This window comes from Pseudoalteromonas qingdaonensis (genome assembly GCF_038739665.1).
GTDB lineage: Bacteria > Pseudomonadota > Gammaproteobacteria > Enterobacterales > Alteromonadaceae > Pseudoalteromonas > Pseudoalteromonas qingdaonensis.
Genome location: NZ_JBCGCU010000002.1, coordinates 230687 through 288357 on the forward strand (window position 1 = coordinate 230687; position 57671 = coordinate 288357).

General features: G+C 48.1%; 47 protein-coding genes and 2 tRNA genes (1 of these 49 cut by a window edge). 36 read left to right on the forward strand and 13 right to left on the reverse strand.

What is annotated here, in order from left to right:
• Window positions 1–218: the 5' portion of a DUF3718 domain-containing protein gene (locus tag WCN91_RS03105; protein ID WP_342676177.1), read on the reverse strand. Its footprint begins 145 nt before the window's first position; the window shows 218 of its 363 coding nt (coding positions 1–218); it begins with the start codon at window positions 216–218; the stop codon falls past the left edge of the window.
• Window positions 219–618: 400 nt separating this feature from the next.
• On the opposite strand from WCN91_RS03105, the gene WCN91_RS03110 reads away from it, so the two are divergent.
• Together WCN91_RS03110 and WCN91_RS03115 are read left to right on the forward strand one after the other, a co-directional pair.
• Window positions 619–2004 carry an amidohydrolase gene (locus WCN91_RS03110; protein WP_342676179.1) on the forward strand — a complete coding sequence of 462 codons (1386 nt, stop codon included), beginning with the start codon at window positions 619–621 and terminating at the stop codon, window positions 2002–2004.
• 10 nt (window positions 2005–2014) lie between these two features.
• Entirely contained in the window at window positions 2015–3232 is a 1218-nt protein-coding gene (locus tag WCN91_RS03115; RefSeq protein WP_342676181.1) for an amidohydrolase family protein, read from the forward strand.
• A 56-nt stretch (window positions 3233–3288) separates the two neighbouring features.
• On the opposite strand, the gene WCN91_RS03120 is transcribed toward WCN91_RS03115, so the two are convergent.
• The 5 genes from WCN91_RS03120 to WCN91_RS03140 are packed head-to-tail and all read right to left on the reverse strand — an operon-like array spanning window position 3289 to window position 5315.
• A complete protein-coding gene (locus WCN91_RS03120) occupies window positions 3289–3618 on the reverse strand; it encodes a TusE/DsrC/DsvC family sulfur relay protein (protein WP_342676183.1) in 330 nt (109 codons plus the stop codon).
• Between the two features lie 2 nt (window positions 3619–3620).
• A complete protein-coding gene (locus WCN91_RS03125) occupies window positions 3621–3890 on the reverse strand; it encodes a DsrH/TusB family sulfur relay protein (protein WP_342676185.1) in 270 nt (89 codons plus the stop codon).
• Entirely contained in the window at window positions 3887–4243 is a 357-nt protein-coding gene (tusC, locus tag WCN91_RS03130; RefSeq protein WP_342676187.1) for a sulfurtransferase complex subunit TusC, read from the reverse strand. Before tusC ends, WCN91_RS03125 begins: the two co-directional genes overlap by 4 nt.
• On the reverse strand, window positions 4240–4593 hold the full coding sequence (tusD, locus tag WCN91_RS03135; RefSeq protein WP_342676188.1) for a sulfurtransferase complex subunit TusD: 354 nt from the start codon (window positions 4591–4593) through the stop codon (window positions 4240–4242). The genes tusC and tusD overlap by 4 nt, the downstream gene beginning before the upstream one ends.
• A gap of 56 nt (window positions 4594–4649) precedes the next feature.
• On the reverse strand, window positions 4650–5315 hold the full coding sequence (locus WCN91_RS03140; RefSeq protein ID WP_342676190.1) for a Bax inhibitor-1/YccA family protein: 666 nt from the start codon (window positions 5313–5315) through the stop codon (window positions 4650–4652).
• A gap of 222 nt (window positions 5316–5537) precedes the next feature.
• Between WCN91_RS03140 and WCN91_RS03145 the strand changes: the two genes are divergently transcribed.
• The 21 genes from WCN91_RS03145 to WCN91_RS03245 all read left to right on the forward strand — a co-directional run bounded on the left by WCN91_RS03145 (window position 5538) and on the right by WCN91_RS03245 (window position 34460).
• A tRNA-Ser gene (locus WCN91_RS03145) sits at window positions 5538–5628 on the forward strand.
• Between the two features lie 47 nt (window positions 5629–5675).
• Window positions 5676–5766, forward strand: a tRNA-Ser gene (locus WCN91_RS03150).
• 197 nt (window positions 5767–5963) lie between these two features.
• Window positions 5964–6350 carry a hypothetical protein gene (locus WCN91_RS03155; RefSeq protein WP_105198874.1) on the forward strand — a complete coding sequence of 129 codons (387 nt, stop codon included), beginning with the start codon at window positions 5964–5966 and terminating at the stop codon, window positions 6348–6350.
• A gap of 142 nt (window positions 6351–6492) precedes the next feature.
• Window positions 6493–6954, forward strand: coding sequence for a GAF domain-containing protein (locus tag WCN91_RS03160; RefSeq protein ID WP_342676194.1), 462 nt, complete (start codon window positions 6493–6495; stop codon window positions 6952–6954).
• Window positions 6951–7229 carry a hypothetical protein gene (locus tag WCN91_RS03165; RefSeq protein WP_342676196.1) on the forward strand — a complete coding sequence of 93 codons (279 nt, stop codon included), beginning with the start codon at window positions 6951–6953 and terminating at the stop codon, window positions 7227–7229. The genes WCN91_RS03160 and WCN91_RS03165 overlap by 4 nt, the downstream gene beginning before the upstream one ends.
• 14 nt (window positions 7230–7243) lie before the next feature.
• Window positions 7244–7888: an RNA chaperone ProQ gene (proQ, locus tag WCN91_RS03170; RefSeq protein WP_342676198.1), complete on the forward strand. Its 645-nt coding sequence runs from the start codon at window positions 7244–7246 to the stop codon at window positions 7886–7888.
• A gap of 14 nt (window positions 7889–7902) precedes the next feature.
• Window positions 7903–9933 carry a carboxy terminal-processing peptidase gene (gene prc / locus WCN91_RS03175; protein ID WP_342676200.1) on the forward strand — a complete coding sequence of 677 codons (2031 nt, stop codon included), beginning with the start codon at window positions 7903–7905 and terminating at the stop codon, window positions 9931–9933.
• Window positions 9934–10077: 144 nt separating this feature from the next.
• Window positions 10078–11589 (forward strand): Na+/H+ antiporter NhaC, encoded by a 1512-nt coding sequence (gene nhaC, locus WCN91_RS03180; RefSeq protein WP_342676202.1) that lies wholly within the window; start codon window positions 10078–10080, stop codon window positions 11587–11589.
• 73 nt (window positions 11590–11662) lie between these two features.
• A complete protein-coding gene (gene pepN, locus WCN91_RS03185; RefSeq protein ID WP_342676204.1) occupies window positions 11663–14281 on the forward strand; it encodes an aminopeptidase N in 2619 nt (872 codons plus the stop codon).
• Window positions 14278–14502, forward strand: coding sequence for a DUF2835 domain-containing protein (locus WCN91_RS03190; RefSeq protein WP_342676206.1), 225 nt, complete (start codon window positions 14278–14280; stop codon window positions 14500–14502). Before pepN ends, WCN91_RS03190 begins: the two co-directional genes overlap by 4 nt.
• Window positions 14503–14743: 241 nt before the next feature.
• A complete protein-coding gene (locus tag WCN91_RS03195) occupies window positions 14744–16831 on the forward strand; it encodes a DUF1302 domain-containing protein (protein WP_342676208.1) in 2088 nt (695 codons plus the stop codon).
• 12 nt (window positions 16832–16843) lie between these two features.
• The gene (locus WCN91_RS03200) at window positions 16844–18211 is read left to right on the forward strand and encodes a DUF1329 domain-containing protein (RefSeq protein WP_342676210.1); all 1368 of its coding nucleotides are present in this window, start codon (window positions 16844–16846) and stop codon (window positions 18209–18211) included.
• 74 nt (window positions 18212–18285) lie between these two features.
• Window positions 18286–19284, forward strand: coding sequence for a YCF48-related protein (locus tag WCN91_RS03205; protein ID WP_342676212.1), 999 nt, complete (start codon window positions 18286–18288; stop codon window positions 19282–19284).
• A 2-nt stretch (window positions 19285–19286) separates the two neighbouring features.
• Window positions 19287–21605: an efflux RND transporter permease subunit gene (locus WCN91_RS03210; RefSeq protein ID WP_342676214.1), complete on the forward strand. Its 2319-nt coding sequence runs from the start codon at window positions 19287–19289 to the stop codon at window positions 21603–21605.
• 197 nt (window positions 21606–21802) lie between these two features.
• Entirely contained in the window at window positions 21803–26641 is a 4839-nt protein-coding gene (locus WCN91_RS03215; protein WP_342676216.1) for an NAD-glutamate dehydrogenase, read from the forward strand.
• Between the two features lie 76 nt (window positions 26642–26717).
• A complete protein-coding gene (gene pyrD / locus WCN91_RS03220; RefSeq protein WP_342676217.1) occupies window positions 26718–27728 on the forward strand; it encodes a quinone-dependent dihydroorotate dehydrogenase in 1011 nt (336 codons plus the stop codon).
• Window positions 27729–27863: 135 nt separating this feature from the next.
• Window positions 27864–28391 carry a cell division protein ZapC domain-containing protein gene (locus WCN91_RS03225; RefSeq protein WP_342676219.1) on the forward strand — a complete coding sequence of 176 codons (528 nt, stop codon included), beginning with the start codon at window positions 27864–27866 and terminating at the stop codon, window positions 28389–28391.
• Window positions 28392–28444: 53 nt separating this feature from the next.
• Window positions 28445–30565, forward strand: coding sequence for a bifunctional 23S rRNA (guanine(2069)-N(7))-methyltransferase RlmK/23S rRNA (guanine(2445)-N(2))-methyltransferase RlmL (rlmKL, locus tag WCN91_RS03230; RefSeq protein WP_342676222.1), 2121 nt, complete (start codon window positions 28445–28447; stop codon window positions 30563–30565).
• Complete coding sequence (locus tag WCN91_RS03235; protein ID WP_105198887.1) at window positions 30558–30806, forward strand: glutaredoxin family protein; 249 nt, start codon at window positions 30558–30560, stop codon at window positions 30804–30806. Before rlmKL ends, WCN91_RS03235 begins: the two co-directional genes overlap by 8 nt.
• Window positions 30793–32703: an ATP-binding cassette ATPase Uup gene (gene uup / locus WCN91_RS03240; RefSeq protein ID WP_342676225.1), complete on the forward strand. Its 1911-nt coding sequence runs from the start codon at window positions 30793–30795 to the stop codon at window positions 32701–32703. The genes WCN91_RS03235 and uup overlap by 14 nt, the downstream gene beginning before the upstream one ends.
• 11 nt (window positions 32704–32714) lie before the next feature.
• Window positions 32715–34460, forward strand: a complete 1746-nt coding sequence (locus WCN91_RS03245) for a DUF3466 family protein (protein WP_342676227.1) — start codon at window positions 32715–32717, stop codon at window positions 34458–34460.
• 65 nt (window positions 34461–34525) lie between these two features.
• On the opposite strand, the gene WCN91_RS03250 is transcribed toward WCN91_RS03245, so the two are convergent.
• Window positions 34526–36898, reverse strand: coding sequence for a TonB-dependent receptor (locus WCN91_RS03250; RefSeq protein WP_342676228.1), 2373 nt, complete (start codon window positions 36896–36898; stop codon window positions 34526–34528).
• 150 nt (window positions 36899–37048) lie between these two features.
• Between WCN91_RS03250 and WCN91_RS03255 the strand changes: the two genes are divergently transcribed.
• Window positions 37049–37573 (forward strand): YaeQ family protein, encoded by a 525-nt coding sequence (locus WCN91_RS03255; RefSeq protein WP_342676230.1) that lies wholly within the window; start codon window positions 37049–37051, stop codon window positions 37571–37573.
• Between the two features lie 9 nt (window positions 37574–37582).
• Here the strand turns inward: WCN91_RS03255 and yfaE are convergent, their stop codons facing one another.
• The 4 genes from yfaE to ubiG form a co-directional block, all read right to left on the reverse strand.
• The gene (gene yfaE / locus WCN91_RS03260; protein ID WP_425416003.1) at window positions 37583–37858 is read right to left on the reverse strand and encodes a class I ribonucleotide reductase maintenance protein YfaE; all 276 of its coding nucleotides are present in this window, start codon (window positions 37856–37858) and stop codon (window positions 37583–37585) included.
• 50 nt (window positions 37859–37908) lie between these two features.
• Window positions 37909–39039 (reverse strand): class Ia ribonucleoside-diphosphate reductase subunit beta, encoded by a 1131-nt coding sequence (gene nrdB / locus WCN91_RS03265; RefSeq protein ID WP_342676232.1) that lies wholly within the window; start codon window positions 39037–39039, stop codon window positions 37909–37911.
• A gap of 71 nt (window positions 39040–39110) precedes the next feature.
• Entirely contained in the window at window positions 39111–41393 is a 2283-nt protein-coding gene (nrdA, locus tag WCN91_RS03270) for a class 1a ribonucleoside-diphosphate reductase subunit alpha (RefSeq protein WP_342676234.1), read from the reverse strand.
• Between the two features lie 503 nt (window positions 41394–41896).
• A complete protein-coding gene (ubiG, locus tag WCN91_RS03275) occupies window positions 41897–42607 on the reverse strand; it encodes a bifunctional 2-polyprenyl-6-hydroxyphenol methylase/3-demethylubiquinol 3-O-methyltransferase UbiG (RefSeq protein WP_342676236.1) in 711 nt (236 codons plus the stop codon).
• Between the two features lie 191 nt (window positions 42608–42798).
• On the opposite strand from ubiG, the gene gyrA reads away from it, so the two are divergent.
• The 10 genes from gyrA (at window position 42799) to WCN91_RS03325 (ending at window position 53545) form a co-directional block, all read left to right on the forward strand.
• The gene (gene gyrA / locus WCN91_RS03280; RefSeq protein WP_342676238.1) at window positions 42799–45501 is read left to right on the forward strand and encodes a DNA topoisomerase (ATP-hydrolyzing) subunit A; all 2703 of its coding nucleotides are present in this window, start codon (window positions 42799–42801) and stop codon (window positions 45499–45501) included.
• Window positions 45502–45615: 114 nt separating this feature from the next.
• On the forward strand, window positions 45616–46698 hold the full coding sequence (gene serC / locus WCN91_RS03285) for a 3-phosphoserine/phosphohydroxythreonine transaminase (RefSeq protein ID WP_342676240.1): 1083 nt from the start codon (window positions 45616–45618) through the stop codon (window positions 46696–46698).
• On the forward strand, window positions 46698–47978 hold the full coding sequence (gene aroA, locus WCN91_RS03290) for a 3-phosphoshikimate 1-carboxyvinyltransferase (protein WP_342676242.1): 1281 nt from the start codon (window positions 46698–46700) through the stop codon (window positions 47976–47978). Before serC ends, aroA begins: the two co-directional genes overlap by 1 nt.
• A gap of 167 nt (window positions 47979–48145) precedes the next feature.
• Window positions 48146–48856: a (d)CMP kinase gene (gene cmk / locus WCN91_RS03295; protein WP_342676244.1), complete on the forward strand. Its 711-nt coding sequence runs from the start codon at window positions 48146–48148 to the stop codon at window positions 48854–48856.
• Window positions 48857–48960: 104 nt separating this feature from the next.
• Window positions 48961–50628 carry a 30S ribosomal protein S1 gene (rpsA, locus tag WCN91_RS03300; protein WP_342676246.1) on the forward strand — a complete coding sequence of 556 codons (1668 nt, stop codon included), beginning with the start codon at window positions 48961–48963 and terminating at the stop codon, window positions 50626–50628.
• A gap of 61 nt (window positions 50629–50689) precedes the next feature.
• Entirely contained in the window at window positions 50690–50974 is a 285-nt protein-coding gene (gene ihfB / locus WCN91_RS03305; protein ID WP_105198900.1) for an integration host factor subunit beta, read from the forward strand.
• Between the two features lie 25 nt (window positions 50975–50999).
• Window positions 51000–51299 carry a lipopolysaccharide assembly protein LapA domain-containing protein gene (locus WCN91_RS03310; protein ID WP_342676249.1) on the forward strand — a complete coding sequence of 100 codons (300 nt, stop codon included), beginning with the start codon at window positions 51000–51002 and terminating at the stop codon, window positions 51297–51299.
• Between the two features lie 2 nt (window positions 51300–51301).
• Window positions 51302–52438, forward strand: a complete 1137-nt coding sequence (gene lapB, locus WCN91_RS03315; RefSeq protein ID WP_342676251.1) for a lipopolysaccharide assembly protein LapB — start codon at window positions 51302–51304, stop codon at window positions 52436–52438.
• An 11-nt stretch (window positions 52439–52449) separates the two neighbouring features.
• The gene (gene pyrF, locus WCN91_RS03320; RefSeq protein WP_342676253.1) at window positions 52450–53157 is read left to right on the forward strand and encodes an orotidine-5'-phosphate decarboxylase; all 708 of its coding nucleotides are present in this window, start codon (window positions 52450–52452) and stop codon (window positions 53155–53157) included.
• Window position 53158: 1 nt separating this feature from the next.
• Entirely contained in the window at window positions 53159–53545 is a 387-nt protein-coding gene (locus WCN91_RS03325; RefSeq protein WP_342676255.1) for a hypothetical protein, read from the forward strand.
• A gap of 12 nt (window positions 53546–53557) precedes the next feature.
• On the opposite strand, the gene WCN91_RS03330 is transcribed toward WCN91_RS03325, so the two are convergent.
• Together WCN91_RS03330 and WCN91_RS03335 are read right to left on the reverse strand one after the other, a co-directional pair.
• A complete protein-coding gene (locus tag WCN91_RS03330) occupies window positions 53558–54397 on the reverse strand; it encodes a CvfB family protein (RefSeq protein ID WP_342676257.1) in 840 nt (279 codons plus the stop codon).
• Between the two features lie 2 nt (window positions 54398–54399).
• A complete protein-coding gene (locus tag WCN91_RS03335; RefSeq protein WP_342676259.1) occupies window positions 54400–55749 on the reverse strand; it encodes a DEAD/DEAH box helicase in 1350 nt (449 codons plus the stop codon).
• Between the two features lie 167 nt (window positions 55750–55916).
• Here WCN91_RS03335 and trhO point away from each other — a divergent pair, with 167 nt between their 5' ends.
• Both trhO and WCN91_RS03345 read left to right on the forward strand, forming a co-directional pair.
• Window positions 55917–56903, forward strand: coding sequence for an oxygen-dependent tRNA uridine(34) hydroxylase TrhO (gene trhO / locus WCN91_RS03340; protein WP_342676262.1), 987 nt, complete (start codon window positions 55917–55919; stop codon window positions 56901–56903).
• A 128-nt stretch (window positions 56904–57031) separates the two neighbouring features.
• The gene (locus WCN91_RS03345; protein WP_342676264.1) at window positions 57032–57361 is read left to right on the forward strand and encodes a hypothetical protein; all 330 of its coding nucleotides are present in this window, start codon (window positions 57032–57034) and stop codon (window positions 57359–57361) included.
• Window positions 57362–57671: the final 310 nt, after the last annotated feature.

Consider the following 57671-nt stretch of genomic DNA (forward strand, 5'->3'; position numbering starts at 1 on the left):
TCGTTGCATGACAAACGTTGAGTCAATCTATGCCGTGGAATGTTGTGCTTTTCCATCGCCTGAGCCATTTTAAAAGGATTATCCTTAGTGATTGCCATACATAGTTGCGTGCCGACTGTATTATCAGCCGCAACAAATTGTTCATTGGCCATAGCGTGTGATGAAAGCGAACCTAACAGAAGGACGCCAGCTGTGCCTAACAGAGTTGTGCGTTTCATGGAGTTTCTCCTTATTGGTGCATTGATTGCTGTTTAAGTATGAACCGCGTTTGTTGTTATAGAATGAATAGGATAAGTCAGAATGTAAGCATCTATGTCAATTGTGAATACCTTCACTTAACTGCCTATTTTTATAGATTTTCCCTAATTCATTTGTTCACATAAAAAGCAAAAAAAAATACTTTTTTTTGTACAGCGCGCCCTTGTACCTATTTATTCAGAGATATTCTCGACCCCTTGTAACATTTGCCCACAAAATGGAACCAAGCTATAGCCAAGATGCCCCAAGGGGCTGGCCGCTTCGGCGTTTATCTTGATTTACCGCTTATTAACCTATTTTCTTCGCAATTCGTAGCGCTATTCGATACAGTTAGGCTGAAAAATAGGAGTAATAACAACAATGCTAACTAAAACACCAAGCCTTAGCCTGTTAGCCTTAGCTATCACGCTCGCCGGGTGCCAACAAAATGAAGGCCCACAAGGCGATAAGGTAACCATTAATAAAAATCCTTACCCTAGCACCTATCAGCCGCTGCCTCGTCAATCGACGCTGATCACTAACGCCACCGTATTAACCGGTGACGGCCAGCGTATCGACGGCGGTGATGTATATGTGGTCGACGGTAAAATCCAACAAATTGGTACCGACTTACAGGTTCAGGCTGATGTAACCCTGGACGCCCAAGGTAAATGGTTAACGCCGGGTCTTATTGATGTGCACTCGCATCTAGGTGCTTATCCAAACCCAGCCGTGGCATCGCACCAGGATGGCAACGAAATGACCAGCCCGGTTACCGCAGAAGTATGGGTTGAACATTCGGTATGGCCACAAGACCCTGGCTTTAACCGTGCTCGTGAAGGCGGTATTACCACGCTACAAATTCTGCCGGGTTCAGCTAACCTGATCGGTGGCCGTGGCGTGACTTTGAAAAACGTTCCAGCCCACACCATGCAGGCGATGAAGTTCCCAGAGGCTCCTTATGGTTTGAAAATGGCCTGTGGTGAAAACCCTAAGCGCGTTTACGGCAGCAAGGGCGTATTACCATCAACTCGTATGGGTAATATGGCCGGTTATCGTAATGCCTGGATTGACGCCACAGAATATAAGCGTGCCTGGGAAAAATACGATGCCGATTATGATGCCGGCAAAAATGTTCAGGCGCCAGAGCGTGACCTGACCATGGACACCTTGCGCGGCGTTCTTGATGGTGAAATTATGATCCATAACCACTGCTATAAGGCAGAGGAAATGGCCATGATGATTGACTTGTCTAAAGAGTTTGATTACCACGCAGGTACCTTTCACCACGGCATTGAAGCCTACAAGATTGCCGATTTGCTTGCTGAAAACCGCAGCTGTGCGGCACTTTGGCCAGATTGGTGGGGCTTTAAGATGGAAGCCTATGACATGGTTCAGGAAAACGTTGCCATCGTTGATGCGGTGAAGAACTCTTGTGCCATAGTTCACTCCGACTCAGACACCACTATTCAGCGCCTAAATCAGGAAGCGGGCAAGGTGATGTACCGCGCCAATGAAAATGGTTTCGATATCGATGAAGCCCACGCCATCAAGTGGCTGACTTCAAATGCAGCGAAAGCCCTGGGTATCGAGGATAAAACAGGTACTCTTGCCGCCGGCAAACAAGCCGACCTGGTGTTGTGGAACAATAATCCGTTTAGCGTTTACGCTAAAGCCGAGCAGGTATTTATCGATGGCGCCAAGGTGTACGACCGCCATGATGAGAAATACCAAGCCCAAAGTGATTTTATGTTAGGTCAACGCTAAGGAGAACAAGATGAAACTGTTTACCATGACATCAGTTGCCGCAGCCTTAGCGATGAGTGTATCCGCAGGCGCGCAAACATTGGCTATTACCAATGCCACCATTCATACCGCCACCGAGCAGGGCGTATTAAAAGATGCCTCTGTGCTAATTAAAGACGGTAAAATTGTTGCCCTTAATCCGGCGCAAATTGAAGCCGACGAAGTGATTGACGCACAAGGCAAAATTTTAACACCGGGCTTTATCGGATCACTTAACCACTTAGGTTTGGTTGAGGTTGGCTCTGTAGCTGGCTCTCGTGATGGCAGTGATAAAAAAGCCTCTATCACCTTTGATCCAAGCTTGGCCTTTAATCCGCGCTCATCACTGATCCCTTACGCTCGTAAAGGCGGTATTACCCGTGACGTGATAGTGCCAGGCGGCAGCGAAGACATTTTTAACGGTCTAGCTTCTGTGGTATCGCTAAGCGGTGAGTTCGACAGTGTGAGCCAAAAGCATGTGGCCTTGGCCATTGAGCTTGGGCAAAAGAGCAAGGGCTCGCGCGCCATGTCGCTGCAAACCCTAAGCGATAAACTTGATGGCCATAAGCAACGTGAAAAGAAAGACAGTGATGCTCAAAACCGTGAAATTCAGGTGTTAGACGCCGTATTCGCTAAAGACATGCCATTGCTTATCAGCGTATCACGCGCCGCCGAAATGCTTGAGCTGCTAAAACTGAAAGCCAAGTACGACATCAATATGGTGTTCGCAGGTGCCCATGATGCGGTATTGGTAGCCGAGCAACTTGCTGCCAGCAACACGCCTGTGATCATCAGTGCCATGGACAACCTGCCAGGCAACTTTGATTCCATGCATGCGGATTTGGCTAATGCCGGTAAGCTTGAAAAAGCAGGCGTTAAGGTGATCCTGACTATCGCTGGTGACAGCGCTCATAACCTGTATCAGTTGCGTTTCGATGCCGGTAATGCCGTGTCTTATGGTATGAGTCAGCAGGGCGCATTAGCGGCTATCAGCAGCAATGTGGCCGAGGCATTCAATATTGATGCCGGTGCTATCAGTGCGGGTAAAGCAGCCGATCTGGTACTTTGGAGTGCCGATCCATTTGAGCTGAACGCCAAGATTGAAAGCATCTGGATTGACGGTGAGAAGGTGTCAACCGAGTCTCGTCAAGACAAACTCCGTGAGCGTTATACTACGCCTTCGGATCTGCCGCGTGGTTACACCAAGTAATAGCAAAAGATGAGAAAAGGAGCCATTGGCTCCTTTTTTACTTTAACATGGTGGCATTAAATGCAGCGAGCGGGCTTTGGCAGGCCGGCAATTTTCGTTGCTTGCTTGGCTGGGCCTTTAGGAAACAGCTTATATAAGTACTTGCTGTTGCCCTTATCCTCACCAAGCTTTTTAGCCATGGCTTTTACCAGCATGCGGATCGCCGGGCTGGTGTCGAATTCTTCATAAAACTCCCGCACAAAGAACACCACTTCCCAATGGGCGTCGCTGAGCTCTATATTCTCTGTTGCGGCAATAATGGGCGCCAGTTCACGGCTCCACTGACTACTATCGAGCAGATAACCCTCTTTGTCGGTCTCAAGTTGTTGGCCGTTAAATTCAATCATGGTTACTCACTAATACATCTTTGATATTGCAGGGTTAATGTGACCCATTCTAGGTCATCGATAAGGTTTACAGAGGCACAGCGAGCCAAAGCACCGCGGGCTTCTACATCCGTTTTTAGGGCATAAACGGGCACCTCAAACGGGCTAAAGGCCGCCGGGTTGTAGCAGGCATCGCCACGCAGTAAGAGCGCATCGTTTTTGCTGAGCTTGCTTGCTAATAAAGGCAGCGAGGCAATGGGGCGACTGAGGATAAATAAATTATTGTAACTCATAGCACCACCACCTGAGTTGCCTTTGCTAACAGGGCTTGTTTATCCTGCGTTAGAGCGGTTTTTACATCCAGAATGAGTGCACTATCATCCATCCCTCGGTCGGTTAAGGACTCGGCGCACACATAAAGGCTGTCGATATCGTACAGCTCAAGCATCTTCAGGGCCTTGGTAAAGTCTTTCTGACCAAGGAGCTTAGGTTGCTGCTCGGCTGCTAGCGCGAACACTGCATCGCCTTCGATAAGCCAGGTGACTTCCTGGTCGATGGCGGCAAAGATAAGCAGCAAATCAAGCGCTTCTTTAAGGCTTTGCTGGGCATAGGGGGCCTGTTGGCTAATAACCACTATATGCTTCATTTAAATTGCACCCATTTGTCTGCCTGTGCCGCTTCCATGGCGAACTCCGCCAAACCAGACACACTAAATACGCCGCTGCGCTCCAGGTCCATACCGCGCTTAGTGGCTGCGGTAACGCACAGGTGTAATTCAATGCCTTGCTCATGCAGGGTTTGCCAGACCTTGGCTGGGTCAAATTCATCGCTGGCTAAATCAAAGCAAGGGGAGGCGTGATAGACCCCATCCTGATACAAGAAGATACAGCGTATGGTGTGCCCCTGCGCCAGCGCTGAGGTGGCAAAGCGCCCCAGGGTATTGAGCGTGTCGGTATCGCTCGGCGCACTGTGTAGTGAAAGTACGAAACTGGCCAAATTCAATCCAAAAAAAAGCCCCAATATATGGGGCTTATTCTAACAAATTCTATTTATTAGTCATCTGCTGCGCCAAGTAGGTGCAGAAGAGAGGTAAAGAGGTTGTATACGTTAAGGTATAGAGCAACCGTGGCGCGAATATAGTTAGTTTCGCCACCATTGATAATACGGCTGGTATCGAACAGGATCAGACCTGACATGATAAATACCACAGCCGCGTTAATCGCCATAAAGGCAATTGAGCTGCCGATAAAAATATTAACGATACTGGCAACGATCACCACCAACAGACCTACGGTTAAAAAGCCGCCCATAAATGAGAAGTCTTTTTTGGTAGTCAGTGCATAAGCAGAAAGGCCAAAGAAGATAAGCGCCGTTGAACCCAAGGCTTGCATGATCAAAAACGGACCACTTGGCATAGCTGCGTAGTGGTTAAGCAGGGGACCTAAGCCAAAGCCCATAATGCCGGTGAAGGCAAATACCCACATAACACCAGAGGCGGTTTCGGCTTTCTTATTAACAACAAAAAGCAGACCTAAACCTACCAAAGAGCAGATGATCCCCGTAAAGAACGGAGGGTTAAGCGCCATAGAAATACCCGCAGTCACAGCACTGAATGCCAACGTCATCGCGAGTAAAAAGTAAGTGTTCTTTAAAACCTTATTCGTCTCAATGGTCGACATCATCGGCTTGGCCGTGCTGTACGAGTTATTAAACGCCATTGTTAAACTCCTTAAATTAATCAATCCTCGGATGCAACTTACATCCAGGTACAAGATTATCAAGTCTTATAAATATGGGCAAACCTTTCACATTCAATGCCTAGGAAACAATCATATTTGCTGTAAACTTATGCAAAACAGTCAAAAATTAAGCGCTTAAACAAAAAAATGAAAATAAAACTTCACAAACGCAATTCATTTCTCTAATATTCGCCCCGCTGCGGAGAGATGGCTGAGCGGTTGAAAGCACCGGTCTTGAAAACCGGCATAGGTTAATAGCCTATCTAGGGTTCAAATCCCTATCTCTCCGCCACTAAATTTAACTTGGATGATACGATACGTTGTCCAGGTACCGCGTTTGGAGAGATGGCTGAGTGGTTGAAAGCACCGGTCTTGAAAACCGGCATAGGTTAATAGCCTATCTAGGGTTCAAATCCCTATCTCTCCGCCATATAAGAAAGGGCTGCTTTACATAAGCAGCCCTTTTTTGTGCTTGGTGCAAAAGCGTCACATTAGCCACGTCTTAATCCCACTCCTATTTTAACCTAAGGCATGCCTATATTAGAGCGATGCGACTAAGGTAGTAATTGGCAAGGGCGGCATTCTTTGCCACTCTGCATAGATGCAAAAGTTAAGAATTATCCCTCTATGAAGCAACATCTGGCGAAGGCCGTACTCTATTCATTGCTTGCCCCTGTGCTGGTGGGGCTTGTGCTTGGCATCTACTATGCGTTGTCGGTACAGGAAAATGGCTCGGCCATCTTTTTTACTGTCTTGTTATCGGCTCTTGCCAATGCCCATATTGTTGGTTTGGCTATGGCGGTGCTGGTGGTGCCGGGTTATCTCTTGATGTACAAACACAACAAGGTGCATTACAGCGGAATTTTAACCCTAGGCTTGCTCGGTGGCGCTGTGTTTAGTTATCTTTTTGGTGCTGGTGCCGGCTTTTTGCTTATCGTTAATGCGCTGATGGCCGCCCTTGGTAGCGGTTTGTTTTTATTCGGTTTGCGCCGTGGGCGTGCGAAAATCGCTTAACGGCTTTATAACGAGTGATTTAATTTTAAGCAACCAGCGCATTTTCAAGCGCTCGCAGCACTTTTTTCAAGATAAAAGGTTTCATTTGCCCGCCACAAAGAGTACCTTAAACACTGCGTATTCTATGTGAAGTAGTATTTAAATGAGCAAAGCGGAATTTTATCGTTCTGTGACAGAGCAGGCGCAAGCACTGATTTGTGACGAACCCAATTTAATTGCCAACTTAGCTAACATCAGCGCCTTGTTATATATGTCGATGGACGATATTAACTGGGCCGGTTTTTATTTATTGGAGTCGCCGGAGCAATTAGTGCTGGGGCCATTTCAGGGAAAACCTGCATGTGTGCGTATTGAAGTGGGCAAAGGGGTATGCGGTACTGCTATAGCGGCGGATAAAACTCAGCTGGTCACAGATGTGCATCAATTCCCCGGCCATATTGCCTGTGATGCGGCATCCAATTCGGAAATTGTTCTCGTGGTTAAGAAAAACGGCGAGGCCATTGGCGTATTGGATATCGACAGTCCTACAGTAGGGCGTTTTGACGAACAGGATCAAGCGGGCCTTGAGCTGCTGGTTGCATGTTTGGAGAAGCATATCGCATGAAAGATCTACTGAACGTCCAAGATTACCTTTTTTCCATAGCCGATGTAGGTGATTGGGAAGGCGAAGAAGAGCAGGTATGTGAGCGCTTAAATGAGCTTATTCACCACGCTTGGGCACGACTACCTGATGATCTTGGCTGTGACCAAATTGACAGTATTATATCCGGTATATGGGAACATCTTCGCGGTGACCTGGCATTAATCGATGCCGAGTTAGAAGAGTTGCTGGACTGGGTGGAACACTATATCGACTCGGCTCAAGATGAGCAGATGTAACTGAAGGTTTAGAAATGGAAACCCCAAACAAGCTAAAAGACATAAACGAAGTATTGGCATTCCTTTACGAGGAATTTCCAAACTGTTTTAAACAAAAAGACGGCATTAAGCCTCTTAAAGTCGGTATCTTTAAAGACATCGCCGAGCGTATTGAGGGCAGTGAAAAAGTCAGTAAAACGCAGGTTCGTCAGGCACTAAGAAAATATACCTCGCACTGGCGCTACCTTGAAGCGGTAGTTAATAACGAATTCCGCGTTGATCTAGACGGCAACCAGGCCGAAAAGGTTGAGCAAGAGCATGTAGAACATGCACAGACGGCCCTAGAGCAAAGCCGTGCAAAAATGGCTAAGCGTAAGAAGCCAGCACGTGGTGCCAAAGAGGGTGACACAAAGGGTTACAAAAAACGCCCACAGGGCAGTGGTAAACCAGCTGCAAAAGGCGCTAAAGTCAAAAAAGCCCCAGCCGCTGAACCTCGTCGCAGCAATAAAGTTGAACCTTTGCCAAGCGAACAGGTCAAGGCTAATACTAAAGTTAAAGTAAAACTAGGTCAGGCATTGGTCAACGGTACCATCACGGAAGTCAACAAGGATGAAATCCATGTTGAGCTGGTAACCGGTATGCAAGTTAAGACAAAAGCCGATAGTCTATACCTGGTATAAAAAAGGAGTTGTGCATGAGTAAGACGTTTTCACTCATCCCCCTGGTTGCTGCCCTTATCGCGGCACCGGCCTTGGCCTCGTTGGACAAGGTCACTATCGCTGATTTACCCGTGTTGCAGCAAGAGTCGCAACACAGTACTGCCAGTAAGCGAGTGACCAACCTTTTTACCCGTGCACACTACAAGCCGATACGATTTAACGACGAACTGGCAACGCAGATGTTCGATCGTTATATCGAATCCCTGGACTTTAATCGCAGTATTTTCTTAGCGGGCGATGTTGCCCAGTTTGAGCAATACCGCGATAAGTTCGATAACGCTCTAAAGTCCGGCAAATTAGACTTTGCCTACGACTTATTTAACCTCAGCATGAAGCGCCGGTTTGAGCGTTATCAGTATTCTTTGTCCTTACTCGACAAGCCTTTCGATTTTAGCCAAGACGACAAGTATTATTTTGATCGTGAAGATGCACCTTATGCGAGCACCGAAGCCGAGCTTAACGAGCTGTGGCGTCAAAAGGTGAAGTATGATGCGTTACGCCTGAAAATGACGGGTAAGGATTGGGATGGCATCAAAGAGGTGTTGGAAAAACGCTACACCTACACTTTGAAGCGCTTGGTGCAAACCAAGAGTGAAGATGCGTTCCAGATTATTATGAATGCCTTTGCCCGCTCCATTGAAGCCCACACTTCTTACTTATCGCCACGTCGTGCCGAGCAGTTCAAGATGGATATGGATCTTGAACTTGAAGGCATAGGCGCTGTGCTTAGTTATGACGAAGATTACACAGTGATCCGCTCTTTGGTTCCAGGTGGCCCTGCCGATAAAACTGGCGCCATTAAACCGGAAGACAGGGTCATAGGTGTGGCCCAGGGCGATGATGACTTTGTTGATGTGATCGGCTGGCGCCTTGATGATGTAGTCGACCTTATCAAGGGCCCTAAAGGCACCTTGGTGCGCTTACAGTATCTTCGCGGTAAGGACGACCACGGCACGCCTAAGGTGGTGGAGATCACCCGTGATAAGGTGCGCTTAGAAGACAGAGCGGCTAAATCGCATGTTTTCGATGCCAGCTACTCATCAATGAGCAGCAAAATAGGCGTTATTGAAATCCCTGGCTTTTATAACAACCTGTCTGAAGATGTAAAAGCCGAGCTGGTGAAACTTAAAGAGCAAAAGGTAGATGGCATTATTATCGACCTGCGTCAAAACGGCGGTGGCTCTTTATATGAAGCAACCAAGCTATCCGGTTTGTTTATCGACCAAGGCCCTGTGGTGCAAATTCACACCCTGAATGACCGTATCGAGCAGCAAAAAGACAGCGATGGCGTAACCTTCTATGACGGCCCTATGACGGTATTGGTTGACCGTTACAGCGCATCGGCGTCGGAAATCTTCGCCGCAGCTATGCAGGATTATGGCCGCGCTGTGATCATCGGCGAGCAAACTTTTGGCAAGGGTACGGTGCAGCAACACCGAGGTTTAGGCCGTAACTACGACCTATACGATAACCCGCTGGGCAGCGTGCAATATACTATTGCCAAGTTTTACCGCATAGATGGCGGCAGTACGCAGCATAAAGGGGTGATCCCGGACATTAAGCTTCCTTCGCCGATTGACCCGGCGGAATGGGGTGAAAGCCAAGAAGACAACGCCCTTCCTTGGGACAGCATTATCCGCGCCAAGTACGCTATGGTTGATAGTTTAGACGATACCATAGGCTACCTCAGGGCCGAGCATGATAAACGTATCGCCAAAGAACCTGAGTTTGGCTATGTGCTGGAAGATATTAGCACCTATAAGGAAGAGAAAGACCGTAAATTTATTTCGCTCAATGAAAAAGAGCGCCTTAATGAGCGCGACGAGCGTGAGCAATTGGCACTGGCTCGTACCAATGAACGTTTAGCTCGTTTGGGTCTGGAGAAGGTAACCGATATAGAAAATGCCCCAGAGGTATTGGATAATTTTGACCCCTACCTTGAAGAAGCAGCTTTAATCACCCAAGATTTTATAAAGCACGGGCGGTTGGTAAAGAATAATAAGTAAGCAATTATCAATAAAAAGGCGCGTTAAGCGCCTTTTTTGTTATTTAAGCGCTGTCAAAGCTGCGTTGCTCTGGTAATCTTTGCGCTTATAACAAAAATAACCCTTGTCGCGTTGTGCAAAAGAGGCAAGGGCAGGAGAGCGATTTTGACGACAACAAAACAAGCTAAATTTATCGATGCCATGATCCCCATCACGGTGTTGATCTGCCTATTGGGTGCAGCGGTTTATCTCTACGGTGATAACTCGTCATCGGGTCCAAACCAAATAGCCTTACTTTTTGCTACCTTTGCAGCGGCTCTGGTGGGTCTGAAAAATGGCTATACCTGGAAAACCCTTGAAGAGGCGATGATTAAGGGTATCACTATTTCCCTAGGGGCTATTTTGATCTTGCTCATGGTTGGTGCACTTATTGGTACCTGGCTGCTGTCGGGCACAGTGCCGACTTTGATCTATTATGGCTTGCAGATTATTAACCCGCATTGGTTCTATGCCGCCAGTTGTATTATTTGTGGTGTTGTTGCCATGAGTATCGGCAGCTCCTGGACTACAGCTGCCACCATAGGTGTGGCCCTGTTGGGTGTCGCTAATGGTTTATCTCTTGACCCTGTGGTCACTGCCGGTGCGGTGATCTCAGGTGCCTATTTTGGCGATAAACTAAGCCCACTTTCAGAAACCACCAACCTGGCGCCAGCAGTGGCCGGGGCCGATCTCTTTGCGCATATCCATCATATGCTCTGGACCACAGTGCCCAGCTTTGTGATTGCGGTGATCATCTTTATCTTTATGGGCTTTAATGCTGAGATCAGCAATGACGCCACCGCCATTGATGCCATGGTGGATTTGCTGGCGGCAAACTTTAATATCAATATCTTAAACCTTATGCCCTTAGTGGTGCTGCTGGTTTTGGCCATTCGTAAAATGCCGGCGTTCCCAGCGATTTCCATTGGCGCCGTGCTTGGTGCTGTGTGGGCGCTGTTATTCCAAAGTGATTTACTGGCGACTCAGGTGGATGTTAGCCAGGGTCAGCTAATTGGCTATTTTAAGCTGGTATGGGCCACCTTCTTTGATGGTTTTGCCATTAGCACGGGTGATGCGAAAATGGATGACCTGTTATCCGGCGGCGGTATGTCGGGCATGCTTAACACCACCTGGCTTATTATGATGGCGCTTATGTTTGGTGCCATTATGGAGAAAACAGGCCTGCTTGAGGTGTTTGTACGCAGCATTTTAAAAGTTGCCAAGTCTACCGGCTCTTTGGTAGCTGCGACTATTTCGACCTGTATCGGTACCAACCTGGTGGCGGCGGATCAATATATTGCCATAGTAGTACCTGGGCGTATGTTTAAAGAAGAATATAAAAAGCGTGGTTTACGACCTGTGAACTTGTCACGTACCTTGGAAGATGGCGGCACAATTACCAGCCCCCTTATTCCTTGGAATACTTGTGGCGCCTATATGCAGAGTGTACTTTTGATCAACCCGTTTGATTACGCCCTGTATGCGTTTTTCAATTTGATCAACCCGGTACTTGCTGTGATTTATGCCTATTTAGGTATTAAGATCCTTCGTATCGAACCCAAGCATCTGCAAAACGACGATGAAGCTGCGGCAGAAGTCGAGCTACAAAAGCAAAGCAAAGAGCAGGACTCGGCGTAATACCAACACAGCAAACATTTGCAGTACGGGCATCATTTGATGCCCGCTTTAATTTTTAGGAGACAGTCACCCTATGACCGCGACTCAACCCCATGCCCAGTATTTACGTGATTACCAAGCGCCCGCATTTTTTATCGACGAACTCGAATTACAAGTCCAACTCGCGCCGCTAAACACGCAAGTAGTAGCCCGCTCACAGGTACGTGCCAACCTTGAAAACCCAAGCGATAAGCTGGTACTCGATGGCATAGATTTAACTTTGCTGCAGGTACGCATAAACGACCAGGCGCACAGTGCCTATCATATTGAAGGTGAGCAGTTGATCATAGAGCAGCTGCCTGAGCAGGCTTTTACCCTAGAGATCACCACGCAATGCGCGCCCGAAACCAATACTTCGCTCGAAGGCCTGTATCTGTCCGATGGTGCCTACTGCACTCAATGTGAAGCTCAGGGTTTTCGTAAAATCACCTATTTCCTCGACCGTCCCGATGTGATGGCAAGCTACAAGGTGACTATAGTGGCTGACAAGGCCCAGTTTCCTCACCTTTTATCCAATGGTAATAAAATAGACAGTGGTGATTTAGAAGGCGGTAAGCATTTTGCTACCTGGCAAGACCCGTTTAAAAAGCCCAGTTACCTTTTTGCTTTAGTAGCCGGTGACTTTGATGTGCTGCGCGATACCTATACCACGACCTCAGGCCGCGAGGTAGCGCTCGAGCTGTATGTTGATAAAGGGAACCTATCCAAAGCTCCTCATGCCATGGCCTCGCTTAAGCGCGCCATGCAATGGGATGAGCAGCGCTTCGAGCTGGAATACGACCTGGACGTTTACATGATAGTGGCGGTTGATTTCTTCAATATGGGCGCGATGGAAAATAAGGGCCTGAATATCTTTAACTCCAAATGCGTTTTGGCAAATAGTGAAACCAGCACAGACAGGGATTTTCATCTGATCGAGTCCATTGTCGGGCACGAGTATTTCCATAACTGGACAGGCAACCGGGTAACTTGTCGCGACTGGTTCCAGCTGTCTTTAAAAGAAGGCTTAACGGTATTTCGCGATCAGGAATTTAGCAGTGACTTGGGCTCTCGCGCTTTGAACCGTATTGATGCGGTGAAGGTGATGCGTACCCATCAGTTTGCCGAAGATGCCGGCCCCATGGCGCACCCAATTCGTCCAGAAAAAGTCATTGAAATGAATAACTTTTACACGGTCACCGTGTATGACAAGGGCGCCGAAGTGATCCGCATGCTGCATACCTTGCTCGGTGAAGCGGGTTTTCAAAAGGGCATGAAGCTGTATTTTCAGCGCCATGATGGCCAGGCGGTGACCTGTGATGACTTTGTTGCGGCCATGAATGATGCTAATGACACGGATTTATCCCAGTTTTCACTTTGGTACGGACAAGCAGGTACGCCCTTGGTTTCGGTGCGCGAAGATTACGACAGCGACACCAAACGCTATACCCTGAGCTTAACGCAAACCCATAAGCCAACCGCGGAGCAGCCCCATAAGGACAACTTGTTAATTCCGGTAGCCATAGAGCTGTTAAGCCAAGAAGGGCAGCCAATGGCGCTCAAACGCGACGGCCGAGAGCTTGACAAGGTTTTACACCTAAGTGAGCAAAGTCAGGAATTTGTGTTTGAGCAGCTTGATGAGCGCCCGGTAGCCGTTCTTTTTGAAGACTTTTCGGCGCCGGTACAGGTACAATTTGCCCAAGCCTTAGCAGATCAATTACATATTGTCCGCCACGCCAGCAGCGATTTTAGCCGCTGGGATGCGCAGCAGGCGGCACTTAGCTATTGTGTTAACCAGGCTTTAGAGCAGGGCGTGCAAAAACCTCAGTTGCCGGATGCTGTGCTTGCGACCCTGAGCGAGTTGCTAAATGGCGTTTTGTCAGGTGTTGAAGCCGACTTGGCATTGATAGCCGAGCTTTTATATTTGCCGAGCTTTGACACTCTAAGCAGCGGATATAGCGAAATTCCGGTCGATGCCCTCAATAGCATTATTACAGCCTTTGAAACGGATATTGCTAAGCATCTGAGCCCGCAATTAGAAGCCGTCGTAGAGCAGTTTAAGGACGACAAGCAACAAACAGCTCAAAGTGCTGGGGTGCGCGCCTTACTTGCTGCCTGCATGTATTACCTGGCGCGCCTTGATACCGCCATCGACTATATAGCCGAGCAAGCCAATAGCGGCTCCATGACCTTGTCTTTGGCGGCGCTAAAAGCCTTGGTGTTGGCGCAGCATCAGCAGCAAAACGCCTTGCTTGGGGAATTTGCAAGGCGCTGGGCCGACGATGTCCTGGTATTGGATAAATGGTTTAACTTACAGGCGATGAAGCAGGGCGAGCAGGCTTTATGTGATATTGGCGCCTTGTTTGAACACCCGCACTTTTCTTGGCAAAACCCGAACCGGGTTAGAGCCTTGCTGGGGCCTTTAACCATGAGCAACCCAAGGGTTTTCCATCATCAGGATGGCCGTGGTTATGAGCTTCTTGGTGATGTGCTGGTCAAGCTAAACGAGATTAACCCGCAAAATGCCTCGCGCTTAATTACGCCTTTGCTGGCGTGGCGTCGTTATGATGCGGGCCGTCAACAACTGATGTGCGCTCAGTTGCAACGCCTAATGGCATTACCTAACCTGAGCAAAGATCTCTTTGAAAAGGTAGAAAAAGCATTAAGTGAATGAGCAATAAAAGCTATTTCTTTAGTCTGAACTTAAGCTATGAGCAGTGCTTGGCCTATTACCGGGGCCAAGTCACCGCCATTCAAGTATGTGACGATAATAATCGTCGCATACGCTTTCCTGCTGCTAAAATATTACCGCACATGTCGCAATTGGGCATACGCGGCCGATTCCGCCTTACCCTCACCCCAGAAAATAAATTCGTTGCGCTGGAGCGAATTTAAATACACTAATTCTTAGATTATTTGATATTAATGTAAATTGCATTTGTCGTTAACGTTATTGTCATGTATAAAAATAGTGGTAGGATGTCATACCATTAGCATATAAAAAGGAAATTTAACGCCAGTTACAAAGCATTCATGTAGACTGTTGGTAACTGTAGCCTATCCTTTTCAATGCACAAGACTACATTAAAAACAATAACTTGATCTAAAAATTACCCGCGCTAAGGGGGAAGCAACAATGATAAGACAGCCACTATTTGCGAAGCATAGATTAGCGCTCAGCGTCGGTGCAGCGATGTTGGGCATGAGCAGCGCCGCACACAGTGCCAGCTTTACGGTTGGGGATTTCGATATTAATTTTGATTCGACCTTCTCATACGGCCAGAGCATTCGTACCGAAAATCGTGATTTTCAGTATGTAGGTAAGAGTAATCACCCACGTTTTGACTGGAGCACTTACAACGCCGCGCTTAATACCGTTTATAGTTCCAGTGATGTGTGGAGCCAACCCGGCGCCTATTCAAACAATGGCGACGCAGGTAACCTGAACTTCGACAAGGGCGATACCTTTTCGCAATTGTTAAAAGGCACCCATGAGTTGGCTATCAATGGCGAATCTTACGGTTTGTTCTCCCGCTTTATGTATTTTTACGACTTTGCCCTGATGGATGGTGACTTCGCTTATACCAATCCGGTATCCGGCGAAAGCGTAGACCCTTGTGATTACGACGAAACCAAAGAGCAGGTTTGTGCTGACTTCCGTCTTCTTGATGCCTTTGTGTGGGCCGACTTTGATTTTAATGAAGGTCAAAACCCGCTCTCTGTGCGTTTAGGCCAACAGGTTGTGAACTGGGGTGAAAGTACGCTTATCTCCCACGGCATTAACGTTAACCCGGTTGATATCGACCGCTTAAAAGCGCCGGGCGCCGAGTTAAAAGAAGCCTTTATTCCAGTGGGCATGTTATGGGCCTCTTTGGGTATTACCGAAAACCTTTTCCTAGAAGGTTTCTATCAATACCAATGGCATGAAACTCGCCTACCTGCCACCGGCAGCTACTTCTCTACCAATGATTTTGCTTCGGAAAACGGTTTTACCCAAAACGTACAGCTGGGCTTTACCTCAAACCCGGATATAGATTTGGCGTTTTTGACCGACAGTCTGAATAACCTTGCCGCAGATTGGCAAGCGGCAGCAGCGGCTCAGGGCATTGACCCGACTTCCGCAGAAGGCCAGCAATTACTCGCAAGCATGTATCTTGCTTACCCAACCAAGGTAGCCCTGAAGGGTGAGGGCAGTCGCGGTAAATCTGACCCAAGCGATGGCGGTCAATATGGTTTACGCCTGGGTATGTTTATGCCTGAGCTGAACGACACAGAAGTGGCTCTGTATTACATCAACTACCACAGTCGCCGTCCGGTGATCTCGGGTCAGGTATCGGACTTTACCGCCATAGGTGAAGACCTGGCGATGATCATGAGTACAGAGATCAACAGCAGCAATGTTAACGACTTGAAAGCCTTTACTAAGGCCAAGCTGGATTACCCAGAAGATATCAAGTTATACGGTTTAAGCTTTAACACCTCTATTGGTGAAACCGCGCTTGCCGGTGAATTTGCTTTTCGTGAAGACGAGCCATTCCAGGTTGATGACGTAGAGCTATTGTACGCAGGTATGCCCGAGCAGTTGGCCTTGGCAGGACTTCGTCCGGAATTCGCTGGTATTTCACAGTTAAGCCCTGGCGATGCCACCGCAGTGGTTGGCCCAGGTGGTACAGCAAAGGGTTATATTTTACGTAATACTGCCCAGTTGCAGTTTACCGCAACGCACCTGTTTGGCCCGGCACTCGGTGCCGATAGCTGGGCAGTAGTGGGTGAAGTAGGCGGTGTGCGCATTAACAATATGCCAGCCTATGACGAATTGCGCTTAAACGTTTCTGGTACTGGCCGCAGCGGCGTTATGCAGGGGCCTTTGACGGATGACTATTCAGCCTTGCATATGGCCTTATCAAATGGTCCTGAAACCAACCCATTCCCAACGGCTTCGGCCTGGGGTTACCGTCTGATCGCCAAGGGCGATTATTATGATTTGTTCTCGGGCGTTAACTTCTCGCCGCGCTTCGTATTCTCACACGATGTCAATGGTATTACTCCAGATCCCATGTACCTGTTTATTGAAGACAGAAAATCATTGGGCATTAATATGAACTTTAACTATCAAAATACTTGGTCTTTTGATCTTGGTTATAACTCATTCTGGGGCGGCGGCGCGACCAATACCTTTGCCGATCGTGATTTTGTTTCCTTTAATATCAAATATTCAATTTAAAAGGGTATCCGTATGTTGACTAAACCTACCCTCATTGCAGCAGCATTTTGTAGCATTTTCGCTACCACTGCAGTACAAGCAAAAATTTCGCCGGAGCAAGTGGAACGCCTTGGCGCGGACTTAACGCCAATTGGCGCCGTTAAGGCCGCTAACCAAGATGGCTCTATACCAGCTTGGGATGGTGGTATCACCCAAGTGCCGGCCAACTATAAGCCGGGCATGCACCACCCGGATCCATTTGCTGCGGATCAGGTGTTGTACACTATAGACAAATCAAATCTGGAGCAGTACAAACACCTGCTTAGTGCAGGCCAGATAGCCTTGTTTGAAGCCTACCCAGACACCTTTAAGATGCCTGTGTATCCAACTCGCCGTAGTGCCTCGTATCCTCAGGCCTTCTACGATGCGACGAAAAAGTACGCCACTCAAGCCGAGCTAATTGAAGGTGGTAACGGTATTAAAAACACCGCCATTGGTATTCCATTCCCAATTCCAGCCAACGGTCTTGAGGCCATTTGGAATCACTTGCTGCGCTACCGTGGTCAGTCTATTTCGCGCTTTGGTGGTCAGGCAATGCCAACGGCTTCCGGTGCCTATAACCTGATTGGTTTTGATGAGCAGTTATTGATCAAGTACGCCGCTGACGATGCCACCCCTGAGCAGCTGGAAGAGTCAAATATCCTCTTCAAATTTAAGCAAAGTGTCACCGAGCCGGCGCGTCTTGCAGGTACTGCCTTATTGGTACATGAAACCATGGACCAAATTTTGACTCCGCGTCAGGCATGGACCTACAACACGGGTCAGCGCCGCGTGCGTCGTGCACCAAACGTTGCTTATGATGCCCCGGGAACAGCGTCAGACAATCTGCGTACCACAGATGACTTCGATATGTTTAACGGCTCACCTAACCGTTACAACTGGGAGCTAAAGGGTAAGCAAGAGTTGTTGATCCCTTATAACAGCTACAAGCTGCACAGTGATTCACTGCAGTACGACGACATCATCAAACCGGGTCATGTTAACCCTGAGCATTTGCGTTATGAGAAGCACCGTGTATGGGTAGTTGAAGCAACCTTAAAAGAGGGCACGCGTCACACCTATAAGAAGCGTACCTTCTACATTGACGAAGACAGCTGGCAGATCTCTGTGGCCGACCTGTACGACAACCGCGACCAACTATATCGTGTAGCTATGGCCTATGGCTTGAACTACTACGAAGTACCGACGCAGTGGAGTACGCTTGAGGTTTACCATGACCTTAACTCTCGTCGTTATCTGGCCATTGGTCTGGATAACCAAGAAGCCATGTATGACTTCTCACAGTCATTCAATGACAATGAGTTTACATCTAACGCTCTTCGCCGCGAAGGTCGCCGTTAATCCTCGCATTTAGCCGAGCTCACCAAGTGGGCTTGGCTCTTTGATTCAATTTCCTATTTTTGGCGCATATTTATATGAAGTACTTGCTTAGTTGGGCAACCTTGCTTTTGTCGCTGCATGTTGTAGCTCAAACAACACCTCAGCCCGCTTATCGTGCCGAGCAGGCAACACAAACACTTTTCACCGACATTACCGCCACCGCCGAGCGCGTGGTTGCTGTTGGCCAACATGGCACCATAGTGATCAGTGAAGATGCACAGCAGTGGCAACAGGCACAATCCCCCGTAGACGTGTTACTGACCTCGGTGTTCTTTATTGATAACAACCAAGGTTGGGCCTGTGGCCATGACGCTACCATCTTAAATACCCAGGACGGTGGGCAAAGCTGGCAAGTTCAGCAGTTTTTACCTGAGCTTGATAAGCCTTGCTTGGATATTACCTTTATGGATGCGCAGCAGGGCATAGCCGTGGGTGCATACGGTATGTATTTTGTAACCGAGGACGGTGGCCAAAGTTGGCAAAAGCGCTTCCTCGATAGCTTGTTGTTTGCCGAAGATCGCGACTATTTAAATGAGCTAAAAGCCGAAGACCCAGAAGGCTATGAAAGTGAAACAGCCTCTATTTTGCCGCACTTTAACCGCATTGCCACAACCAGCAAGGGCTTATACATAGTGGGTGAAATGGGCCTGATAGCGCACAGCAGTGATGGTGGTCAAACCTGGCAGCGTGAAGACGAAATCTATCACGGTTCGTTTTTTGATATTACCGAAATGGCCGATAAGCTTTATGTAGCTGGCTTACGTGGTAATGCTTTTAGTTATAGCGAAGAAGAGGGTTGGCAACAGCTGATGGCCAATGAGCAAGCGACCATGAACAGCATAATGACGACTGCCGACAAGCAGCTGTATATTTTCGGCAACTCGGCGGTGATCTACCATCTGGATGATGCTAGCAGCATGCAATTGCAAAGTGAGCAACTTAGTGATGGTAAAGCCATTTTAAACGGGGTGCAGTTCAAGGGGCAATTGATACTGGCCACCGAAGCTGGGATCCAAAGCAAGGAGTTTAACTAGTCATGCAAATTATAGTGGAAGCATTAGAGCGTAGTTTATTCCGCCATCGCATGTGGGTGATCATGGCCTTTGTATTGGCCACACTAGCCCTGGCTTTTCAGGCTACCCAGCTTAAACTCGACGCCTCATTTAATAAAAACATCCCCCTTAACCATGAATATATGAAGGTGTACACCAAGCATGAGAAGCAATTTGGTGGCGCCAACAGCATATTAATTTCCGTTTGTGATGCCGGTGGTGACATCTTTAATGAAGAGTTTTTTACTCAGTTAAAGTCGGTGCACGATCAGCTTTACTTTATTCCCGGCGTGAACCGTCCTTTAGTTAACTCTATCTTCTCACCAAGCGCGCGCTTTGTTGAGGTGGTTGAAGACGGCTTTAGCGGCGGCCCAATCATTCCCGCAAACTTTCGTCCCGATGAGCGTGGCTTAGCGCGGGTAAAAGAGAATATAGAAAAGGCCAAGGTAGTAGGGCGCATGATAGCGTCTGATTATTCCTGTGCCATGGTCAGTGCCCAGCTGATGGAGTTTGACCCACAAACCGGTGAAAAGCTCGATACCTTGGCCATAGCCGAGCAGCTTGAAAGCAAAATCCGTGACGACCTAAGCACGGACAATGTAAGCATCCATATTATCGGCTTTGCGAAAATGGCCGGTGATATCGCCGATGGTGCTAAGGGCGTATTGCTCTTCTTTGCCCTTGCCATAGTGATCACCTTTATTATGGTGTGGCTGTTCTGTAAAAGCTTTAAGCTGACCCTGTTGCCAATTGTCTGCTCCTTTATCGCCGTGGTCTGGCAGCTTGGTTTGCTCTCAACCCTGGGCTTTGGTCTGGATCCCATGTCGATTCTGGTGCCGTTTTTGGTTTTTGCCATAGGCGTGAGCCACGGCGTACAAATGATCAATGATATTGCCAAAAAAGTACAACTGGGCAGCAGCGCTAAAAATGCTGCGGAGTCGAGCTTTAAGGCCTTGATGATCCCAGGTGGTATCGCCTTGCTATCAGATACTGTGGGCTTTTTAACCCTGCTCGCCATCGACATCGGCATTATTCGTGAGTTGGCCATTACCGCAAGTTTAGGGGTGGCGGTGATCATCTTCACCAACCTGGTGTTGCTACCCGTGGTAGCTTCTTATTTGAATGTGAGCAACCTGCATGTGCTTTCAGCGGATAATAGAAATAAAGGTGCGCTGTTTAAAGTACGTGAGTTACTGGTTTGTGCCACAGATAGAAAAAATGCCGCCATTATCCTTATTTGTACGGCGCTGCTTTTTGCCTTCGGTTATTGGCAATCACAAAAGATGCATATCGGCGACTTACATGCAGGCGCGCCGGCGCTGCACGAAGATGCCCGCTATAACCAGGATACCTTCTTGATCTCCGATAGATACGAGATCTCCTCGGATATCCTTAAGGTGATAGTGGAGGCTTATCCAGCGGCTTGTACCGAGCACGATGTGATGGAGCGTATTCGTCAATTCCAGTGGCGCATTGAAAACGTCCCTGGGGTGCAAAGCAGTGTGTCTCTTGCCAGTGTGGCGCAGGCGGTCAACGCCGGTTACAACGAAGGCAATCTAAAATGGCAAACCCTGCCGCGCAATACCGCATCCCTGGTGCAGGCGTCGTCGCGGGTGGAAACAAGCTCAGGCCTGCTTAATGGCGATTGCTCTGTGATGCCAGTGATCATCTTTATGAAAGACCATAAGGCGCAAAGCATAGATCAGGTAGTGGCAAGGGTGAAGGAAGTGGGCGCCGAGTTTGGCACCGACAAGCTGCAATTCCGTTTGGCCTCAGGTCCTATCGGTGTAATGGCGGCCACTAATGAGTCCGTATCCGAAGCGCAAACGCCCATGATGCTGTATGTCTATGGTGCTGTGATAGCCCTGTGCCTAGTCAGCTTCCGCTCGGTGCGCGCGACCATAGCCGTGGTTCTGCCTCTGTATATAGTATCGACCCTGGCGCAGGCGCTGATGGTGGCATTGGAAATCGGCCTGACTGTGTCGACCTTGCCGGTTATCGCCCTGGGTGTAGGTATAGGTGTTGATTATGGTATTTATATCCTCTCCTCCAAGATGATCCAGCTTAAGCAGGGCCTCAGTGTCAGTCAGGCTTATCGTAATGCCTTGGTTGAGCGCGGCAGTGCTGTGCTATTTACCGGTATTACTTTGGCGGTGGGTGTAAGTACTTGGATTTTCTCGGCGCTGAAGTTTCAGGTCGATATGGGCATCTTATTGACCTTTATGTTCCTGGTAAACATGATAGGTGCCTTGCTTATAATTCCAGCAATCAGTGCTTTCTTGTGGTCTGACCAGAAAAAATAATGTTAAAGTGTGTTAACGGAAATGGCCGGTCGCGGCCATTTCCATCTATATTTTGTGAATAATGCGTCAAAGCGCTGAAATCATTGGTCTGATTTCATCGAAAAGGCTGTTTATTAGCTGCAAAAGGGTTAGAATCACCCCGGCTCCACGCTATTCAGTCACCCGTTCACAAGACGGTATAGATTAAGGAACACACAATGACACAAAATGACGGTCACGCTAGCGTTATTCTGAATAACGTCAGCAAGCTTATTAAGAGCAAAGTTAATCCAGACAAGGTGTCACTCGTCGACAAATTTGCTCATGCTTTATACAGCAACATGTCGGCTGAGGACCTAGTACACAGAAATGACAGTGACCTCTACGGGGCAGCGCTTAGTCTTTGGAACTCCCTAGAGGGAAACAAGGGCGACGAAGCGGTGATCCGTGTAATTAACCCTGAAGTAGCTAAACACGGTTGGCAATCCTCTCACACCATCGTTGAAATCATAGCTAAGGACATGCCATTTTTGGTGGACTCAGTGCGCATGTCACTGAATCGTGCCAATATAGCTTCGCACCTTTTGCTACATACGCCGTTAAAAATTCAGCGCGATAACGATGGCGCCATCATCAATCTTTCGAACCTAAAAGCCTCGCAAGAGTCGAACTCGACGAAAACAGTGTTCTTTATTGAGATTGACCGTCAAACCGATGAAGGCGAAATCAATGCCTTTAAAGCCGAGCTTGAGTCGGTGCTAAACGATGTCTCACTGGCAGTAGAAGACTGGCAGCCAATTCGCAGCAAGTTACTTGAAGTGATCAAAGACTTGCCAAAGCGTCCACACAATGTGGATGCGATTGAGCTTAATGAAACCATGGAGTTTCTTGAGTGGCTGGCCAGCGATAACTTTACCTTTATGGGTTACCGTCAATACCAGCTGACGCCGGTAAAGGGTGACCATCAGCTTAAGGGCGTGGAAGGCTCAAGCCTGGGTCTGATGAAGAACTCAGATGAAAACCATGTTCGCTTACTGTCAGACATGCCAGAAATCGCTCGCAAAGAAGCGCGCAGCAGCAACCTTTTGGTATTGACTAAAACAAACTCAATTTCCCGAGTACACCGTCCGGCGCACACCGACTATATCGGCATCAAGCGTTTCGATAAAGACGGCAACGTAGTGGGTGAAGACCGTTTTATTGGTTTGTTCTCATCGAGCTTCTACAATAACAGCGCCGCCGATGTGCCGGTGTTGAAGTCGAAGATCCGCCAGGTACTCGATATGAGTGATTTCGCTGCGGGCACACACGCCTATAAAGCGGTACTCAATTTTCTTGAAACCTATCCTCGTGACGAACTAGTGCAAGCGCGCGAAAGCGAACTGCTTGATGTGGCCATGGGCGTATTGCAAATTCAAGAACGTGATATGTGTCGTCTGTTCGTGCGCAAAGATACCTATGGTCGTTTCTTCTCGTGCATGGTGTATGTACCGCGTGAGCGTTATAACACAGCGCTGCGCCGCGAAACTCAGCAAATTCTTGCAGAAGCCTTTGGCTCGAACGACAAAGTGGCCTTTACCACTTATTTCTCAGAATCAAACCTTGCTCGTACTCACTACACAGTGCGCGTGCAAGACGACAATGTAGATTACGACGTGAAAGAAATCGAAAACAATTTAGTAGAAGCTGCCCGCACTTGGGAAGATAAACTGCAATCGGCATTACTTGGTAGCAATGGCGAAGCCCGTGGTAACGAACTTAACCGCAAATACGCTAATGCGTTTGCCAGCGCCTACAAAGACCAGGTACTGCCTAGCGCTGCCGTGGTTGATATCGAAAAGCTAGAGTTGCTTGATGACGAAAACAAGCTGGAAATGCTGTTCTACCGTCCACAAGAAGAAGCAAATTCAAACATAGTTCGCCTGTCTTTGTTCCATAAAGATGAGCCTATTCACCTGTCTGATGTTATGCCGATGTTGGAAAACTTTGGTCTGCGCGTTATCGGTGAAACGCCGTACGCGGTGAAAACATCTGATGGCCAGGTAAACTGGATCATGGACTTCTCCATGTTGCTAAGCAGCAAAGAAGTAGCGGACTTCGACAAGGTTTCTGCCCGTTTCCAAAAAGCCCTAACGGATGTTTGGAACAACCGTTTGGAAGACGACGGCTTTAACCGCCTGGTATTGGTTGGTGGCCTGGCAGGTCGTGAAGCATCAATCCTGCGCGCCTATGCCAAGTATATGCGTCAAATCGGTGTCACTTTCTCGCAAAGCTACATCGAAAGCACCTTTGCCAACTACCCGGACATCGCCACGCAAATCGTTAAACTATTTGCTAAGAAGTTCTCGGTTAAGGCGCCTGGCACAGATAAAGCCCTTGAGAAGCTGATTGCGCAAATTTACGAAGCCCTTGAAAACGTAGCTAACCTGGATGATGACCGTATCATTCGCTTGTACGTTGATATGATCAAGGCAACCTTGCGTACCAACTACTACCAAAAAGCGGAAGATGGTCTGTTTAAGTCTTACATCTCATTCAAGGTTAAGCCAAGCTTGATCCCGGATGTACCACTGCCGCTTCCTGCGTTTGAAATCTTTGTTTATTCACCGCGCGTTGAAGGTGTTCACCTACGTGGTGGTAAGGTTGCTCGTGGTGGTCTACGTTGGTCAGACCGTCGTGAAGACTTCCGTACCGAAGTATTGGGTCTGGTTAAGGCGCAGCAGGTTAAGAACACGGTTATCGTACCTGTTGGTTCTAAAGGTGGCTTCGTTTGTAAGCAACTACCGAGTGAGCGCGAAGCCTTCTTCAAAGAAGGTCAAGAATGCTACAAGATCTTTATCCGCGGTCTACTTGATATCACAGACAACATAGTTCTTGGCGAAATTGTTGCCCCTGTTGATGTAACTCGTCACGATGAAGACGACCCGTACTTGGTTGTTGCTGCCGATAAGGGCACCGCGACCTTCTCTGATATCGCTAACGGTATCGCACAAGAGTACAATTTCTGGCTAGGCGATGCCTTTGCCTCGGGTGGCTCTGTGGGTTATGACCACAAGAAGATGGGTATTACCGCAAGAGGTGCTTGGGAGTCGGTGAAACGTCACTTCCGTGAAATCGGTATTGATTGTCAAAACACAGACTTTACCGCTATTGCTATCGGTGATATGGCCGGTGACGTATTCGGTAACGGTATGTTGCTATCTAAGCACACGCGCTTACAAGCGGCATTTAACCATATGCACATCTTTATCGACCCGAATCCGGACGCAGCCACGTCTTGGGAAGAGCGCAAGCGCTTATTCGAGATGCCGCGTTCAAGCTGGGAAGATTACAACAGCGAATTGATCTCTCAAGGCGGTGGTATCTTTAACCGTAGCGCCAAGTCAATCACTTTGACCCCAGAGATCAAGAAGATGATCGGCACCAAGAAGGCGGCGATGACGCCAAATGAGCTTATCAAAGCCATTCTTATGATGCCTGTAGACCTGCTATGGAACGGTGGTATCGGTACTTATATCAAGTCTAAGTCTGAAACCGACACAGACGTAGGTGATCGCGCTAACGATGCGCTTCGTATCAACGGCGGCGAGCTGGGTGCGAAGATCTTCGGTGAAGGTGGTAACCTGGGTGCGACGCAATTGGGTCGTATTGAGTTCGCTGCTAAAGGCGGACGTATCAACACCGACTTTACCGATAACGTAGGTGGTGTAGCCTGTTCGGATAACGAAGTTAATATCAAGATCTTGCTTAACTCTCTAGTAGTTGAAGGCGACTTGACTAAGAAACAGCGTGACGAATTGCTTTATGCGATGACAGACGAAGTAGCACAACTGGTACTGAAAGACTGTTATCGTCAAACGCAGACCATTTCTGTGACTCAGTTAAAAGGCGCGTCAACGCTTAAAGAAAAAGTACGCTTTATCCACGCTCTTGAAAAAGAAGGCAAGCTGGATCGCGTTATCGAATTCTTACCAAGCGATGAAGAGCTGGCAGAGCGCGCGGCATCAGGTAAAGACCTGACTCGTCCTGAGCTATCTGTATTGGTGTCGTACGCGAAAATGGTACTTAAAGAAACTCTGGTAACAGACGAAGTATCGGAAAACCCATACTACCGCCAGTTGTTGGTGCAGTCTTTCCCTGTGCCACTGCGCGAGCGTTTCAATGCGGCCATGGACAACCACCCGCTACGCAGAGAAATCATCGCTACCAAGTTGGCTAACAACATAGTTAACGACATGGGTCTTAACTTTATGGTACGTATGCACGAAGAAACCGGTGCCTCGGATGCTGAAATTGCCCTGTGCTACAGCATTGCCCGCGAAATCTTCGGCTTGCCAGCAACCTGGAGCGAGATCAGTGCCTTGGACAACCAGGTTGATGCAGCGGTGCAAACAGAAATGTTGTATCAGCTTCGTCGTACCGTACGTCGTGCCACGCGTTGGTTCCTACGTCATCGCAACAAGGCCTTGACCATTGAGCAGAGCATCGAGCACTTCGCACCTTGCTTTAAAGATCTGACCGACAACCTGCACAGCTACATGGTGAGCGCAGAGAGCGAGCAGATCCGCAAAAACGCAACCGCGTTGGCAGACAAGGGCGTTCCGGCGCAACTGGCCATGCGTATTGTATCGCTTTCAAGCCTGTTCTCAGCAATGGACCTGGCGGAAGTGGCAACGCAAAGCAAGCGTTCAACTGCAATCGTTTCAAGCACTTACTTCAAGCTGGGTGCGCGTATGGGTCTACACTGGTTCCTAACGCAGATCACCAATCAGCCGGTACAAAACCACTGGCAAGCCCTTGCTCGTGCCTCGTACCGCGAAGAGCTGGATTGGCAGCAGCGTACCTTGACCGATGTTGTACTACGCAGCTTCGATGACAAGGAACAGGATGTTGATGCGCAAATCGACGCCTGGATGGACGCAAACGATGCCTTATTGCACCGTTGGCAGCAGATGCTAAGCGAATTCAAGACCTCACAAAGTCATGATTTTGCGAAGTTCTCTGTAGCCCTGCGTGAGCTGATGTTACTTGCACATAACTGTGATCAACGTAACTAAGCTCTCTGTTAATAAGCAGTAAAACTCTGTAGAATACCCCGGCCTTTGGCTGGGGTATTTTTTTCTAGGGGGATCCATGTTTTACGAATTAGCACGCCGTTTTATGTTCACCAAGGACGCGGAATGGGCGCATGATTTTGCGCTAAACAACTTACGTCGCTTTGCCAACACGCCATTGTCTATGGCCTGGTCGCAAAACGTGGTCGATAAGCCAACGGAATTTCTTGGCCTGGAATTTAAAAACCCTGTGGGTTTGGCCGCCGGTCTGGATAAAAACGCCGAATGTATCGATGCCTTTGCGCAAATGGGCTTTGGCTTTATTGAAGTCGGCACGGTAACGCCACGACCGCAAGCCGGTAACGATAAGCCGCGTATTTTCCGTCTGCCAGAGCAGCATGCGGTGATCAACCGTATGGGCTTTAACAACAAGGGCGTAGATAACCTGGTTGCCAACGTTAAGGCGTCAAACTATCGCGGCATCCTGGGTATTAATATCGGTAAGAACAAGGACACGCCAAACGAGCAGGGCAAGGATGACTACATCCACTGTATGGGTAAGGTGTTCGAGCACGCCTCATATATCACGGTGAATATTTCTTCACCGAACACCCCGGGTCTGCGTGATCTGCAGTACGGTGAGGCGCTGGACGATCTACTCTCAAGTTTGAAAAACGAACAGCTAGATCTTATTGCCAAGCACAATAAACAGGTGCCCATGCTGGTGAAGGTAGCCCCAGATCTTGATCAGGTGCAGGTAGAGCAGGTGACCCATTCTTTATTAAACAACAAGATAGATGGCGTTATTGCCACCAATACCACCTTAGATCGCACCGCGGTGCAGGGCCTGCAGTATGCGGATGAAGCTGGTGGCTTGTCTGGTCGTCCTGTGCGTGCCAAATCTTTAGAGGTGATCAAGGAGATCAAGCGTATTTCCAATGGTCATCTGCCTATTATCGGTGTTGGCGGTATCGATAGCGCTGAAGCGGCCAAAGAGAAACTCAATAGCGGCGCGGACTTAGTGCAGGTTTACACCGGATTTATCTACGAAGGACCGGCGCTGGTTAAACGGATCTTAAGCAGCTTATAAGGATCCGCTATGAATACGGACGATCCCTCGTAAAATATTATTAGAATTAATTTTACAGGGGATCGCCAAGCGCTATAATCCAAAGTTATAAGCATTGATTTTATTGGCTTTAATTTAGATTAAATCGAGGAAGGGATGTTACAGGCACAACAAGATTGGCAATGGCAAGTATGCGAAGAGCGCAATGCACTGTTACTCGACATGGGTGACATGGAGTTTTGTACGCCGTATAAAAGCCGCCAGTTGATTGATGAAGCCTTTACCCAGCCTAAGTTTAATTTGCGCGATGCCGAGTTCTATCAGCAGGTGTGCCAGTACCTAAGTGGTTTTTCGCTGTGGAATGATGCCCATATCTGTCAAATTGCCCTTAACGCCACCGCGGTTAAACACTACCTTAAACCCATGCTGGCAAAAAGCTGGTTCTTTGCCCCCTATACTGGCGGCCAAGCCAATCACGAAGCCGTGGTACAGCTCACTTCTTCTCAGCAAAGCGGACAATTCCTGATTGTTGACTGCGCCGAGCAAGCAAGTGTGTGCCTATGTCTTGAGCCCAGCTTCGCCCTTGATGAAAATTTACAGCTGCAACAGTTTGCTGTGATCAAGGTGCTAAACGACCGTATCACACCGATTTTCTCCGCCCAGGGACAACAAAAAAGCGCCTAAGACAAAGGGGTTGTGATACAATCTCGGGGAATTTACGAGATAGGAAAGTCACCTTGCAATTTGTCGCTTCTACATCCATTGGCATAGAACAACTGCTACAACAAGAACTCACCGAACTAGGTGCTGAAGTTACCAAACAGCGCGTTGGTGCCGTTGAGTTCAGCGCCGATAGTTTAACTGCGCAGAAGGTGTGTTTGTGCACCCGCTTGGCCACCCGCGTCATGTTGGTGTTGCAACAAGGCAGCGACATCGAAGACAAAACCTCCCTGTATAATTTTGCCCGCTTTCAGCCATGGCAGGAGTTTTTCGGCCCGGATCAATCCTTTGCGGTGGAATTTAGCGGTACTAACCGCCAGCTGAAAAACACCCAGTTCGGCGCCTTGGTGATTAAGGATGCCATTTGTGACTATTTCTATGATTTGTATGAGCGTCGTCCCAGCGTAAGCAAAGAAACGCCGGACGTACGTATGGTTGCCAAACTTAACCGCGATAAACTGACCCTGTATATCGACTATTCCGGCCCACGCCTGTCGCAACGCGGTTATCGTAGCGCTCAGGGTAAGGCACCATTAAAAGAACATCTAGCTGCGGCGCTGGTGATGCGCAGCGGCTGGCTTGATGACACCAGCAAGCCTTTATTCGACCCAACCTGTGGTTCCGGCACCTTGCTTATTGAAGCGGCCTTGATGGCTCAAAACAAGGCACCAGGCCTATCACGTGAAGGCTTTGCCTTTGAAGGCCTGCCTAGCTTCCGTGTTGCCAAATTTAAAGAGCTAAAGCAAAGCATTAAAGATCAGGTAAATGATGAGGTAAAACCTTGGCTTATCGGTCGCGATATCAACCCTCAGGTGATTAAAAAGGCGCAAGAGAATGCTACCAACGCCGGGGTGAGTGAATGTATCGACTTTGCCGTTGGCGACCTTGCAGATATGAAGGCGCCGGCGAAACGCCCAGGTGTGCTGCTGGCGAACTTGCCTTATGGTGAGCGTCTTGGCTCTATGGCGGAAATCGTCGCCCTGTATCGTCAAATGGGTCATCAGTTGAAGCAGCACTTTTGCCACTGGCGTGCAGCACTTTTGATCAGCGAGCCGGAAATGCTCAAGCTGTTTAAACTGGTAAAACACAAGCAATACAAATTTAAAAATGGCCCCCTCGATACCTTGTTGGCCCTGTACGATATTACCGAGCAGCAGACACAAGGGCAGAGTGAAAGCAAAACGCCCTTGCATTTTGAAGAGTCGGTGGCCTTCGCCAATCGCCTGAAGAAGAATCGTCAGGCTTTGAAAAAATGGCTTAAAAGCGATGAGATCAGTGCTTATCGTCTTTACGATGCGGATATCCCTGAATACAACGTTGCCGTTGATGTTTACCAAAACAGCGCAGTGATTTATGAATACGCGGCGCCAAAGAATATCGACCACAACGTCGCGCAAAAACGCCTGCAGGATGTGCTTATGCTCACCTGTGAGACCTTGCAGATTGCGCCAGGACAGGTCGCTCTGAAGGAGCGCCGTAAGCAAAAGGGCGATAGCCAGTATCAAACTCAGGGCTCCCAGGGTAAAACCATGGTGGTTACCGAGTACGGCGCTAAATTTGAAGTGAACCTGTTTGATTACCTCGACACCGGCATTTTCCTGGATCACCGTTTGGCTCGTAAACGAGTGCGTGAGCTGAGCCAGGGTAAACGCGTACTTAATCTTTTCGCCTATACCGGCACCGCATCGGTGCAGGCGGCGCTTGGCGGTGCCAAGTCGGTAACCACAGTAGATATGTCAAAAACCTATTTGCAGTGGGCGCAGCGCAACTTTGCCCTTAACAACCTGAAAAGCCCGCGTTACCGTTTTGAGCAGGGCGATTGCATTGAGTGGTTGAAACGTACCCGCGGTGAATATGATCTGATCTTCTTAGATCCGCCGACCTTCTCTAACTCGAAACGCATGCGCGAGAGCTTTGATGTGCAGCGTGATCATGTGACCCTTATCAAGGATGCGTCCAAGCTGCTGGCCAAGCAGGGCACCTTGTTATTTTCCAATAATAAGCGCGGCTTTAAGATGGATGTGGATGCCTTGGCATTACAAGGCTTGCAGTGTGAAAACATTACCGAGCAGACGCAGTCGCCAGACTTCGCCCGCAACAAGCATATTCACAATGCCTGGTTGATCCGCCATGGCTAAGGTGGTGCTCTATCATACCGATGGCTGTCATCTATGTGAGCAGGCGCAGGCATTATTGCAACAGCATCCGGATATCGAGGCCATTGAGCTGCGCGATATTATCGACCAGCCTCAGTGGCTCGAAGCGTATCAGATACGCATTCCGGTGCTGGCTTTAGCACATAACCCACAGGCCGAGCTGGGGTGGCCTTTTGACCAGCAGGCAATCAGCGAATTGATTAAGCAGTATGGACCTAATTAGAATAACAAACGGGCAACTAGCCTATGGTACGCATCCCTTACTTGACGGCGCCAATGCCGTTATCGAACAAGGCGAGCGAGTATGTGTGGTGGGCCGCAACGGCGCCGGTAAGTCGACGTTTTTAAAGGTACTAAGCGGCGATGTTTTACTCGATGATGGTGATATTAACCAGGTTGGCGAACTAAAAATTGCCCGCTTGGAGCAAGACCCCCCACGGGACAGCGACGGCACAGTATTTGACTATGTCGCCGATGGCTTACCTGCCTTGGCGCGCCTGCTAAAAGAATTCCATAACCTCAATGCCGCCTTGGCGGTTAATGCCGATGATGATAAGGCCTTGGCGCGCTTAGCCAACATTTCTGCGGAAATAGAAGCCAAAGACGGCTGGCGTTTTGAGTCCAAAATCAAGCTGGTACTGGGGCAACTACAACTGGATGCCGATGCCATGTTGGCCACCTTATCCGGTGGCTGGTTGCGTAAGGTGGCCCTGGCCAAGGCGCTGGTCGGCGAGCCTGATTTACTGCTGCTTGATGAGCCTACCAACCACCTGGATGTGGCCTCGGTGCAATGGTTAGAGCAATTCTTAAAAGAATTTAAAGGCGCCATCGTCTTTATTTCCCACGACCGTGCCTTTATCCGCGCCCTGGCGACCCGCATTCTTGACTTAGACCGTGGTCTGCTTGTCTCTTATCCCGGCGATTATGCCACTTACTTAGAGCGTAAGGCGCATGATTTAAAAGTAGAAGAGCAGCAAAACGCCGAGTTTGATAAAAAGCTTGCCGAAGAAGAAGCCTGGATCCGCCAAGGTATTAAAGCCCGTCGTACCCGTAATGAAGGGCGTGTGCGGGCGCTGAAATCTTTGCGTCAGGAGCGTAAGCAGCGTATCGAGCAAGTAGGCAAGGTGGACTTAAACATAGAAACCGCCGCTCGCTCGGGCAAACTGGTGGCCGAGGCCCAGCATTTAAGCCATGCCTTTGGTGATAAGGTCATAGTCGATGACTTTTCGACCTTGCTTATGCGCGGCGACCGCGTTGGCTTGGTTGGCCCCAATGGTGTTGGTAAAACCACCTTGTTAAAGTTGTTGTTTGGTCAATTGCAGCCAAATAGCGGCAAGCTCAAGCAAGGGGTGAATCTGGAAATCGCCTATTTCGATCAGTATCGTGCCAAGCTAGATGAAGAAGCCAGCGTTCAGGATAATGTCGCAGATGGTAAGCAGGAAGTGCAAATTGGTGGTCGCAGCCGCCATGTCCTCGGTTACCTGCAAGACTTCCTGTTTCCGCCAAAACGTGCCCGTACCCCGGTTAAGGCGCTCTCCGGCGGTGAGAAAAACCGTTTGTTATTAGCCAAGATCTTCTTAAGGCCTTCTAATGTCCTGGTGCTTGACGAACCGACCAATGATCTGGATATTGAAACCCTTGAGCTGCTTGAAGAAATCGTCAACCAGTATCAGGGCACAGTCTTGATAGTCAGCCACGACCGGGAATTTATCGATAACACCTGCTCGAGCGTCTGGGGTTTTGATGGTGAAGGTAAAATCACCGAGGTAGTAGGTGGTTACAGCGATTATGAAGTCTATAGACAGCAGATTCTAGCGGCCGAGGAAGCAGCTAAAAAACAAGCACAAAAAGCGGTTCTTGATACGCCCAAGGCAGTGAAGCAAAAATCTGCGAATAAATTGTCATATAAGCATAAACGCGAGTTAGAACAATTACCTAATCAGGTAGAAGAACTAGAAGAAGCTATTGACAGCTTGCAGCAAGAGGTCAATAGTAGTGACTTTTTTAAGCAAGACAATGAAATAACCAATGCCAAGTTGAACCTATTGGCAGAGCTTGAGTCGAAGCTTGAAGCTGCGTTCACCCGCTGGGAAGAACTCGAAGAATTACAAAATCAGTAGTAGGGAAGAAGATGAAAAAATCCTTGGTTGCATTGAGCATAGTTGCAGGCCTTAGCGCCAGCGCGCAAGCCGCGGTATATCAACTAGAAGAACTCAGTACCTTAGACACTGCAAAGCATCATTTTATCACCGACGCCAACAATAACGGTGAAGTAATAGGCCAGGCTCGTGGCATTTATAACCTGCCCATCGACGTTAGCTATATTGATTTTACCGACAGTATTATCACGCGTGCGTACGATGACTGGGAATATCGTCATTTTGAACAAATCAATAAAGAAATTACCTTTACCCTGGACGATATCGCCGGCGGCAATTTAAATGCTGATGCCTTAACCTTTATGTTGAGCTTCTTGTCATCGACCAATGGTAATGAAAACTGGCAAAAGCTTGCCGATGTAACTGCGGTAAACTTTACCCCAAGTCCGGCAGTTGAGCAGATATTACTGGATCAAACATCGACTGATTATGATGGCTACACTCGCAGTGTCAGCAACTTATATAACGCCATTAGTGAAGATGGTGTGCGCGTGGGCAGTGGCTCGGCGCCTTATAAGAAAATCGAATTTACTCCTGATGGTGAAAATGAAGAAGAAACCTACTTTGTCCGTGACTATCGCTCACGTGGCGTAGTGGTTTCACCTACAGGCGTGGTAAGTACACTTGAGCCTGTTTCTGCTCAGTACGGTGGCACCAGCATGGCTTCTGATATAGTGCAGCGCCCCGATGGTGGCTACTATGTGGTTGGTAGTGCTTCTATTGGCATCCCTGTTGATCGCCAGGAAGATTATGACGATCGTTGTGACGATAAAGATGAACCAATCGCTGTATGTATTTGGCGCATGGAGAACATAGAATCAAGTAATACACTAGGTGCCTTTTATGATCGCCGTGCCATGCTTTGGACACTGGACGCAGATTTAAATACCCTTGAAGCTAAGGAGCTTGGTCTTGGCCTGGTACCTGATGAAGATGAAGGACATGCGTTTTCTTCAGTGGCGTTGGCCGTAAACGGTCAGGGGATTGCAGTAGGCTATTCTCATGTACGCAAGCACGATAATGATAACAGTATACGCACTATGCCTGTGGTCTTTAAAAACGGTCAGGTTATTGAGCTACTAAACCAGGAAGATGGTTGGTTTAGCGGTAAAGCGGTAGCCATTAGCGAAGCCGGCATTATTACCGGATATGGCACCAAGGAAATAGACAACCGAAATACCACTAAATTTTTCTACCATGATCTCAACACAGGTCAAACCGTGTTCCCAAGCGATTACTTTGTCAGTTCAAGCTCGGTGGCCCGCGATGTAAACATCCATGGCATGATCATAGGTGAGGGTGAAGTTGATGTCGTGAATTCTTCAAGCCGTCGCCGCGAAGGCTTTATTTACAACATTGGCGATGACGCGGTTAATAATATTAATGACTTGCTTCCTTGTTATGATATCGATGGCGAAAGTAATTACCCTTACAACTTTGCCGAAGCAACAGCCATTGATGATGATGGCGTTATCTATGGTGTTGCTACTAAGAGCAAAGAAAAGCTTAATGCCCGTGGTGAAGTTGAAGTGGATGACAGCGGCAAAATTCTTTTTGAAAGCGTGGCAATGCCGGTTAAATTAAGCCGTATAGCAGGTGGCGAGATTGAAGAATGTCCACCGGAAGCGGCTGGCAGCTATGAGCGCCAAAGTGGCTCACTAGGTTGGCTGGCACTTTTGGCCTTACCTTTATTGGCATTTAGACGTCGTTTTAAGTAATTGTCTTAGTACATTAAAAAGCCCGGTAAAACCGGGCTTTTTGTTGCATGTTTTAAACCACCTGCTTAGAAATAGGCTCTGACACCTAAACGCAAGTTACGTCCAGGTAAAGGGGCTTGTTCCTTGATAAAGGAGGTATGAACAAAGCCAAGTTCATCTCCTAGGTTTTGCGCCTGCAGATAGGCAACGCCATCGAATTGACCCAGGCTAAAGTGATAATTCACCTTGAAATCTACCAGGGTGTAGGAGTCGGTTTTGGTTTCAAACGCACTGAAATCATCCTGATCAAGGTAATGGGTGGCGACTAAAGCGAAATCCCAATCCTTATAGAGATAATTTAACTGAGAGCCGACTTTTACCGCCGGGATGCGTGGCAGATGCTCGCCATCTTTGAGTTTTGCCGTAACAGAATCGGCAAAACCTTTAATTTGCCAGCTTGATGACAAGGCGTAGTGTGCATCTAGCTCAAATCCGTAGAGCTCGGCATCGCCACTGCGGTACTGATAAACAGCAAGGGCATCATCATCGGCAAACGCTGCATCGATAAAGCCAGCGTCATGGTCAAATACTAATCCGGTATTTTCCTGATAGTAGAAGTTCTCGACATCGTTATAGAAGGCGCTGAAGTTAAAACCAAAGTCGCCCACATATTTACGCCAGCTGAAATCTATATTAGTCGCGGTTTCCTGAGCTATGTTTTCGCCCTCAAAGTGCGCTTCACCGTCTTCAATATGATAGGCCAGACCCAGCTCATAGGTGCCGGTAGCAATATGGGTGCCGTTGGCAAGCAACTCACCGGTTAGCGGCGCTCGCTCTGAGCGTGACAGGCTTAAGGCCAGGGCATAACCGTCCTGGTAATTCCAAATGCCGCCTAAAGAGACACTGAGGTTAGTGTCATTGTATTCGTAGTCGCTGTGAGTGCTTTCATCTTCATGAGCATGATCATGGTCGTGGTCATGGCCGTGATCTTGAGCAATTTCACTGTCGAGTTGATAGTCCTCAACACGGGCACCTAGCTCCAGGGTCCAACGCTCAAATTCACGCTCTTCCAATAAATACAGGGCATGCATCTTGGTTTTGGTCGAAGGGGTAAAGGCTTCTTCGCCGGTTGCGCTATAGTCGGAATCACTGTAATGATAACCTAAGGTGCCATGCCAGTTACCAAAACGGTGTTTGGCGTTTAAGCGAGCCTCACGGCTGGTATTACTGAACAGGGTGCCCAGGGTGTCACCCTCGATTTCACCGTGCTCATAGTCACTGTATCCGGCGCGCAGCGTTAGGGTTTCGATAAAGCTGTCATGGAAGGAATAGCTTGCCAAGGCCTGCCAGCGGTCTTGCTGCATGCGTGCAAATACTGAACCTTCATGCTCATCATGGCTGTCATGCTCGTCTTCATGGGCATGCTCATGTTCGTGGTCATGTTCGTGATCGTGGGAATGAGCAGGAATACCATAGTCACTTTCTATGGTGCCAAAGGAAAGGCCCAGGGTCCAATGCTCGCTGACATAGCTGCTACCGATATTTACCGTGGCGCTGTCGATAAAGGTGTTGGTGACTTTGTTATGACGCTCTAGCTCGCCGTCTTCTTCAAGGGTAAAAGTAGGCGTTTCATAGTCATGGCCAACGCGGTCGCTGCCATCAACATGGACATTAAAGCCATCATGGCCTGAGGTAAATTTACCCGCATAGGTATTGGTGTTAGAAACCGTATCATGGCTGTATTCGGCAGCTCCTTGATAGCCATCGATGCGATCCGTTGGAATGCGGTTATCGACCACATTAACCACGCCGCCAATGGCGCCAGAGCCATAAAGCAAAGTAGCAGGGCCACGTAATACTTCAATTTGCTCGGCAACGATGGACTCGGTGGCTACGGCGTGATCTGGGCCGACCCGTGAGGCATCGCCACTGTCCAGGCCGTTTTGGGTGATTTTAACGCGTGGGCCGTCTAAGCCACGGATCACCGGGCTTGATGAAACAGGACCGAAATAACTGGCATTAATGCCGGGCAGGCCTTTTAAAGTTTCGCCCAAGGTTGGCTGGGCTCTGTCGCGCAGCTCATCGCCACTGAGTACGGAAACAGGCGAGACCATGTCGAGGTTGTTTTTATCTAAACCTGATGCGTAGATCACCACGGTTTCAATCGCCGCAGCGCTGAGCATGATATCCAGTTGCTGCGCATCAACGCTGACATCCAAGCGCTTATCTATATAGTTTTCCTTGCTGAAATGCAGCTGGCCAGCCTTATCTAGTTCAATGGTGAAATGACCTTGCAGATCGCTGCGCACGCTATGTTGCTTACCATGGTAGTGGATCACCACGTCACTTAAGGGTTGTTGCTGTTCATCGACGATGCGACCAGTAACTGTGCCGGCTAAGGCATTTGCCGAGCCAAGTAGGGCGGCGACGGCACAGGAAATTACGGCTGGTTTAAACATAAAGAAAATCCGTTAACTAACAATGGTGATACTATAACATTATAAAATCACGCAGCACAATAATGTTATAGTATAACTTAAATAAAATTTGCATTAGCGAGAGTAAACTATACTTAATGCTACCGAGTAGCCAGCGTAGGCATCTTTGCCATGAGCGACAGAGGACGGGTCCTTAAAGCACATTTTGCTATTGTCGATAATGTCCATCATTGTCAGCTAAACGAACACTTTACTACCTCACGTAGAAACGAAGAGCTGCTAGATCATTTTATTCTACGTCTAATCGGCTTCTGCTTGTTTGCTTATCGCCATGATCTGGTCTTGTGTGAGAGCAAGCAAAAACCACAAATTGATATTGTTGTCTATGATCTCCATGATGATTATGAACTGGTTATTGAGGTTTTTAATGACAATTGTGATGAATTAACCAAGATTTATAATCGCGCCAAGTCTTTGTATGTGATCACCACCATCCCCATTAATGATGAGCTTACTAGCTGGCAGCTGGCCCATAACCGCGCCGAGCTGATTGCCTTGGAATCGGGGTTTGTGAATGCACTGGAAGCCGTGCTAGCACGCTCTTTGCATTGGGATGTATGTGTGGAGTGGGATCAGCTGAGTATTACCACATCTGAATGCTATGTAAGCTCGCAGGTTTTGATTAGCTGGCCTTGAGTGTGGAAATTAGCCTTCATCATCGCTGGAAATAATCACGTCACCGTCCGGGGTGCTGCAGCACAGCAAAACTTCACCGTCGCGGATAAAAGCCAGCGGCTCATGGCTATACTTGACCTTTCCTTGCACCAAGACGGCCCGACAGGCACCACAAAAGCCCTCGCGACATTGATAGGCGGGAGTTTCTCCTTGGCGCTCTAAGCTATGCAGGATAGAGGGGCTATCCGATTCATGGGTTAGTGCTTTGCCGTTGAAGGTGATATTGGTCTTAGTTGCTTTGCACACGGACTATGTATTGGTATGAGGGGAAAGGGGCTCACAAGGAGCCCTTCTTATTACAGGTCGAAGTCGCCAAAGTCGTTTGCATCAACTTGCGAGTCGATTTGACCGACCAGGTAAGAGCTGATCTCTGCTTCTTGTGGTGCCACTTGAACGTTATCCGATACTAACCAAGAGTTGATCCATGGAATAGGGTTGCTCTGAGTGGCAAACTGCGCCGGTAGACCTACTGCGCTCATACGCACATTGGTGATGTATTCCACATATTGGCAAAGAATGTCTTTATTCAGACCTATCATGGAGCCGTCTTTAAACAGGTATTCTGCCCATTCTTTTTCCTGCTCGGCGGCATCGACGAACATTTGTATGGCTTGCTCACGACAATCGGCAGCGATTTCCGCCATTTGTGGGTCGTCTTTGCCTTCTTGCATAATATTCAAGATATGCTGAGTACCAGATAGGTGTAGGGCTTCGTCACGGGCGATCAACTTGATGATTTTCGCATTACCTTCCATCAGCTCGCGCTCGGCAAAGGCGAAAGAGCAAGCAAATGACACATAAAAACGAATGGCTTCAAGGATATTCACCGACATAATGGCCAGGTACAAACGCTTTTTAAGCTCGTACAAAGACACATCAACGACCTCACCATTAACCGTGTGATGGCCTTCGCCATACAGATTATAAAGTGAAGTTAGGTGAATAAGGTCATCGTAATAACGGGTAACTTCTTCGGCGCGCTCATTGATTTTATCATTGGTCACTATGTCATCGAAAATCACTTCCGGCGACTGAGTCACGTTACGAATAATATGGGTGTACGAGCGGCTGTGAATGGTTTCACTAAAGGCCCATGTTTCAATCCAGGTTTCCAGCTCAGGCAAGGAAACGATAGGCAGTAGAGCCACGTTTGGCGAGCGGCCTTGGACGCTGTCAAGCAGGGTCTGGTACTTAAGGTTGCTTAAGAAAATATGACGCTCATGCTCAGGCAGAGACTGAAAATCAACGCGGTCTTTACTAACGTCTACTTCTTCGGGGCGCCAGAAGAAAGACAGTTGTTTTTCGATCAACTTTTCAAAAATAGGGTACTTTTGCTGGTCATAGCGCGATACGTTCACCGTTTGTCCGAAAAACATCGGTTCTTTTAATTGGTCGTTACGGTTACGGCTAAAAGTGGAGTATGACATGGTCGTGGGATCTCAAAATCAGGGTCGAACAACAAAGCAAAGCGGCTGTGAGGCCGCTTGCTTAATTATTATTATATCTTACAAGCGCCGCCTTCACAGCCGTCATCGGCCTGGGGCTTAAACTCGTCTTGGGCGTCCGAGGCACCATCACGGGTGTTGTGATAGTACAAGGTCTTCACACCCAGTTTATAGGCGGTAAGCAGATCTTTAAGCAAGAGCTTCATCGGCACCTTGCCGCCATCGAACTTATTCGGATCATAGTTGGTGTTGGCCGAAATAGTCTGGTCAACGAACTTTTGCATTATGCCCACTAGCTGCAGGTAGCCATCGTTTGATGGAATATCCCACAGTAATTCATATTGATCTTTAAGACGCTCATACTCAGGCACAACCTGCTTAAGGATACCGTCTTTAGATGCCTTAACGCTGATATGACCGCGCGGTGGCTCAATGCCGTTAGTGGCATTGGAGATTTGCGACGAGGTTTCTGATGGCATAAGGGCCGACAGTGTTGAGTTACGCATGCCGTGAGCTTTAATGCTCTCGCGCAGAGCGTCCCAATCCAGGTGCAGTGGCTCATCACAAACGCTATCAAGATCCTTTTTATAGGTATCGATAGGCATGATGCCTTGCGAATAAGTGGTTTCATTAAACTTAGGACAGGCGCCTTTTTCTTTGGCCAGCTCGTTTGATGCTTTCATCAAATAGTATTGAATCGCTTCAAAGGTTTTATGCGTCAGGCTGTTAGCGCTGCCATCTGAATAACGCTTACCATTTTTAGCCAGGTAATAGGCAAAGTTAATCACGCCCACACCTAAAGTACGACGACCCATGGTGGCATTGTAGGCAGCCGGTACTGGGTATTCTTGATAATCCAGCAGGTTATCAAGGGCACGAACAGCCAGCTCAGCTAGCTCTTCAAGCTCGTCCAGAGACTCAATGGCGCCCAGGTTGAAGGCCGACAGAGTACATAGAGCGATTTCACCGGTTTCGTCGTTCACATCGTTTAGCGGCTTGGTTGGTAAAGCGATTTCCAGACACAGGTTAGACTGGCGTATCGGTGCAACCTTGGCATCAAACGGGCTGTGAGTATTACAGTGGTCAACGTTCTGCAGGTAGATGCGGCCTGTGCTGGCACGCTCTTGCAAGAACATAGAGAAGAGTTCAATGGCCTTGATACGCTTCTTACGAATAGACTCATCTTGTTCGTATTTTACGTAAAGCTCTTCAAACAGCTGCTGATCTTCAAAGAAGGCATCGTAAAGACCCGGTACATCCGATGGGCTGAACAGGGTGATAAAGCCGTCTTTAATTAAACGGGTATACATCAGTTTGTTAAACTGCACACCGTAGTCAAGGTGACGTACACGGTTATCATCAACACCACGGTTGTTCTTAAGTACCAGTAGGTTTTCAACCTCTAGGTGCCAAAGCGGGTAGAACAAAGTCGCGGCACCGCCACGTACGCCGCCTTGCGAACAGCTTTTAACCGCTGTTTGGAAGTGCTTATAAAAAGGAACACAACCTGTGTGGTAGGCTTCGCCGTTGCGAATTGGGCTACCTAGGGCGCGAATACGACCAGCGTTGATACCGATACCAGCGCGCTGAGATACGTATTTTACAATCGCCGATGAAGTGGCGTTAATTGAATCCAGGCTGTCGGCACATTCAATTAGTACGCATGAACTAAACTGACGCGTTGGTGTACGCACGCCCGACATAATAGGTGTAGGCAATGAGATCTTAAACAAAGACACCGCATCGTAAAAACGCTTCACATAATCAAGGCGCGTCTCTTTTGGGTAATCCGAGAACAGGCTGGCAGCAACCAGGATATACAGGAACTGGGCGCTTTCATAAATATCGCCAGTGACGCGGTTTTGTACCAGGTACTTACCTTCTAGCTGCTTCACGGCAGCATAGCTGAAGTTTAAATCGCGGCTATGGTCAATAAACTGATCCATTTGCTCGAATTCCGACTGAGTGTAGTCGGACAGTAAATGCTGATCGTAACGCTTGTCTTCAACGAGTTTAACAACATGATCATACAGCTTAGGTGGCTCAAAACGACCATAGGCTTTTTTGCGCAGGTGGAAAATAGCCAGACGCGCCGCCAAATACTGGTAGTCAGGCGTATCTTTCGAGATCAAGTCCGCCGCCGATTTGATAATCGTTTCGTGAATATCTTCGGTGCGAATACCGTCATAGAATTGAATATGAGACTTAAGTTCTACCTGAGATACAGATACATTATTGAGCCCTTCGGCGGCCCAAGTAATGACACGATGAATTTTATCTAAATCCAACGCTTCCTTACGTCCATCGCGTTTGCTAACAGATAACTGTTGAGTCATAGTTATTACCCGTAATTATAATTAGTTGTATTAGCGCACAGCTGTTAAAGGTGTTTTTCAGCTATTGCAGGCGATGTATTTACTACGTTTTAGCATACCTTCGCTTTGCGCCATCGCCCACGGCCACCAAGCATTTATAGCTGTATAAGATTCAAACACTAGATATGGTGTTTTCATCACTGTGATTCACAAGATAGTGGGGTCTGCGTGTATTTGCAAGAGGTGCAAACTGTGACAATCTGTGGATAAGTCGCCACGGTTAGTGACCGTTAACCTTCAAACATTTTTAACTCTGTCGGTCGGCGAAAAGCAACGTCAAAAAACACAAATTTAATGATTTTTTCCAAGTCTAACCGACTGGGTTTTTTATCATCAAGTCGCGCATCTTTTCATCACGCTAATTCTTACTTGTGCACTATATCTGGTGTTTAAAAAATAACATACCACCAGATATAGTGTGTCCGCACTTCTAAAAAACACCAGGCGGATTCGCTACACTTGTGTTACGCCAGCTTTTCAAAGTGCAAAATGTAGTTAACGCCTAAGTCCTGGCCCAAGGTGTATTGCTTAGTTAACGGGTTGTAGCTTAGTCCGGCACTGTGGCGCACCTTTAACCCGGCTTGCTCAGCCCATTGGATAAGCTGCGATGGGCGGATAAACTTTTTATGGTCGTGGGTGCCTTCGGGCACAAGTTTAAGTAATTTCTCGGCGCCAACAATGGCAAACAGATAGGCCTTGGCAGTTTTATTTAAGGTTGAGAAATAAACCTGAGCGCCGGGTTTGGCAAGGGCGGCAGCGCTGGCTATCACGGATTGCGGGTCCGGCACATGCTCAAGCATTTCCATACAGGTCACCACATCGAAGCGCTCTGGGTGCTCGCTCGCATATTGCTCCGCGGTAATTTGTTGGTATTGGACTTTAACACCAGACTCTAAACTATGGAGCTTGGCGACATTCAGTGGTTCACGACCCATATCTATGCCGGTGACCTTGGCACCGAGCTTGGCCATGCTCTCGGCGAGTATGCCACCGCCACAGCCTATATCCAGAGTTTCTTTGTCGGCCAGGCCATTGGCATGTTGGGCGATAAAGTCCAGGCGCAGGGGATTGATTTCGTGTAAGGGTTTAAATTCGCCATCGAGATCCCACCAGCGCTGTGCTATGGCTTCAAATTTTGCAATTTCATCCGTATCTACATTTTGATGTTCGGTCATATAAAACTTCCTCGTTCGTCTGAGGCCATTATACGGGGGGATTTTGTGAAATCGCAAAGATTTAGCGCCTGTAAAAATAAAAATTATGTGATAGCATGGGCTGAGATAATAACGACAATGGGGCAGGTGATAAGCCGAGTATAACTCGTGCCGATTACAGCCTGTCGCAAATAAGAAGGAAAGTGATATCAATGACTGATCTCGCCAATGAAGTCCTTCCGGTTAATATTGAAGATGAGTTAAAGAATTCCTACCTGGATTACGCCATGAGTGTAATCGTAGGACGTGCGCTTCCCGACGTTCGTGACGGCCTAAAGCCGGTACACCGTCGTGTTTTGTTCGCCATGAATGAACTCCGCAATGACTGGAACAAACCGTATAAAAAGTCTGCCCGTGTAGTGGGCGACGTCATCGGTAAATACCACCCGCACGGCGACAGTGCCGTATACGACACCATAGTACGTATGGCGCAGCCGTTTTCTCTGCGTTATATGCTGGTTGATGGCCAAGGTAACTTTGGTTCCGTGGATGGTGACTCGGCGGCGGCGATGCGTTACACCGAAGTACGCATGGCAAAACTTTCCCAAGAGTTGTTAGCCGACCTGGAAAAAGAAACCGTTGATTACGTGCCTAACTATGATGGCACCGAGATGATCCCAGATGTACTACCGACCAAGGTGCCTAACCTGCTGGTCAATGGTTCATCGGGTATCGCCGTAGGTATGGCGACCAATATCCCGCCGCACAACCTAACCGAAGTGATCAACGGCTGTTTAGCGCTTATCAAAGAGCCGCAAACCACCATTGACGAGCTGATGGAATATATTCCAGGCCCGGACTTCCCAACAGCGGCCATTATCAATGGTAAAAAAGGCATAGAGCAGGCCTATAAAACAGGTCGTGGCAAGGTTTATATTCGCGCTCGCGCGGAAGTAGAAGTGGACGAAAAAACAGGTCGCGAGACCATTATCGTTCATGAAATTCCGTATCAGGTGAATAAAGCCCGCCTTATCGAAAAAATCGCTGAGCTTGTAAAAGACAAGAAGATCGAAGGCATTAGTGCGCTGCGCGATGAGTCTGATAAAGACGGTATGCGTATCGTTATTGAAATCAAACGCGGCGAAGTGGGCGAGGTGGTACTGAATAATCTGTACGCCCAAACCCAGATGCAAACCGTGTTCGGTATCAACATGGTTGCCCTGGACGGTAACCAGCCGAAGTGCTTTAACATCAAGGAAATGCTTGAAGCATTTATTCTGCACCGTCGTGAAGTGGTTACCCGTCGTACCGTATTCGATTTACGTAAGGCTCGTGAGCGCGCTCATACCCTTGAAGGTTTGGCGATTGCGCTTGCCAATATCGACCCTATTATCGAACTTATTCGTAAGTCACCGACACCAGCAGAAGCGAAACAAGCCCTTGTTGCTCGTCCGTGGGAGCTGGGTAATGTTAAAGCCATGCTGGAAAAAGCCGGTGATAACGCCGCTCGCCCAGACTGGCTGGCGGATGATTTAGGTATTCGCGATGGTCAGTACTATTTATCTGAGCCACAGGCGCAGGCCATTCTTGAGCTACGTCTACATAAGCTAACCGGCCTTGAGCACGAGAAGATCCTTGATGAATATCAAGAGCTACTTGAGCTGATCGCTGAGTTATTACATATCCTAGGTTCGCCGGAGCGCTTGATGGAAGTGATCCGCGATGAATTGGTGACCATCAAGGAAACCTATGGCGATGAGCGCCGCACCGAAATCAGTGCCGCTGCTCACGATATCAGCCTGGAAGATCTGATCACCGAAGAAAACGTGGTCGTCACCCTGTCACATGAAGGCTATGTGAAGTACCAGCCGCTGAGCGACTACGAGGCGCAGCGCCGTGGTGGTAAGGGTAAATCAGCAACCAAGATGAAGGATGAAGACTTTATCGAGCGTCTGCTGGTCGCCAACACCCACGACACCATCTTGTGCTTCTCGACAGCCGGTCGTCTGTACTGGTTGAAGGTGTATCAGTTGCCATTGGCCAGCCGCGCTGCCCGTGGTAAGCCAATTATTAACCTGTTGCCGCTTGAAGCTGATGAGCGCATTACCGCTATCTTGCCAGTACGTGAGTACGAAGAAGATAAGTATGTCTTTATGGCGACCGCTTTTGGTACCGTGAAGAAAACGCCATTAACCGCTTATAGCCGTCAGCGCGCCAGCGGTATTATTGCCGTGAACCTCAACGAAGGCGATAGCCTGATCGGTGTGGACATCACAGATGGCAGCAATGAGATCATGCTATTTACCGACGCAGGTAAGGTAGTACGCTTTAAAGAAGCGGAAGAGTCGGCCGTGGTTGACGAAAACGGTAACCCGGTACTTGATGAAGAAGGTAACCCGGAAATCAAGTTCAAGGGTGTGCGTCCTATGGGTCGTACCGCCACAGGTGTACGCGGCATTAAGATGGCCGATGACCAGCGCGTGGTGTCCCTCATCGTACCTAAGTCAGATGGTGCCATCTTAACCGTGACCGAAAACGGTTATGGTAAGCGTACCGCCCTTGAAGACTACCCATCTAAGAGTCGTGCGACTCAGGGTGTGGTCTCTATCAAGGTGAGCGAGCGTAACGGCTCTGTAGTTGGTGCCGTTCAGGTCGATGACAACGATGAGATCATGATTATTTCTAATCGTGGTACCTTGGTTCGTACTCGAGTGAATGAAGTTTCTACCGTGGGTCGTAATACCCAAGGTGTTATTTTGATTCGTACAGTTGACGGCGAGCAGGTGGTTGGTTTACAACGTATCGAAGAAATCGATGAAGATGAACTGGTTATTCTGGAGCAGGGTGAAGAGCAAGAACAGGGCGAGCAAACGCCAGATGTCGCTGCTGACAATCCCGAACAAGATTCTGAGTAATCACTAAAAAGCGGCTTCGGCCGCTTTTTTTATCTCTGTATAAAATATTTTCAAGTTACATCGTCCGCACAATGCGTATTGTGTGGGTACGCGAAGTGGAATGAGGAAGAAGTAATGAGCGTTTATAATTTTTGTGCCGGCCCTGCCATGTTACCTCCAGCCGTTATGGAAAAAGCACAGCAAGAGTTTTTAGACTGGCAAGGACTAGGTGTGTCGGTTATGGAAGTAAGCCACCGCGCCGAACCCTTTTTGACCATGGCTCAAGAGTGTGAGGCACGTCTGCGTCGCTTGATGAATATCAGCGATGAATTTGCCGTACTCTTTATGCACGGTGGTGGTCGCGGTCAGTTTGCCGCTGTGCCTATGAATCTGCACCTTGATGATGCCCCCGCCGTGTATATCAACACGGGGATCTGGTCTGATGGCGCTGCCAAGGAAGCGAAGAAGTACACAGATGTTGTGGAAATCAATGTTCGCGATGATAAAGACGGGCAATTCGGTGTGCTTCCTGTATCTCAGTGGCCACTGCCGGAAAAAGCCAGTTATATCCATTACTGCCCGAATGAAACCATAGACGGGGTTGAGTTATTCGATGTGCCAACTCACCCAACGGCGCCCATTGTTGCCGATATGTCCTCTATGATCTTATCGCGCGATATCGATGTAAATCAGTTTGATGTGATTTACGCCGGTGCGCAGAAAAATATCGGCCCATCGGGTCTGGCCATTGTTATTGTACGTAAGACCTTGCTTGAGCGAGAAGGCGTGCCGCGCCCGGGAATTCTTGATTACGCCATCGAGGCCGAGCAGGGCAGCATGTACAACACGCCACCTACCTTTGCCTGGTATCTGGCCGATGTGGTCTTTAAATGGCTTGAAGAGCAAGGTGGTGTGCCAGCTATGCAGCGCCATAACAAGAACAAGGCAGCAATTTTATACGACTACATTGATGCCTCAGATTTCTACATCAACAAGGTTGATAAAGACTGTCGTTCATTAATGAATGTGCCATTTTGGTTAAACGATGAGAGCCTGAACGAACGCTTCCTGGCCTTGTCACAACAGGCCGGTTTACTGGCATTGGAAGGGCACCGTTTTGTCGGCGGTATGCGCGCCAGTATTTACAATGCCATGCCGGTGGCGGGTATAGAGGCCCTGGTAACCTTTATGGAGCAGTTCGCTCAGGAGCACAGTTGATGGAATCATTACGCTTAGAGCCCATTAGAAAGGTGCAAGGCGAAGTGGTGTTACCTGGCTCGAAAAGCTTATCTAATCGCATTCTTTTGTTGGCGGCCTTGTGTCAAGGCACAACTAAGGTGACCAATCTGCTAGATAGTGACGATATTCGTCATATGCTAGGGGCCCTTGCGCTAATGGGAGTTGAGGTCGAGCTCAACGAGGACAAGACTCAAGCCTTGGTTCACGGCCAAGGTGGTAAACTTACTACGCCACCAGAGTCTTTGTTTTTAGGTAATGCTGGCACAGCTTACAGGCCGCTTACCGCGGTACTTGCAGCCACACAAGGCGAGTTTGAATTAAGCGGTGAGCCGCGTATGGAAGAGCGCCCAATCGGCCACCTGGTTGATGCGCTGCGTGCGTTAGGGGCTGATATAGACTACCTGAAAACGCAGGATTATCCGCCTTTGGCCATTAAGGGGAAAACCCTGGCCGGTGGCGAAGTCAGCATAGACGGCAGCATTTCCAGTCAGTTCTTAACCGCGCTGTTAATGGCGGCACCGCTGTTCAGTGGTGATACGAACATCAGCATCAAGGGGGAGCTGGTCTCCAAACCTTATATAGATATTACCCTTGGGGTGATGCGTAAATTCGGTGTTGAGGTAAGCAACAATAACTACCAGAGTTTTCATGTGAAAGGGGGGCAGCAATATGTTTCTCCCGGTGAAATCATGGTGGAGGGCGATGCCTCGTCGGCGTCCTACTTTATTGCTGCGGCCGCGATTAATGGTGGCGAGATCACCATTCACGGTGTGGGCAAGGCCTCGGTCCAAGGTGATATAGGCTTTGCCAAGGTAATGGAGCAGGTCGGTGCCGATATTGATTGGTATGATGATAAGCTGGTGGTACGCAAAGGACAGCTTATGGGCGTTGATATTGATGCCAATGCCATTCCTGATGCAGCCATGACACTTGCCACGGTAGCGCTGTTTGCCAAGGGCAAAACCGCCATTCGTAATATTTACAATTGGCGGGTGAAAGAAACCGACCGCTTGTATGCCATGGCCACTGAGCTGAAAAAGCTCGGCGCCGAGGTGGTGGAGGGGCATGATTATATCGAGATCACGCCGCCACTGCACTTAGCGGATGTCGCCATAGATACTTATAACGACCACCGTATTGCCATGTGTTTCTCCATGGTTGCCGTCGGTGGTTGGCCGGTGACCATTAACGACCCAGGTTGCACCGCCAAGACCTTTCCTACCTATTTTGATACCTTAGCGAGTGTCAGCTGCAGCTGATCCCCATGCCCGCTGACGGCTTATGCCAAGCGGGCATCTTTATCTAACCATTTGTTGATCCGTTACAAAACAATCTTAAAAATCTGGCGTATTAGCGCGAATTTACAAAATAGTTCGCGTATAATACGGCGATTTTAAAATGTTTGCTGTGCATGCAGGAGGTTTAAATGCAGGCATCTATGCCGGTGATCACCATTGACGGGCCCAGTGGTTCGGGCAAAGGTACAGTGTGTCGTTTACTCGCGCAAAAGTTGGGCTGGGACGTGCTCGACAGCGGCGCGATTTATCGTGTTTTGGCGCTTGCGGCGCTACACCACCAGATAGCACTCGACAATGAAGAAGCCTTAGTCCCGCTCGCAGCAAATTTAGATGTGCAATTTAGCTTCGATACCCAAAGCGAAAGCAGCAAAATCATCCTCGAAGGCGAGGAAGTGACCCATGGTATTCGTAATGAAGAAGTGGGCGCGGCGGCTTCAAAGGTGGCGGCTCTGCCTCGCGTTCGTGAAGCGCTATTGCGTCGCCAACGTGCCTTCCGCGGCGATGCCGGGCTGATTGCCGATGGCCGCGATATGGGCACTGTGGTGTTCCCTGAGGCCAATGTAAAAATATTCCTGACCGCCAGCGCTGAAGAGCGCGCCGAGCGACGTTTTAAAGAGTTGAAGGCTAAGGGTCTGGATGTTACACTAAGTGGTCTACTTATCGACATTAAAGCTCGTGACGAGCGTGATACGAATCGCGCCGTGGCGCCGCTTATTCCCGCGGAAGACGCGGTAAGCTTAGATACCACTGAGCTCGATGCCGAGCAAGTATTTGCCAAAGTCATGTCGATTATCGACCAGGCCGTTGTTGACGGCAAGTTGGCAAAACTAAGTAAATAAGCAGTAAATATACCTACGCATGAGCAGGACGCACGTGCTTAATTAATAACCCCGCTGAGCAGTGACGCGACGTGGAGAATTTAACTTATAGAGACGTATTAAGTATGTCAGAAAATTTTGCGCAGTTATTTGAAGAAAGCCTACAGGGTTTTGAAGCTCAACAGGGCTCAATCGTAAAAGGCACCGTAATCTCTATCGAGAACAACATCGTTCTTGTAGACGCTGGCCTTAAGTCAGAAAGTGCTATCCCTGCAGAGCAGTTCAAAAATGCTGCTGGTGAACTAGAAGTTGCTGTTGGTGACGAAGTAGATGTTGCTCTAGATGCAATTGAAGACGGTTTCGGTGAAACTATTCTTTCTCGTGAAAAAGCGAAGCGCCACGAAGCGTGGATCCGTCTTGAGAAAGCATGTGAAGAAAACGAAACTGTTACTGGTGTTATCAACGGTAAGGTTAAAGGTGGTTTCACTGTTGAAGTTGATTCTATCCGTGCCTTCTTACCTGGTTCACTTGTTGACGTTCGTCCAGTACGTGACACAACTCACCTTGAAGGTAAAGAGCTTGAGTTCAAAGTAATCAAGCTTGACCAGAAGCGTAACAACGTTGTTGTTTCTCGCCGTGCAGTTATCGAATCTGAAAACTCACAAGAGCGTGAAGAACTTCTTCAGAACCTTGTTGAAGGTCAAGAAGTTAAAGGTATCGTTAAGAACCTTACAGACTACGGTGCGTTCGTTGACCTAGGTGGTGTTGACGGTCTACTACACATCACTGACATGGCGTGGAAGCGTGTTAAGCACCCTTCAGAAATCGTGAATGTTGGCGACGAAATCAACGTTAAAGTTCTTAAGTTTGACAAAGAGAAGACACGTGTTTCTCTAGGCCTTAAGCAGCTTGGCGAAGATCCATGGCAAGAAATTGCTAACCGTTACCCAGAAGGCGCTAAGCTATCTGGTCGTGTAACTAACCTAACTGACTACGGTTGTTTCGTTGAAATCGAAGAAGGCGTAGAAGGTCTAGTACACGTATCTGAGATGGATTGGACTAACAAAAACATCCACCCATCTAAAGTTGTTTCACTAGGTGACAACGTAGACGTAATGGTTCTAGAAATCGACGAAGAGCGTCGTCGTATTTCTCTAGGTCTTAAGCAATGTAAAGCTAACCCTTGGCAAGAATTTGCTCGTCTACAAAACAAAGGCGACCAAGTTACTGGTAAGATCAAGTCAATCACTGACTTCGGTATCTTCATCGGCCTTGACGGTGGCATCGACGGTCTTGTACACCTTTCAGACATCTCTTGGAACACTCCAGGCGAAGAAGCTGTACGTGAGTACAAGAAAGGCGACGAAATCACTGCTATCGTACTTCAGGTTGACCCAGAGCGTGAGCGTATCTCTCTAGGCGTTAAGCAAATCGAAGCTGATCCTTTCAATAACTACCTGGACGCAAACAAAAAAGGTGCTATTGTTAAAGGTAAAGTAACTGCTGTTGACGCTAAAGGTGCAACTGTAGAGCTTATCGAAGGCGTTGAAGGTTACATCCGTGTAGCTGACATTGCACAAGAGCGTGTTGAAGATGCAACTGCCGTTGTTTCTGAAGGCGACGAAATCGAAGCTAAGTTTGTTGGCGTAGATCGTAAGAACCGCGCTATCAGCCTTTCAGTTAAAGCGATTTACGAAGCTGAAGAAAAAGAAGTATTAGAGAAGTTGAAGGCAGACGAGCCTCAGTTCGAAAATGCTATGGCTGCTGCATTCAAAAATGCACAGAAAGACTAAGATTTAGTCTTGTCTTAGGAAGGGCGCAAGCCCTTCCTTTGTAAGTCCCTAAGGAAACATTATGACCAAGTCAGAACTAATAGAACAGCTTGCACAAAGTCACGCTCATATCCAAGCCCGCGATGTTGAGAATGCCGTTAAAGAAATTCTAGAACAGATGGCCGGTTCATTGTCTGAAGCCGAGCGTATCGAAATCCGTGGCTTTGGTAGTTTTTCCCTACACTTCCGCGCACCGCGCACAGGTCGTAACCCTAAAACTGGGGAAACCGTTGAACTAGACGGTAAGTACGTGCCGCACTTTAAACCGGGCAAGGAATTACGCGACCGCGTTAACGCCAGTATTTAATCATCACGGATGGAGTAACCGCTGAGTGAAGGTTGTAAAGTTCATTCTATTTGTACTGTGTATTTTTATTGCCTTTGTACTAGGTTCGCAAAATCCACAGCTAGTCCAAGTTAATTACCTTATTGCCAGCACCACTATGCCATTAGCAGCGCTAATGAGCTTCTGTTTTATTGTCGGATTAGTATTCGGCTGCTTTGTTAGCTTTCGCTTATTTTCAAAGTTAAAGTGGCAAAACTATCGCTTGCAAAAACGCAACGAGCAACTTTCCCGTACTGCCCAAGAGCAAAGTCAAAGTACCGCTCTGGCATCTGTAAAAGATAGCTAGTAATGCTGGAGCTGTTGTTTTTACTCTTGCCCGTTGCCGCCGGTTACGGCTGGATCATGGGTAAAAACAGTGCTAAAAATCATGCTCATCAGCACAGTCGTAAAATTACCGCAGAATACAGCAAAGGCTTGAAGTTTCTACTCGATAGGGAAGACGATCAGGGCCTTGAGCACCTAATTCAACTTCTTGAAGTATCCGCTGACTCGGTGGAGCATTATTTGACCTTGGCGACCTTGTTTCGTCGTCGTGGCGAGCTTGACCGTGCCATTAAAATCCATGAATTGTTGCTCGATCATCCAAACCTTAATGAAGATCAACTAACAACCTGTCGCCTGGAGTTGGCGCAGGACTATATTCTCGCCGGATTATTGGACAGTGCCGAAGAGCATCTGCTTATTCTTATTAAACAAAAGCGTCCCCAAGCACTTGAGCCGCTTATTTCCTTGTATTCGCAAACCCGCGAATGGCACAAGGGCATAGCTTTGCATCAGCGTTATGCGCATTTATTTACCCAGCGCCAGCAAAAAATTGCCATAGCTAATTTTTACTGTGAAGCGGGCGCGGCGGATAATGCCCCGGAACTCATGTCCCAGGCCTTGGGTGTAGGTGAGCCGAGTGTGCGTCCTTTGTATGAACTAGGGCAATTGGCTTATCAGCGCGAAGATTATGTGCGGGCCATTCATTATTGGCGCGACTTAATTTGCCAGTTTACCTTTAGCTCTCCCTTAGTGCTTGAGCGCTTAAACAAGAGCTACCACCACCTGCAACTAGAGCATCAGTTTGAACACTTGTTGGCTGAGCTGGTAGACAAAGGCGGCATTGGTCTTAAAATTCATTACTGTCAGCATTTGCTTGCAGCCGGGCAGCGTAAAGAAGCGGTTGAGTTCATCACCAAGAGTTTAAAGAAACAACCTAATATTCGCGGCTTTCGTTTTTTGCTACAATTACTTGCAGGGCAAAACGCGCAGCTAGACGAAGCGCTAAACCCCATAGATAAACTTATTCAATCATATATAGATACCAAAGCAGATTTTCAGTGTCAGCATTGCGGCTTTCAAAGTCACAGTCATTATTGGTTGTGTCCGTCTTGTCGTCACTGGGAGTCTATGCAACCAAGCCGTGGGCTTGATGGTTTTTAAACAGGAAAAACATGAACGCTGTTGACTCTAAAAAAGTTCTTATCGCTTTAGATTACGATAATAAAGCCAAGGCATTGGCATTTGTACAACAACTATCTCCGGATAGCTGCCGCCTTAAAGTTGGCAAGGAAATGTTCACTCATTTCGGTCCGGAATTTGTAAAGCAATTGGTAGAGTTGGGCTTCGATGTATTCCTGGATTTAAAATTTCACGATATTCCTAATACAGTTGCTAAAGCAGTAAAAGCGGCTGCCGATCTGGGTGTATGGATGGTTAACGTGCATGCCAGCGGTGGTGTGGAAATGATGCAAAAGGCCAAGGAGATCCTCGCCCCTTATGGTGATAAAGCACCTTTGTTAATTGCCGTTACCGTGCTTACCAGTATGGATGAAATGCAATTAAAACAATTAGGTATTGAAAAAAAACCGCAAGAGCAAGTATTGTATTTAGCAGAGCTAACCAAGCAGGCCGGCCTTGATGGTGTGGTGTGCTCGGCACAAGAAGCACAGGTACTTAAGCAACACCTGGGCGCCGACTTTAAACTGGTAACGCCGGGCATTCGACCGGCAGGCAGTGATGCGGGCGACCAAAAACGTATTATGACGCCAAAACAGGCGATTGATAGCGGCAGTGATTACCTAGTAATAGGGCGTCCAATTACCCAGGCAGAAGATCCGGTTGCCGTATTGAAAGCCATCAATGAGAGTCTAGGAGACTAAGGTGAAATATATAGTGTTTATCGCAGCCCTGGTGGCGGCTGGATATTATTACTTAGAGCACACAAGGTCGCAAACGAATGCCTCAGCGCTGAATAAAGTTCTCTCTGAGGCGAGGCAGGGTGAGGTTGACCTTTTTGCCTTGAAAGACGCATTGAAAAAACATGTGTATGCTATTTGCGATAGCAACTCCACCATGTTGCTTGAAAGCGAGCGCTCGGTGAGTGATTGTGAGCAGCTTCATGATATAAAGCAAGCCGAGTGTAACGAACAGGTTTTTCGCCTGGCACCTCTAAGCATAGCGGAGAGAGATGAAGTGCTTGATTATGCTAAGCGTTATGTACGCTGTGCCTTGCCTTATGAAGATTTACGCTATCAGCCTATTAAATAAGAAAACGCGACTTTAAGGTCGCGTTTTTAGTTTAATCTGCGTGGCTTCGATATCAATCAGCCCGTCTTTAAACAAGCCACCTATGGCCTTTTTAAAGTTGGCTTTTGAGGTGCCAAACTGACGTTTAATTGCCTCGGGCGTGGACTTATCGCCCAGAGGTAAGATACCGCCTTTAGTATTTAATGCATCAAGGATCTGCTGCTTTATAGGATCGATTTTAGCCATCCCGGGTGCTTCGAGCAGGATATCAACTTTGCCATCTTCACGGCACTGCTGCACATAGGCATTCATGCGCTGGCCTACAAACAGGTTACGGTGCACACGGTTGTGGAAAATAAGACCCCAGTGCAGCTCATCGACTATCACCTTAAAACCAAGGTCGGTTTTCGCCGCCACTATGATCTCAACTTGATCACCGCTTTTATAATCCGGCTTGGCCCGACCAACAAACTTGTTAAGATTGCTCGATGCGCAAATTCGCTTTGAGGCGTTATCCAGGTAAAGTTTTACCAGGTAGCTGCGCTCCGGTTGCATACGTGGCTTTTGCTCGTTAAAGGGCACTAGGAGATCTTTTTCCAGACCCCAATCCAAAAAGGCGCCAATATTATTCACCTGTTTTACCTGGAGCAGGGCAAAATCACCCACCTGGGCTCTTGGTTTAGTGCGGGTCGCCGTTGGGTGACCCATGCTATCTAGGTAAACAAATACGCTTAAGCTATCGCCGCGCTCAATCTCATCCGGGGCCTGCTCTGCAGGTAAAAACACTTCACCCAACTCAGGGCTATGTAAATACAGGCCTTCGCCGGCTACTTCATCAACAAACAGGGTTTGCCATTGACCTAAACTGCTCATTCTTATTCTTCCTCATCCGCTATCGGTTTTGGCTTGCGCTTTATTGAGCCCATGGCATTAGGGTCAAATGGCGCGGCAATGGGTTTTCTTACCTTAGCTGCAGGGCCCTTACGTGATTTAGCTTTTGCTGATTTACTAACTTGTGCTGCCGTTTTATCTGCTTTTTTAGGCTTGTCGGTCTTAGGCTTAGGCTGGGTAAAGCCTTTAAATTTACCTACCAGACCTTGGATTTCACTAAAAGGCAGCGGGCGGCGCATAAACTGGTTAATGGCCAAATAGCTTTGCCAGTCTTTTGGGCCGACCAGGGAAATGGCAGAGCCTTTAAACCCGGCACGACCGGTACGACCTATGCGGTGGATGTATTCTTCGGCGTTTTTCGGTAAATCGAAATTAATAACATGAGTCACATTTAAAAGATCCAGACCGCGCGAGGCCACATCTGTGGTAATAAGCACCTGGTAAAGGCCGCGGCTGAAACTATCCATAATATCCAGACGCTTGTTTTGCGCCATGGTGCCTTCAAGGGCAACGGCCTTTAGGCCTTGCTCGCCGATTTTGCTACACAGGCGCTGAGTATCTTCGCGGGTGGCGGTAAAGATAATGCACTGACCTAAGCCTTCTTCATTGGCAAGCAGATGGTCAAGTAAGGCTTCTTTATGGTCGAGATGATCCGCTAAATACAGACGCTGAGAGATATCACCATGCTCATCGGTGGCGGCGCTGATGCTTACACCCTTGGGATTTTTCAATAAGTTACGTGATAGGGCGCCTACTTGGGCGTGTTCCAAAGTGGCTGAAAACAGCAGGCTTTGGCGCAATCTGTGGTCGGCGCTTTTATTGATGAGTTCGACCTGCTCGCTAAAGCCTAAATCAAGAATTCGATCCGCTTCATCGAAAATCAGCATTTCCAGACCGGCCAAGTGTAAAGAACAGTCTTCGAGGTGATCGGCAATACGCCCCGGAGTACCAACGACAAAATGCGGGTCTTTGCGCAGGGCTTTAACCTGATCGTTATAGTTCTCACCGCCAAGCACTTTTAAGGCGCTCAGCGCGGTGCCGGCAATCAGCAAACGCAGTTGGGTATAGACTTGGGTCGCAAGTTCACGGGTTGGTGTCACGATCAACACCCGTGGGTCGCGCTTCGATAAGGCCTTTTGCTTCATCACCCTTTGTACCGCAGGCAACAAAAACGCCAGGGTCTTGCCCGAGCCGGTTTTTGATTGCGCAAATAAGTCGTACCCGGCCAACGCCAAGGGAATAGCTTGGGCTTGAATATCGGTAGGTGTGGTAATGCCCTGGTGCGTTATTTGTGCACACAGGCGCGTATCGATACCCAAATCACTGAATTGCAAATTCACTCTCCAACAAAAAATACAGTTAATACAGCGCTATTATAACGTATTGCAACGGCCCTCTGGCAGCTAATTTTGCGTTTTCGGCCATTATGGGTAAAATACGCCTCCCTAATGCGCCGGATTTACGATTCGGTAGAATTAAAAGCAAATAAATAGGTATATTAATGTCACAACCATACGTCGTGTGTGCGCTTTATAAGTTTGTAGCGCTTCCTAATTTTGAACAAATTCGTCAACCTCTTCTTGATGTGATGCTGGCCAATGATGTACGCGGTACATTATTGCTTGCTAATGAAGGTATTAACGGCACGGTCGCGGGTAAACGCGAGGGTATCGATGCCTTACTGGCCTGGCTGGATAAGCAACCGAACCTGGACAATATCGTTTCTAAAGAATCTTTTGATGATGAATGTCCTTTCTACCGCACCAAGGTTAAGCTGAAAAAAGAAATCGTGACCATGGGCGTTGAAGGCATTGACCCCCGTGAAGTGGTGGGTACTTATGTGAAGCCGAAAGACTGGAACGCATTAATCAGCGACCCTGATGTGGTCTTGGTTGATACCCGTAACGATTATGAAATCGAAATCGGCACCTTTGAAAACGCGGTTGACCCTAAGACCAAGACTTTCCGTGAGTTCCCGGCCTGGGCCGAGCAAAACCTTGACCCGAAAAAGCATAAAAAAGTAGCCATGTTCTGTACCGGTGGTATCCGTTGTGAAAAGTCCACTGCCTATATGAAAGAGCAGGGTTTTGAAGAGGTGTATCACCTTGAAGGCGGTATCCTAAAGTACCTAGAAGAAGTGCCAAAAGAAGAAACCATGTGGCAGGGTGAGTGTTTTGTATTTGATAACCGCGTTGCCGTGGATCACGACCTGAAAAAAGGCCAGTATGACCAATGTCATGCCTGTCGCATGCCTATCACCGAAGATGATAAGCAAAAGCCGGAATATATGCAGGGCGTTTCTTGCCACCACTGCCATGAAAATGTTAGCGATGAGCAGCGCGCCCGTTTTGCCGAGCGTCAAAAGCAAATCGAGCTGGCCAAAGACCGCGGCGAAGGCCACATTGGTCATGAAGCGCAAGAAATGCTGCATAAGCGCAAAGAGCTAAAGCAGCAGTTTAAAGATCAACAACGTGCCGCGAATAAGTAGTTGTTGTTCGTAACTCTTTAAAAAGGAAGTCATTATGGCTTCCTTTTTTTGTGTCTTAAGCGCAGATGCGAAATAATAGGAGCGGCAAAACACCGCTTTAATGGAATTCTCAATAAGGGACTAACGTTATGAAAAAATCGCTGTTAATTATGTGCTTGGTATTGACCTTGTGCGGCTGCTCAAAACCCATCCCAAGAGAGCGGGTAGACTATATAGGTTATTGGCAAGGTGTGAACATGGAACTCTATATACACCCGGATGGTGCGGTTTCCTATGTAAGGCAAGATGGCAACACTTCTAAGTCCATCAATGCCTCAATTCAAGAGTTTGAAGGTGATGACTTTATCGTTGGCTTTGGATTTTTCAATACCCGCTTCGCGGTGACTCAAGCCCCGCAAGAGATAGATGGCCAATATCAGATGGTCGTCGATGGGGTGTTGCTTATTAAAAGAATGTAACTGTTAGCTAACAGGGGGTCTGTGACCCCTTTTTTAATACTCTTTTCCCCATCGCGCGTGAAAATACGCTTTCCCTCCCAATTGCAATAGCGCTGTTCAGCGAAAGTAAAGATATGCAAAGGCGGCTTTCAAGGCCGAAGAGTTGTGATTTAATTTATGTTAACAGGACATTTTGTAACGCATTAACGTAATTAGTCGCATCGGATGGGGCATTGGGCTTGCAAGAGCAAGCTTTGGGCTGAACGGCTGTTACACTGGTGTCACAGGATAATTACCCTAATAGCCGACATAAGTCGGTATATAACAAAAA

What these genes read in the sequence shown, in the direction of transcription:
- WCN91_RS03110 (WP_342676179.1), top strand. Translation starts at nt 619, where the DNA reads ATGCTAACTAAAACACCAAGCCTTAGCCTGTTAGCCTTAGCTATCACG.
- WCN91_RS03115 (WP_342676181.1), top strand. Translation starts at nt 2,015, where the DNA reads ATGAAACTGTTTACCATGACATCAGTTGCCGCAGCCTTAGCGATGAGT.
- WCN91_RS03120 (WP_342676183.1), bottom strand. Translation starts at nt 3,618, where the DNA reads ATGATTGAATTTAACGGCCAACAACTTGAGACCGACAAAGAGGGTTAT.
- WCN91_RS03125 (WP_342676185.1), bottom strand. Translation starts at nt 3,890, where the DNA reads ATGAGTTACAATAATTTATTTATCCTCAGTCGCCCCATTGCCTCGCTG.
- tusC (WP_342676187.1), bottom strand. Translation starts at nt 4,243, where the DNA reads ATGAAGCATATAGTGGTTATTAGCCAACAGGCCCCCTATGCCCAGCAA.
- WCN91_RS03140 (WP_342676190.1), bottom strand. Translation starts at nt 5,315, where the DNA reads ATGGCGTTTAATAACTCGTACAGCACGGCCAAGCCGATGATGTCGACC.
- WCN91_RS03155 (WP_105198874.1), top strand. Translation starts at nt 5,964, where the DNA reads ATGAAGCAACATCTGGCGAAGGCCGTACTCTATTCATTGCTTGCCCCT.
- WCN91_RS03160 (WP_342676194.1), top strand. Translation starts at nt 6,493, where the DNA reads ATGAGCAAAGCGGAATTTTATCGTTCTGTGACAGAGCAGGCGCAAGCA.
- WCN91_RS03165 (WP_342676196.1), top strand. Translation starts at nt 6,951, where the DNA reads ATGAAAGATCTACTGAACGTCCAAGATTACCTTTTTTCCATAGCCGAT.
- proQ (WP_342676198.1), top strand. Translation starts at nt 7,244, where the DNA reads ATGGAAACCCCAAACAAGCTAAAAGACATAAACGAAGTATTGGCATTC.
- prc (WP_342676200.1), top strand. Translation starts at nt 7,903, where the DNA reads ATGAGTAAGACGTTTTCACTCATCCCCCTGGTTGCTGCCCTTATCGCG.
- pepN (WP_342676204.1), top strand. Translation starts at nt 11,663, where the DNA reads ATGACCGCGACTCAACCCCATGCCCAGTATTTACGTGATTACCAAGCG.
- WCN91_RS03190 (WP_342676206.1), top strand. Translation starts at nt 14,278, where the DNA reads ATGAGCAATAAAAGCTATTTCTTTAGTCTGAACTTAAGCTATGAGCAG.
- WCN91_RS03195 (WP_342676208.1), top strand. Translation starts at nt 14,744, where the DNA reads ATGATAAGACAGCCACTATTTGCGAAGCATAGATTAGCGCTCAGCGTC.
- WCN91_RS03200 (WP_342676210.1), top strand. Translation starts at nt 16,844, where the DNA reads ATGTTGACTAAACCTACCCTCATTGCAGCAGCATTTTGTAGCATTTTC.
- WCN91_RS03205 (WP_342676212.1), top strand. Translation starts at nt 18,286, where the DNA reads ATGAAGTACTTGCTTAGTTGGGCAACCTTGCTTTTGTCGCTGCATGTT.
- WCN91_RS03210 (WP_342676214.1), top strand. Translation starts at nt 19,287, where the DNA reads ATGCAAATTATAGTGGAAGCATTAGAGCGTAGTTTATTCCGCCATCGC.
- WCN91_RS03215 (WP_342676216.1), top strand. Translation starts at nt 21,803, where the DNA reads ATGACACAAAATGACGGTCACGCTAGCGTTATTCTGAATAACGTCAGC.
- pyrD (WP_342676217.1), top strand. Translation starts at nt 26,718, where the DNA reads ATGTTTTACGAATTAGCACGCCGTTTTATGTTCACCAAGGACGCGGAA.
- WCN91_RS03225 (WP_342676219.1), top strand. Translation starts at nt 27,864, where the DNA reads ATGTTACAGGCACAACAAGATTGGCAATGGCAAGTATGCGAAGAGCGC.
- WCN91_RS03235 (WP_105198887.1), top strand. Translation starts at nt 30,558, where the DNA reads ATGGCTAAGGTGGTGCTCTATCATACCGATGGCTGTCATCTATGTGAG.
- uup (WP_342676225.1), top strand. Translation starts at nt 30,793, where the DNA reads ATGGACCTAATTAGAATAACAAACGGGCAACTAGCCTATGGTACGCAT.
- WCN91_RS03245 (WP_342676227.1), top strand. Translation starts at nt 32,715, where the DNA reads ATGAAAAAATCCTTGGTTGCATTGAGCATAGTTGCAGGCCTTAGCGCC.
- WCN91_RS03250 (WP_342676228.1), bottom strand. Translation starts at nt 36,898, where the DNA reads ATGTTTAAACCAGCCGTAATTTCCTGTGCCGTCGCCGCCCTACTTGGC.
- WCN91_RS03255 (WP_342676230.1), top strand. Translation starts at nt 37,049, where the DNA reads ATGAGCGACAGAGGACGGGTCCTTAAAGCACATTTTGCTATTGTCGAT.
- nrdB (WP_342676232.1), bottom strand. Translation starts at nt 39,039, where the DNA reads ATGTCATACTCCACTTTTAGCCGTAACCGTAACGACCAATTAAAAGAA.
- nrdA (WP_342676234.1), bottom strand. Translation starts at nt 41,393, where the DNA reads ATGACTCAACAGTTATCTGTTAGCAAACGCGATGGACGTAAGGAAGCG.
- ubiG (WP_342676236.1), bottom strand. Translation starts at nt 42,607, where the DNA reads ATGACCGAACATCAAAATGTAGATACGGATGAAATTGCAAAATTTGAA.
- gyrA (WP_342676238.1), top strand. Translation starts at nt 42,799, where the DNA reads ATGACTGATCTCGCCAATGAAGTCCTTCCGGTTAATATTGAAGATGAG.
- serC (WP_342676240.1), top strand. Translation starts at nt 45,616, where the DNA reads ATGAGCGTTTATAATTTTTGTGCCGGCCCTGCCATGTTACCTCCAGCC.
- aroA (WP_342676242.1), top strand. Translation starts at nt 46,698, where the DNA reads ATGGAATCATTACGCTTAGAGCCCATTAGAAAGGTGCAAGGCGAAGTG.
- cmk (WP_342676244.1), top strand. Translation starts at nt 48,146, where the DNA reads ATGCAGGCATCTATGCCGGTGATCACCATTGACGGGCCCAGTGGTTCG.
- rpsA (WP_342676246.1), top strand. Translation starts at nt 48,961, where the DNA reads ATGTCAGAAAATTTTGCGCAGTTATTTGAAGAAAGCCTACAGGGTTTT.
- ihfB (WP_105198900.1), top strand. Translation starts at nt 50,690, where the DNA reads ATGACCAAGTCAGAACTAATAGAACAGCTTGCACAAAGTCACGCTCAT.
- lapB (WP_342676251.1), top strand. Translation starts at nt 51,302, where the DNA reads ATGCTGGAGCTGTTGTTTTTACTCTTGCCCGTTGCCGCCGGTTACGGC.
- pyrF (WP_342676253.1), top strand. Translation starts at nt 52,450, where the DNA reads ATGAACGCTGTTGACTCTAAAAAAGTTCTTATCGCTTTAGATTACGAT.
- WCN91_RS03330 (WP_342676257.1), bottom strand. Translation starts at nt 54,397, where the DNA reads ATGAGCAGTTTAGGTCAATGGCAAACCCTGTTTGTTGATGAAGTAGCC.
- trhO (WP_342676262.1), top strand. Translation starts at nt 55,917, where the DNA reads ATGTCACAACCATACGTCGTGTGTGCGCTTTATAAGTTTGTAGCGCTT.
- WCN91_RS03345 (WP_342676264.1), top strand. Translation starts at nt 57,032, where the DNA reads ATGAAAAAATCGCTGTTAATTATGTGCTTGGTATTGACCTTGTGCGGC.